Source organism: Streptomyces sp. SP18BB07, from assembly GCF_036322545.1.
Lineage (GTDB): Bacteria > Actinomycetota > Actinomycetes > Streptomycetales > Streptomycetaceae > Streptomyces > Streptomyces deccanensis.
On record NZ_JAQYWT010000334.1, the window covers coordinates 57,672 to 114,011 of the forward strand.

Below are 56,340 nucleotides of genomic sequence, written 5' to 3' on the forward strand. Positions count from 1 at the left end.
GTACGTCGTCCGCCGCACCCTGACCCGGTCCTGACCCGACCCCCCTCACGCCCGGCCCGGCGCTCCCGAGCGCAGGCCGCGCATGACGAGGTCGAAGAGGCGGCCGGCCCGGGGGCGCCAGTCGCTCTGCGGATCGAGCTGCCAGACGCCGGCGATGGCGAGGAGGAAATCGTCCCCGGTCACACCGGGGCGGATGGTGCCGGCTTCGTGGTTGGCGTCCAACAGGAGGTCGATCGCGGCGAGGAAGCGCGGATAGCCCGGTTTCGCCGAACCGCCCGTAGCGGCGGCGGCCCGGCGGAGCGCGTCCGCCAGGCCGGCCTTGGCCATGGCATAGCGGGCAAGGCCGTCCATCCATTCCCGCAGGGCCCGGTCGGGTTCCCGGGTCCGCAGCAACTCGGCGGCACTGTCGGCGAGTTGACCGACCTCCTGGCGGTGGATCTCCAGGACGAGCGCCTCGCGGTCGGGGAAGTTGCGGTAGAGAGTGCCCTGTCCGACACCCGCCTTCTTGGCGATCACACTGAGCGGGACGTCGGCGGAGCGCGACAGCTCGGCCAGCGCCACCTCCAGAATGCGCTCACGGTTGCGCTGCGCGTCCGACCGCTGCGGCCCCTCACCCCTCGACACCACTCACCGTCCCGTCACCCTCGCGGACAACCGTCCACTTAGGCGCACCTTACCGCGCCCGCATGAGCAGCCGGAACGCGCCCTTCCGCTGCCATCACGGATTAGAACAGTCGTCATAGAATCGTGTACCGTCCCCCTATAACGATCGCCATAGGAGGCAGCATGACCGTCATCACCGTGAACACCGCACAGGGACGCCTGGACCTCGAACAGCGCCGGACGCTGGCCGAGACACTGACGGACGCGGTCCTGGTGCCCGAGGTGGGCCAGTTCGCCCCGGCCGCGCGGGCCGGGTTCCAGGTCCACTTCGTGGAGCGGGCCGCCGACATGATGGCGATGGGCGGGCGTCTGCTGGTGGACGCCGAGCAGGCCGCCGACGTCATGGTGATCGATGTGACCGTGATGGACGGCGACTGGCGCCGGGAGGTCCGGGCCGAGGTCATCGAACGGATCCTGGCCGCGCTGACCGAGGCGTGCGGGGTCGCCCAGCCCTCGCCCGCATGGTGGGTCACCTTCCGGGTCGTCGACGAGGGCAGCTGGGGCGCCGGCGGCGGGGTGCTGTCGGTCCTCTCGCTGCTCGACAGCGGTGTGTTCACGGAAGAGAAGGCCGAGGCGATCCGCGCGGCCCTGGGCGTCCGGGGCACCCGAGGCGCCTGAACAGGGCGCGACCAACCTCCGGGCACCGGTCTGGTCGGCCTCGCGCACCGCGTCCTTCAGTCAGTCGGACGGCGGCCGTGCCGAGCGGGGCGTCCACGCCCCGGGCCAGGGCGAGTTCGGCGAACAGCGCCTCCGCGGTGTCGGGGTCATGGGTCAACGCCCGCCGTTGCCGCCCAGACACTCCAGCGCCTCGGCGGCGAAGCCCGGTCCGCGCTTGGTCACCCAGTACCTGCCGCCGGCGGTGACGATCCGACGGTCCGGCACTTCGTCGGCCGTCCCGATCCGCCCGCGGGGGAACTGGCCGCGACCCTGTGGCCGCTGGACGCCTGGGCGGTCACCGCCGAGACGTCCAGCGGCCACATCGAGCGGACCCGGGAGCCCGCGGAACGCTTCACCGCCCTCGCGGCCGCCGTACGCCATCTGCTCGCCGACCCGGTCCTGCCGGACGACCCCTCCCAGCCGACTGGCCGGGCCCCGCGTTGCGGGCCACGTACACGACGTACCGACGGGAGCTGGTCGAGACGGTGCTGGGGCGGACGGACCGAGCCGGGACCGAGAGACCGGGCACGGACCGAGCCGCACGCGCCGTCAGGTCCGCCGTTCGACCGCCCCGGCGATCAGCGCCTCCAGTTGCTCCGCCACCTGATCGAGGGGCGCGATGCTGCGCTTGGCACGGCACATGGCGATCGCACCCTCGGCCGAGGCCACAACGAGCGCGGCGAGGCCGGAGGCCCGCTCCGGGTCTACACCGTGGTCGCACAACGCGTCGGCGAGCAGGCGCTCCCAGCCGTCGAAGGCCTCGGCGGCGGCGGTGAGGGCCGGCGGGATCTCATCGGCCGGGGGCTCCTCCACGGACACCGCGAGCACGGGGCAGCCGGCGCGGAACTCACTGTCGAGGACGACGCCGCGCCACAGGGTCAGGAACGCGCGCAGCCCGGCGACGGGGCCCGCCTCCAGCGCCCTGCCCAGGACGCGGGCGATGGCCGTGTCCGCGTAGCGCACGGCCTCGGTGGCCAGTTGCCCCTTGCCCTCGGGGAAGTAGTGGTAGGTCGAGCCGAGGGGCGCCTTGGCGTGTTTGGCCAGGTTCCGGATGCTCGCGGCGTTCAGGCCGCGCCTACTGATCAGATCGGCCGCCCCGGCCACGATGCGTTCACGGGACGGCGTGCCCTCCTGCGCCAAGACCGTGCTCCCCTCTGGCTATATCGCTCGTCATAGTCTAGCGTGACCTCCGTTTATAACGATCGTCATAGACCGTGTGAAGGTCTTCGATCCATCCCGACGACCCACCCCCCGAAGGGACTTCGCCATGCCGATGATCCGGCTCACCGCCCCGACCGGTTCACTGACCGAGGCCGGCCGCGAGAAGGTCCAGCGCGAACTCGCCGCCGTGCTGCTGCGCCGGGAGGGCGCGCCCGACACCGCGTTCTTCCGCGCCCAGGCGTGGAGCTATCTGGTCGAGCTGCCCGAAGGGGCGCAGACCACGGCAGAGGACGACGCACCGCGCTTCCTCGTGGAGGTGACCGTTCCGCAGGGGGCGCTGTCCGAGCGACGCCGGGCCGGGCTGGTCGAGGACGCCACCGGGACCGTCCTCGAAGCCGCCGGACTGCCCGCGACCGAGGCCCCGCGGGTGTGGGTGCTGGTGCACGAGCAGCCCGACGGCACCTGGGGCGCGGGCGGCTCCGTCGTCCGCTTCGCCGACCTCGTGGCCCTGGCGAAGGGGCAGCGGACCGATGCGTGAACTGACCTACGTGGCCCGCCGCACCGTCGAGTGGCGCGAGGCCCCCGACCCGGAACTGCGCTCCGACGCGGAGGCGATCGTCGCGCCGGTGGCCGCCACCCCGTGCGACGTGGACTCCGCGATCCTCGCCGGTCACGGTTTCATCGAGCCGCCCTTCGCCCTGGGACACGAGTGCGTGGCACGGGTCGTGGAGACCGGCGACGCCGTCACCACCGTGGCCCCCGGTGACCTGGTCGTCGTGCCCTGGTCCATCAACTGCGGAGCCTGCGACCACTGCCGGGCCGGGCTCACCGCGCACTGCACGGCCGTACCGCACATGGCGATGTACGGGGCGCCGATCGGCGGCACCTGGGGCGGCCTCTTCTCCGACCTGGTCCGCGTGCCGTACGCGCAGGCCATGCTGGTTCCCCTGCCCGCCGGCCTCGACCCCGTCGCCATGGCCTCCGCGAGCGACAACTGGTCGCTTTCCTGGCGCCTGGTCGCACCCCACCTCACGAACCGTCCCGGCGCCCGTGTCCTGGTCGTCGCGCGGGGCAGCATCGGCCTCTACGTGTGCGACATCGCCCGGGCGCTCGGCGCCTCCGACGTGCTCTACGTCGACCCCGACCCCGCGCACCGGCAGCTCGCCGAGGGCTTCGGCGCCCGTACCGCCGAGACGGTCGAGCCCGTCCCGCACGGCTTCGACCTCGCCGTCGAGGCCACCGGCCGCGTCGACCAACTCGCCCTCGCCGTCAAGTGCCTCGCCCCGGAAGGCGTCTGCGAGTCGGCGGGCAACCACTTCCGCCCCGGCGAACTGCCCCTGCTCGACATGTACCTCACAGGCGTCACCCTGCGCGTCGCCCGCGACAACGTCCGCGCCCACATCCCCGACGCGCTCGACCTCGCCCGCTCAGGCAAGGTCGACCCGGCGCGCGTCGTCTCCCACGTCCTCGACTGGGAACACCTCCCCGAGGCGCTCCCCGAGAAACACCTCAAGCCGGTCTTCGTCCGCGCCGCCGGGTGACCCGCTCCGCGGGGTGGGCGAGTTCATGGAGCCGGTGCTTCATCGAGGACGGCGAGACCGACCACCGGACTGACCGGGCTGCCACCGGCGGACGTAGAAGAAGTAGCCCTGGTCCTTTCGAGTACGTCGACGCCGGCGGCGGGCGGGGCCGGGCCGCGCGCACGGCCCGCCCGGCGGGGGCGCCTGCTCGGCGCCTCCGGACCCGGCCTCCGCCGCCCCCTCCTGCGGGCTCAGACCGTGGGGTCGAACCAGGTGACCGTGTCGGACATGGCCTGCTTGATGCGGAACAGCGCGAACTCGCTCAGATCCGGCGGCAGGGCGTCCAGCGAGAACCAGCCGACGTCCAGGGACTCGTCGTCGTTGACGCGTGCCTCCCCGCCCACGGCACGGCAGTAGAACGTCGTGTCCATGTACTGGCAGACGTCCCCGTTGTCGTACCGCACCGGTTCCAACGCCTGTACGAGGACGACCCGTTCGGCCACGCACCGGACCGCCGTCTCCTCCTCGACCTCCCGCACGGCACAGGCCGCCGGCTGCTCCCCCGGGTCCGGGATGCCGCCGATCAGCGACCACTTGCCGTTGTCGGACCGACGGCCCAGCAGCACTCTGCCCTCGTCGTCGAAGACGAGGGCGGTGACTCCGGGGAGCCAGAGGAGCTGGTTGCCGGCGGAAGCACGGAGTGTGCGGATGAAATCAGGGGTAGCCATGGAGCCGACCCTAACGGGCCGGTCCCCTCACTCCGCCTCATCCAGGGCGCGCACGCGAGGCGTACGGCTACACGCCACCGGCGCGCCTCCCGCGCACACCGGCCGCGATCGCCCAGCCGAGGCCACCCGCCGCGACCAGCACCAACAGCATCTCGGGCGCGATACCGACCCGGGTGGCGGGCGTCTCGGAGGTGCGCAGCGGCACCTTCTGCACCAGAGAGTCCGGGACGAACATTCCGGTCTTCTGGGTGATCCTGCCGTCCGGCATGATGATCGCACTGACACCGCTGGTCACCGGGACGGTGACGGTGCGGCTGTGTTCGACGGCGCGGACCCGGGACATCGCGAGCTGCTGGTACGTCATCTCGCTGCGGTCGAAGGTGGCGTTGTTGCTCGGCACCGAGATCAGCTGCGCGCCGTCGGTGACCTCGGAGCGCACGGCCCAGTCGAAGGCGGCCTCGTAGCAGGTGACCAGTCCGACCTTCGCCCCGTCCATGGTGAACACACCGGGCTCGGTGCCCCGGCTGAAGTCCTGGCGGACCATGGACGTCCACTCGCTGTTGATTGCGCCGATCAGCGACCGCAGCGGCAGGTACTCGCCGAACGGCTGGATCTGCCGCTTGTCGTAGGTGTCGACGGGGCCCTTCTCGGGGTCCCACAGGATCTGCTCGTTGTAGAGCTTGCCGTCCCGCTCCACCACGCCGCCGACGGAGATGGGGGCACCGATGGCGGTGGCCGCATCCTCGATCACCGTGCGGGCGTCGGGGTTGGCGAAGGGGTCGATGTCGGAGGAGTTCTCCGGCCAGAGCACGAAGTCGGGCCGGGCGACCTTGCCGGCCTTCACCTCGGCGGCCAGCCGCTCGGTCTCCCTGGCGTGGTAGTCCAGCACGGCCCGTCGCTGGGCGTTGAAGTCGAGCCCCAGGCGCGGGACGTTGCCCTGGATGACCGCCACGGTGGCCGTGCCGGCCTCGGCCTCGTCGCTCACCAGCGCGCGGGAGGCGAGGGCGCCCACCAGGGGTGCGGCCATGGAGAGCGCGGCCACGGCCGCGGTGCCCCGGCGTACGGCCTCTCCGGTGCGCCGGTTCGCCACGAGCAGCCGAACCGCCTCGTACAGCCCGAAGCCGCACAGCACGACCGCGAAGCCGAGCACGGGTGTGCCGCCGAGAGCGGCCAGGGGCAGGAAGACACCGTCCGCCTGGCCGAAGGCGATCTTGCCCCACGGGAACCCGTTGAAGGGGGCACGCGCGCGTGCCGCCTCGCCGGCGATCCACAGGGCGGCGGCCCACACCGGCCAGCCGGGCAGCTTGGAGACGACGGCGACGCCCGCGCCGACGAGCGCCACGAACACCGCCTCGATCACGACCAGCGCGAGCCACGGACCGGGACCGACCTCCACGCCGGTCCACACCAGCAGCGGCAGCAGGAATCCGAGGCCGAACAGGTAGCCGAGACCGAGGCCCGCCTTCCAGCTCCGTCCGCGCAGCACCCAGCCGAAGACCGCGAAGGCCGGCAGGGCCAGCCACCACAGGGTGCGGGGCGGGAAGCTGACATAGAGCAGCACCCCGGAGAGGGCCGCGGCGACGGCCGGAAGGAGCCGGTCGACCCATCGGGACACCCGGGACACGGGCGTGGCCTGGGGTTCGAGCTGTTCCGGCTCGTCTACGGGAGTGGCGGTGACGGTCACTCGGGGAGTGTACGGCGCGTCACCCCGGCGCCGACAGCGCGGCCTGTGCGTCCGGGCTGAGGCTATTGTCTCCCACCGGCCGCATCGTTCCTGCATAACTCGTCCACAAACCGGCGCATCACCCGTTACGGTGTGCGCGAGCCTCTGACGTGCGGCCGGATGTGGTCCTGGCGGTCGAGGCCCGGCACAGTCGGGGGGCGACACGTTGGGGTCCACGGGGACGGAGTCCGCGGCCGGAGCGTCGGCCTCGCACGAGAGACGGAACGTCTCCGATGTCACGGGTGTGCTCATGCTCGGGGCGTGCGCGGCCTGGTCGCTGATCACGGCGGCGGCGCGGGGCGGCCGTCCGGAGGGGGTGCTGCTGGCGGTGCTCGCGGTGGCGGCCGGTTACGCGGCGGGCCGGATCTGCGGGGCCCTGCTGCCGGTGGTGGCACCGTCCGCCGGCGCGTTGGCCGGGATCGGTCTGGCGGTCACCGACCCGCACACCATGACGGGCTCGCCGCTGGTCTCACCGCTCGGGCACACCGGCGCGACGGCCGCGCTGCTGGTCCTGGCCGCCGGTGCCGCCTGCTGTGCCGCCTGGGCGGCCCGCCCGCCGGCCCTGAGGCTGGCCCTGCGGCTGCTGGCCTGCGGCATCGCGGTGACCGCGGCGGTGCTCGGCTCGACCACCGGCTTCGCCGCGTGCGCCGGGGTGGTGCTGTGCTCGCTCGCGGCGGCCCGGATGCGCCGGGGCCTCGGCCTCGTGGGGCTGGCCGTCGCCACGGCCCTGGTGACGGCGACGGTCTGGGCCGTCGCCGAGAACGCCCTGCCGGCCGGACTGACCGACTCGCTGGAGGGGCAGCTCACCCCGCACCGGATCCTGCTGTGGCACGACGCGCTCGGCCTGGTCCACGACGATCCGCTGCTCGGCGCGGGACCGGGCCGCTTCGGGGAGCTCAGCCCGACGGTCGCCCAGTCACTGTCGGGCGACGCCCGGCCCCACTCGGCGCCCCTGCAGCTGGCGGCCGAACAGGGGCTCGTCGGGGTCGCCCTGCTCGCCGCCGTGTTCGGCTGGGTCCTCTACGTCCTGTGGCGGACCCCGCGCTCCACACCGGTGGTCCTCACCGCCGGCGCGGCCCTGACCGCGGTGGCCGTGATCGCCGCCGTGGGCAACGCGCTGAGCTTCACGACGGTGACGGCGGGCGCGGGCCTGCTCGCGGGGATGGCGACGGCATGGCCCCTGCCGGAAGGGGAGCCCGGCAGGGCACCGGACCTCGACCACCGCTAGGGCGGGACGACCGCCGGGGCGAGACAACCAGGGCCCGGCTGACGGATTCCGTGGAGGAAGCGAGCGGCGTCCGGGGTGCGCGCCCGGCGCGGTTCGGCGGGCGCGGAGGCGTCAGTGCGTGGCGTCGGACGCCTTCGGGGTGAGCCGGGCGCGGATGACGTTCACGGCCGTCTCCGCGTTGTCCACGGTGATCGTGAACGTGTGACCGTCCCAGAGGCTCAGCACCACGGCCTCACCCCGTCGTACGACGACGGCGGTGCCCTTCTCGGGCCGCCAGCGGTAGCCCCAGCCGCCCCATTGGTGGGGCGTGACGCACGGGGCGAAGGCGGCGTCGGCGACCTGGGACAGGGGGATGCGGCGGCGCGGCACGCCGATGTGGCCGCAGCGGACCTCGAGGCAGTCCTTGTCGACCTTCACTGAGACGTGCACGAACGCGAGCGTGCCGAAGAGGACGAGCAGTCCGGCCGCGATGCAGCCGACGACGGACATGACGAGCGGGGCGACGCCGGACGCCCACGCGGAGTCGACCGCGAGTTCGATGCCGAGTGCCATGCAGGCGGCGCCGCCGAGTGCCAGCAGCCACTGGCCGCGATTGGTCGCGCGGCCGGTCCAGACCTCGGGGTGCGGGCCCTCGGGGGTGCCCGGCTCGCCGTGGGGGTGGTCCCTCATGGCTTTGAGAGTACTCAGGTTCCGCTGCGCGGGCACCTGGTCGCAGACCGTTACCGGTCCGCCTGGACGACGCGCGCCGCACCCGCCGTGGCGAGCAGCCGACCCTCCTCGTAGGCCAGCGCCGGGGCGGGCAACGAGCCCTCGCGGCCGCTGAGGAGGACGGTCAGCGTCGATCCGGTCCAGTCGGCCTCGGGCTTCGGCAGTTCACCGATACGGCGCAGCGCCTGCGCGGCCACGGCGCCGGCGGAGCCGTGCAGGACGAGGGGCGGGAGGCCCGGCTGCTGGACGGCCGCGCGGATGCGTTCGGCGACGAGTTCGTAGTGGGTGCAGCCCAGGACGACGGTCGTCACGTCGCCGGGTGTCAGCGCGGCGGCCGCGGCGATGGCGGCGTCGATCGCCGCGTCGTCGGCGTGCTCCACCGCTTCGGCCAGTCCCCAGCAGGGCACCTCGGTGACCGGGACGCCGTCGGCGAACTCCTCGATGAGGCCGCGCTGATAGGGGCTGCCGGTGGTGGCGGGTGTCGCCCAGATGGTGAAGGGGCCGCCTCCGGACGCGGCCGGCTTGATCGCCGGGACCGTGCCGATCACCGGCAGACCCGGTTCGAGGAGGGCGCGCAGGGCGGGCAGGGCGTGCACGGAGGCGGTGTTGCAGCCGACGATCAGCGCGTCGGGCCGGTGGGCGGCCGCCGCCTCGGCGACCGCGAGAGCACGCTCCGTCAGGTCCTGGGGAGTGCGCGGGCCCCAGGGCATGCCGTCGGGGTCCGAGGAGATCACGAGATCCGCGTCGGGCCGCAGCCGCCGTACCGCGGCGGCGGCGGGGAGCAGACCGATACCGGAGTCCATGAGCGCGATCTTCACCCGGCCACGATAGACGATGGCCTCGGTGGGGCCGCTCCGGTGGGGCAGACTGCGGGCGTGAGCGCCATCGCGTGGACCGCCGCCGGATCACTCGCCGCCTGGGTATGGCTGCTGCTCGGCCAGGGCTTCTTCTGGCGCACGGATGTGCGCCTGCCACCCCGCCGGGACCCCGACGACTGGCCGGACGTCTGTGTCGTCGTCCCCGCCCGTGACGAGGCCGCCGTGCTGCCGGAGAGCCTGCCGTCGCTGCTGGCCCAGGACTATCCCGGCCGGGCCGAGGTCTTCCTGGTGGACGACGGCAGCTCGGACGGGACCGGTGACCTGGCCCGTGAGCTGTCCCGCCGGTTCGGCGGCCTGCCCCTGACCGTGTCCTCGCCCGGGGAGCCGCCCGCAGGCTGGACGGGCAAGCTCTGGGCCGTCCGGCACGGCATGACGCTGGCACGCGCGCGTGGCCCCGAGTTCCTGCTGCTGACGGACGCCGACATCGCGCATCGCCCGGACAGTCTGCGCGCGTTGGTGGCGGCAGCGCGCACCGGGGGCTTCGACCTGGTCTCCCAGATGGCCCGGCTGCGTACCGAGAGCGGGTGGGAGAGGCTGGTCGTGCCCGCCTTCGTGTACTTCTTCGCCCAGCTCTATCCGTTCCGACGGATCGGCGTACGGGGTTCGCGCACGGCGGCAGCGGCGGGCGGCTGTGTGCTGCTGAGCGTCGAGGCCGCCGATCGGGCACGGATTCCGGACGCGATCCGGCAGTCCGTCATTGACGACGTGGCGCTGGCCGTCGCGGTCAAGAGGAGTGGCGGTCACATCTGGCTGGGGCTCGCGGAGCGCGTGGACAGCGTGCGGCCCTACCCCCGGCTGCGCGACCTGTGGGACATGGTCGCCCGCAGCGCCTACGCCCAACTGCTGCACAGCCCGCTGCTGCTCGCCGGAACGGTTCTCGGCCTGGCGCTGGTCTATCTCGTCCCGCCGGTCGCGCTGGTGGCGGGCCTGGTCGTGGCCGACCCGGCGACAGCGCTGCTCGGCGGGCTGGCCTGGCTGCTGATGACGGCGACTTACCTGCCGATGCTCCGCCACTACGGTCAGCCGGTGGGCCTCGCTCCCCTGCTGCCGTTCACCGCGTTCCTCTATCTGCTGATGACGGTCGACTCGGCGGTGCGGCACCACCGGGGGCGCGGTGCGGCCTGGAAGGGCCGCACCTACACCCGCCCGGATCCGCTCCCGGACGAGAGCCAGGGTCCCGCACCGGAACCTCTCCCCTAAAGCGGAACCCCTCCGTCGTACGGAGGCCGCTATTTCCGGCCGGGGGTCCAGTTCATGCCCCATCCGTAGGCGTAGTCGACCGTGCGCTGCGGGCTCACCCCGCGCTCGGGGACGAGGTAGCGGGCCTCGCGCTGGACGATGAGGTCGCCGCCCTGGTTGGTGATGAGGGCGAGGGCGCAGACGGTGGAGGGGACGGTGCACTCATCGAGCGAGAAGTCGATGGGTGCGCCGTGCTGCGGCTGGAGGGTGACGGTGGCGTGCAGATCGGCGAAGGAGCGGGCGCCCTCGTAGATGGTGACGAAGATGAGGACGCGCCGGAAGTACTGCTTGTGGTCGAGGTTGACGGTGAGGTTCTCGCCGCTGCTGACGGCTCCGGTGCGGTCGTCGCCGTCGAGGTGGATGAAGGGCGGCTGGTGCAGGGAGCCGAAGGCGTTGCCGAGTGCCTGGACGACTCCCTTGCTGCCGTCGGAGAGTTCGAACAGGGCGCACAGGTCGAGGTCGAGGTCCGCGTGCATGGCGACGGCCCGGCCCAGTTTGCTGCCCCATCCCTTGAACTGCTTGCGCACCTCCCAGTTGAGGTTCACGCGCATGGCGCCGGATGTGCCGCCCTGTTTGGTCAGGGAGACCGACGGCGCCTCCTTGGTGAGCGTCACCTTGGTGAGGCGGACGGGGGCCGGGGCCGCCGCGGGCGGGGCCGGAGGCGGGGGCGGGGCGGTCGTCACCGGCGGCGGCACGGTGACGGGCGGGGCGACGGGCGCGGGCGGGGCGACGGGGGCCGGCGTGGGCGTCGGTGCGGCCGCGTGCTGGGGCTCGTCCACGGTGATGCCGTAGTCGCCGGCGAGGCCTTCGAGCCCGGTGCTGTAGCCCTGGCCCACGGCGCGGAACTTCCAGGCGCCCTGGCGACGGTAGAACTCCCCGAGGACGAAAGCGGTTTCGGCGCCGGCGTCCGCGCTGTCGAAGCGGGCCACCTCGGTGCCCGCCCGTTCGTCGAGCACCCGGATGTACAGTCCGGGCACCTGCCCGAACGTTCCTCCGTCGGCCGAGGCGACCACCACCACGGTCTCGATGGCCGGCTCCACGCGCGCGAGGTCGACGAGGAGCGAGTCCGTCACCTGCCCGCCGGCGTCACGCTTGCCCTCGTGCCGGACGGCGCCGGAGGAGTGCGCGGGCTGGTTGTAGAAGACGAAGTCGGCGTCCGAGCGCACCTTTCCGCCGACGAGCAACAGCGCCGAGGCGTCGGCGTCGGGCACACCCGGGCCGGAGCGCCAGCCCAGTTCCACGCGCAGCCCGGCCGTCGGTACCGCGGTGTTCGATCCTTTCGGCATTGACATGTCCGCCCCCATCAGAAGGTCATCCAGAAGATCGTCACCGGGCCGCGTCCCCCGCAGTCCGTCGGATCCGGCCGGATCCGTTGTCGGCCCAACCTATTCCCCCGGGCCCCGGAACCCCCAGAACCCGTACCGAAAGATCCTTGGCCAACCGCCGGTAACCCACTGGGAACTCGCCCTTTACACGATCAGAACGCGCTTTGCTGCCCTTTTTCGCCGAGTTCGCTCGCATTGGGGATCCGGCGTCACGGCCGACACGGAAAACAACCCTCTTATCGGTCTCCCCAACCAGCACATCGTGGGCTTAACTTATGTCCCATGACCTCCCCCCGCTCCACCTACGGCGGCGGTTACTACTCCGCCTCGTCCTTCGCGGACACCCCGATCTACGACTCTCTCGTCGCCGAGCGGGGAACCCCTCAGATCGCCCCGATCCGGGTACCCGCCCAGTACGACACCCCGGGCAGCAACCTGCCCGCCCTCCCGTCGGCGCTGCCCGCGCTGCCGGCCGGTCCCTCCCAGCCCGCCTACGGCTATCCGCAGGCCCAGCAGCCTTCGCCGCTCCAGCAGGCGCCGAACGCGTACATCCCGCAGCAGGCCGCGGGGCCGCGCGGCTACCCGGGCGCCCAGCCACAGCAGCAACAACAACGTCCGATGGCGGGCTACGAGGCCATGCGCCCGGCGGCACCGCGCCCGGCCCCGGCTGCCCCGTACCAGCAGGACCCGTACAACGGCCAGCAGTACCGCGGGTACTGAGGCATTTGGAACGTCTCGTGTGGGGTTGTCACAGCCTGCTGGCAGGATGACCCCATGGGGAATCCGTCACTGCACTCGATCCATGTCCACCCGCTGAAGGCGGCCCGGGGCTTCGCCCCGGACGAGGCCGTCGTGGAGCCCTGGGGGCTGGCGGGCGACCGCCGTTGGGTGCTGGTCGACGACTCGGGCAAGGTCATCACTCAACGTCCGCATCCGCGTTTGGCGTTGGCCGCCGCCGGGCTGCTGCCCGGCGGCGGTCTCTTGCTGTCCGCGCCCGGCCGCGAGCCGCTCACTGTCCCGGTGCCCGCGCCCACCGACACGACCACCGTGGAGATCTGGCGGGACAAGGTGGAGGGCGTCCCGGCCGAGGCCGCCGCGCACACCTGGTTCAGCGACTACCTGGGCATCCCCGTGCGCCTCGTCCACCTCGACGACCCGGCGACGCGGCGCCCGATCGACCCCGAGTACGCCCGCCCCGGCGAGACCGTCAGCTTCGCCGACGGTTATCCGCTGCTGCTCACCACGCTCGCCTCGCTGGCCGCGCTCAACGACCTGGTCGCCCAGGGCGACCACGCCGAGGAGGGCCCACTGCCCATGAGCCGCTTCCGGCCGAACGTGGTCGTCGACGGCGCACCTGCCTGGGCCGAGGACGGCTGGCGGCGCGTCGCCATCGGCGAGGTGTGCTTCCGGGTGGCCAAGATGTGCGGCCGGTGCGTGGTGACCACCACCGACCAGGACACCGCCGAGCGCGGTCGTGAGCCGCTGCGCACCCTGGCGCGCCACCGCCGTTTCGGCGACAAGCTGGTCTTCGGGCAGAACCTCGTCCCGGAATCCCCGGGCACGGTACGGGTCGGCGATCCGGTCCGGGTACTCGAATAGCGAGTTCGATCCCGATGAGTTCCGGGCGGTCCTGAGACAACCCCCGCCTCTTGAAAATTCAATCTCCTACGATTCGGTTCGTGTACAGGGAACACACGCCGCGGGTCCGACCGTTGGGTCTTTGTGAGAAGTTCATGAGAAGGCCGACGGGAGGGTGATTTCGCTCTCTCTTGACCGGGACCGCGCGTGGACGGCTCCGCCTGGGACTATCACGGACGCGTAAGGGGGTGTGGGGCGAGTGCGGGCGATCGGTGGACTACGGGCGTTCGGCGGGCTGTGGCGCTGGCGTCACAACCCGCTGCGGCGGACGACCGATCTGGTCGAGGCCTGGCTGGCGTTCGCGGCCCTCGTGCTGATCCTCGTCGCCGCGCCACTGATCGGCGCCGTCGTCGGCACCACCGCCCAGAGTGCCCTGCAACAGGCCGTGCGCGACCAGCAGCAGAGCCGCCACCGCGTCACGGCCACGGTCGTCAAGAAGGTCGACGGCTCCCCGCTGGACCCGGACCCGGAGACCGCCACGACCCGCGACCGGCAGAGCCGGGTCGTCGCCGACTGGACCGGCCCGGACGGCACCCCGCGCCACGGCACGGTCATGGCGAACCTCAAGACACCGCAGCCCGGCGACCACTTCACGCTGTGGACGGACGGCCAGGGTCGTACGGTGGGGCGCCCCCTGGACACCGCCACCGCGACAACCCACGCTGTCCTGGCCGGATTCGGCGCCACGGTGCTCGCCGCGGGACTCGTCGAGGGCGTCAGACGGCTGATCGTCTGGCGCATGATCCGCCACCGCTACACCCGTTGGGACCAGGCATGGGACAAGGCCGGGCCGGACTGGGGCAGGACGGGCGCGGGCAGCTGACCGCCTTCGCACTCCGGTCAACTCCCCCTGCCCGCGCACGCTACGGTGGACCGACCAGCCGAACTGTTCGGCATCGACCCGCGTTCCACGAGGTGGGGGCACAGCAACGCCATGGCACAGGGCACGGTCCAGGTGACGCACACCGGTACATCGCGGTGGCGGCGCCGCACGGGTGAGTACTCGTCGCTCGCCGCGGCCCTGGAGGCCGCGAGCGACGGCGACGTGCTCATCGTCGCTCCGGGCACCTACCGGGAGAACCTCGTGGTGCAGCGGGGGATCACGCTGCGCGGTCCGGAGGGTTCGCCCGGCTCGGTGCGCATCGCGCCCGCGGACGGCGTACCGCTGACCGTCTCCGCCTCGGCCGTCGTGCAGGATCTGCACGTGGAGGGGCAGGACGCCGCGGCGCCCGCGCTGCTCGTCGAGGACGGCACACCGGAGTTGCTGGACCTGCGGATCGTCACCCGCTCCGCCGCCGGTATCGAGGTACGCGGCGGCGCCCGCCCCACGGTCCGACGCTGCACGGTCGACAACCCGGCCGGCATCGGCATCGCCGTGGTCGACGGCGGCGGCGGTGTGTTCGAGGAGTGCGAGGTCGTCGCGGCCGGCCAGGCCGGTGTCGCGGTGCGCGGCGGCGGCCATCCACGGCTGGAGCGATGCCGTGTCCACCACACGTCGGGCTCGGGCCTGACGGCGACCGGGGAGAACTCCTCGCTGGAGGCCGTCGGTTGCGAGGTCTACGAGGTCCGCGGCAGCGGTGTGCAGATCACCGGGCGGGCCACGGCCCATCTCACCGACTGCGATGTGCATCGGACGACCGCCGACGGGGTCACCCTCGACACGGACGCCGTGCTCACCCTCGCGGACTGCCGCATCCACGACATCCCGGAGAACGCGGTGGACCTCCGCTCGCGCTCCGTCCTCACCCTGACCCGTACCTCGGTCCGGCAGTTCGGGCGCAACGGCCTGTCGGTTTGGGACCCGGGCACCCGGGTGGACGCCAACCAGTGCGAGATCTTCGACAGCACCGGCGACTACCCGGCGGTCTGGGTCAGCGACGGCGCGACGGCCGTGCTGGAGTCCTGCCGGGTGCACGACGTGCCGGACGCGCTGTTCGTGCTGGACCGGGGATCCCGCGCGGACGTCGTCGACAGCGACCTGTCGCAGGTGCGCAACACGGCGGTGTCCGTGAGCGACGGGGCCACCGCGCAGCTCGACGACTGCCGGATCCGGGACGCCGCCACGGGCGCCTGGTTCCGCGACCACGGCAGCGGCGGCACCCTCAACGGCTGCACGGTGGACGGCACCCAGACCGGTGTGATCGTCACCAAGGGCGCCGACCCGACCATCGAACGCTGCACGGTGACCTCGCCCGCCGAGGCGGGTTTCTATGTCTCCGCCGAGGGCCGCGGCAGCTTCCTCGACTGCCGGGTCACGGGCAGCGGCGGCTACGGCTTCCACATCATCGACGGCTGCCGCGCGACCCTGCGCAAATGCCGTACGGAACGCTGCGCGCGCGGTGGTTACGAGTTCGCGGACGGCGGCCCCGGCGCCGTCGGCGGCGGGCCGGTAGTCGAGGACTGTGCCAGCGACGAGAGCGCGGGCGTACGTCCCCCGGCCACCCGGGAGACGGCCACCCAGACCACGGCCCCGTCGCCCGGCCTGCTCGGCTCGATCCCGGGGCAGCGCACCACCGGACAGCCGCCGGCCGCCGTACCCCCGGTGGAGCCCGAGCCGTCGACGCGGACCTCGAAGGCCGTCCTCGGCGAACTCGACGCGCTGGTCGGCCTGGACAGCGTCAAGCGCGAGGTCCGCGCCCTCACCGACATGATCGAAGTGGGCCGTCGCCGCCAGCAGGCCGGCCTCAAGGCGGCCTCGGTCAAACGGCACTTGGTGTTCACGGGCTCCCCCGGCACCGGCAAGACCACGGTCGCCCGCCTCTACGGCGAGATCCTGGCCTCGCTCGGTGTCCTGGAGAAGGGACATCTCGTCGAGGTGTCCCGGGTGGACCTGGTCGGCGAGCACATCGGCTCCACCGCGATCCGCACCCAGGAAGCCTTCCAACGGGCCCATGGCGGTGTGCTGTTCATCGACGAGGCGTACGCGCTGTCGCCGGAGGACTCGGGACGGGACTTCGGCAAGGAGGCCATCGACACGCTGGTGAAGCTGATGGAGGACCACCGCGACGCGGTCGTGGTGATCGTCGCGGGCTACACGGCCGAGATGGAGCGGTTCCTCACCGTCAACCCCGGTGTGGCGTCCCGTTTCTCCCGGACCATCACCTTCGACGACTACGTCCCCGACGAACTGCTGCGGATCGTGGAGCAGCAGGCCGAGGAGCACGAGTACCGGCTGGCGCCGGGCGCGGGCGACGCCCTGCTGAAGTACTTCACCGCCCTCCCCAAGGGCCCTGCCTTCGGCAACGGCCGTACCGCGCGGCAGACCTTCGAGGCGATGGTCGAGCGGCACGCGAGCCGGGTCGCCCAGGTCGACGAACCGAGCACGGACGACCTGACGTTGCTGTACGCGGAGGACCTGCCGGAGCTGCCGTAGCTCCGCCGTCGACGGGGCCCGCAGATCTGCGGGCCGGGGGTCGGCAGGTCCGGGGGCCGGGGGCAAACCCCACTCCCGGGTGACCGGGCTGCCGGATGGGGCGGCAGTGGCCGCCTGGACAGCATGGGGCCATGACAATCCGCACGCGAAACGTCCTGGTCCTCGCCCTGACCGCCTCGGTCGTCGGCACCGTGCTGACGGCCACGGCCCCGGCCCTCGCCTCCTCGTCCTCGTCCTCCTCCTCGACCGCGCTCTCCTGGCGTCCCTGTGTGCAACCGGGCGGTCCGGCCGGCCAGGAGTGCGCCGAGCTGGCGGTACCGGTCGACTACCGGGCCCCCGACGGCCCCCGGTTGAGCATCGCGGTGTCCCGGCTGCCCAGTGAGCGCCCGGAGGCGCGACGCGGCACCCTGCTCGTGCTCCCCGGCGGGCCCGGCGGCTCCGGCATCGCCCGGCTCACCCGGCAGGGCGAGGCACTGCGCCGGGAACTCGGCGCCACGTACGACATCGTCAGCTTCGACCCGCGCGGCGTGGGCGCCAGCACCCGGGCGTCCTGTGAACTCCCGGCCGCCGACCGGCACTTGGTGACCCTGCGGCCCTGGCCCGCGCCGGACGGCGGTATCGCGGAGAACGTCGCCCGTTCCCGTCGCACCGCCGAGTCGTGCGCCCGCAACGGCGGTGCGGTGCTGCGCAGCTTCAGCACCGCCAACGAGGTGCGCGACATCGACCGGCTGCGCCAGGCCCTGGGCGAGGAGAAGCTGTCGGCGTACGGCGTCTCGTACGGGTCCTACGTCGGTGCCGTGTACGCGCAGAAGTACCCGCAGCGCACCGACCGTTGGGTGCTGGACAGCAACGACGATCCCGATCCCCGGCGGGTGGAGCGGGCCTGGGTGGCGAACATGGCGGTCGGGGCGGAGGACCGGTTCCCGGACTTCGCGGCCTGGGCCGCCGACCCGGCCCGTGCGGCGGAAGGCCTGCGGCTCGCCCGGCGGACCGAGGAGATCCGGCCGCTGTTCCTCTCCCTGGCGGCGGAGCTGGACCGCGCGCCGAGGGAGTCGACGACGCCGGGCGTGCCGCTCACCGGCAACGTGTTGAGGCAGGTCATGTACGACGCCCTCTACAACGACGCCGCCTTCCCCCGGCTGGCGGGGCTGATGCGGGCGGCCATGACGCCGGGCGCGACCCCGGTGCTGCCGCCGGAGGTCGCCGGGCCGCTCGGCGACGAGGACGCCGCCGTCACGATGGCCGTGATCTGCAACGACGTGCGCTGGCCGCGGTCGGTGGCCGGGTACGAGCGGGCGGTGGCCGCGAACCGGGCGCGGTATCCGCTCACGGCCGGCCTGCCGGGGAACATCCTTCCCTGCGCCTTCTGGAAGGACACCCCCGCCGACAAGCCCACCCGGCTCACCGACCGGGGGCCGTCCAACATCCTGATGATCCAGAACCGACGGGACCCGGCCACCCCGTACGTCGGCGCGTTGCGGATGCGTCACGCCTTCGGTGACCGGGCGCGGCTCGTCACGGTCGAGCGGGGCGGTCACGGCGTCTATCTGGGGACGGGCAACGCCTGCGGCAACCGTGCCGTGACCACGTTCCTGACCACGGGCGAGCGCCCCGCGCGGGATGTCGTCTGCCCGGACTAGGGCGAGGTGCGCGGGCCCGGCAGTTCGGTGCCGAGTCGGTCCAGCAGATGCTTCCGTTCGGCCACGAAGGCCGGGTCCGCCTGGTAGTCGGAGTGGCCGAGGATCGGGGCGGGCAGCGGGTGGGCGCCGGTGCGGCCGTAGGCGAGCGGGTCCATGAAGGGCTCCGCGTCGACCTGCGGACCGTGCCGGCTCGTCAGGCGCACGGGGCCGCCGATGGGGTCGGTGCGGCGGTACAGATTGCGCCAGCAGTCGACCTCGCGGTGCAGGGCGGCGAGCGGCTCGGGGCCGAAGTGGGCCGGGAACCAGCGACCGTACAGCCGCTCCAACGGTGAGCCGTAGGTGAGCAGCGCGACACGGCTGCGGACCGACGGGGCCAGCTGCCAGGCGGCGGCCGCGGCGAGGACGCTGCCCTGGGAGTGGCCGGAGAGGACGAGCCGGCCGCCGGTGGTGCGGGTCCAGGTGGCCATGCGCCAGGTCAGGTCGGGTACGGCCCGCTCGGCGTAGCAGGGCGGTGCGAACGGGTGTGCGGCGCGGGGCCAGAAGGTGCCCACGTCCCAGAGGATGCCGATCGTGCGCCGTGCGGAGGCGTCCTTGTAGGCCCGGCGCCCCCAGGTGACGAACAGCAGGAAGCCGACGCCGATCAGCCAGGACCCCAGCGCCTGCGCGGTCTGGGCGGCTCCCTCGACGAAGTCGTGCGAGCCCCGCGCCGCCCTCGCCGGTGTCTCGCCCGTCACCAGGGCACCGGTGAGGGCGGCGGCGCCGAGCAGCAGCGTCACGGTGGAGATGACGGCGACGATCCGGGGCGCCCGGTCGGTGAGGGCCGCCATGGCGCGGGTCCGCGCGATACGGCGGGTACGCCCGGCGTCGTGCGCCTCATGCTCCTCGTCCGGCGGCACGCTGTCCCGGTCCCGCCCCTCGTCCGGGCCCGGCAGCCCCTCGACCTGCTCCTGCGGCCGTTCTCCCACCAGGCCGTACTCCCGCTCGACAGCCTCCGTCTCCGCCCGGCGCAGCACCCAGGTGCGGTGGGCCAGCCAGGCGAGGAGGGTGACAAGGACCAGGAGGAGGGGCGGGATGCCGGAGGCCTGCCAGGTCAGGACGACGGGTGGGCCGGACAGGGCGTCGTCGGTGCCGCCCAACCAGTCGGCGACGCGCTGGGCGACACCCGCGGACATCACGCCACCGAGCGCGCAGGCGAGCATCGCGACGGCGGGGCCGGCCAGACCGTACATGGCGGTGCGTGGGTCGGGACGCGACCGGTGGAGCGTGTGGGCGACCACGCCGAGCGCGATGACGAGCAGGCCCTGCACCAGGGTGATCCCGCCGAAGGTCAGGTCGCCCGGCAGCCGACCCGTCGACCGCCAGCCGGGGCGCGACCACCCGGCGTACACCACGGCCAGGACGAGCACGGCAATCGCGGAGGAGGGCAGGAGCCGGACCACGTTCTCGTCGAGGTGCTTGTCGAGGCGCCGCTCGCTGCGGCCTCTGCGGCAGACCACCCAGACCACGATCACCGCCAGCACCACGAGGGCCGAGTTCAGCAGCCAGCCCAGCAACTCCAGGAGGGCCGGTCCGCCCGCTCGGCGGTCGTGGCGGGCCGCCGAGGTGCCGACGGCCGCCGCGACGGTGAGGAACCCGGCCGCCGCGTGGGCGGCGCGGAGCCTGGCGACGAGTCGGCGGCCGTACCAGAAGCCGGGTCGGCCGAGGGCGACGCGGGCCGTGTCCTCGACGTCGGGTGCGAGGTGTGCCGCGGCGCCGGCCTCGGGCCCGTCGGGTGCCGCCTTCTCGTCCTCGGGGCGGCCGTCGTCGTCCCGGTCCATGGGGCGCTGGGACTCGTACTCGCTCCAGGTGCGGTGCGAGAGGTACCACAGGAGACCGGTCAGCGCGGTGGGCGCCACGGCCGCCACGGCGAGACGGCGGCCGGGCTGACTCCACCAGCCCCCGTCGGAGACGTCCGGGGAGAGGAACCCGAGCCAGGTGTGCGCCTCCGCGCACGCGCGTGCGCCCGCGCACTGCCAGGCGGTCAGGTCGAGTGCGACCTCGCAGGCCGCCGCGACGAGCAGCACGGTCAGGGTCAGGCCGGCCAGGCGGACCAGGAGCCCGTAGAGACGGACTGTGCTGCGGCGGCCGCGGGTGGTGGGGCGCATCCAGTGCGCGAGGTTGACGACCATGAACGGCAGCAGCAACAGCCACAGGGCACGCGAGCTGTTCCCGGAGGTGAGGTTGCACCAGACGTAGGCCTCAGGGACGGGCTTGCCGCGATAGTCGGCAGGGCGTCTCTCGGCGTCGGCGTCGTCGATGCGCCGGAAGACCGCGGCCGTGTCGTCGCCGGTGACGCGGACCGTACGCGGATCGTCGAGCATGCGTTCGGGGGTGGTGCCGCCGACGCCGTGGACGAGGAGTTCGAGGGCGGTCGCGTCCGTCGTGGAACGGCCGGAATGCGTGGGTGGGCCGCTGTCCTGCGGTGCTGGCTGTTCCCCGGGTTCCGTATGTGCCGTATGTTCCCTCGCACGATCCACTGTTCCGCTTCCCCCGTGATGCGCCGCAAGTCAGGTGTGAGGTGCAGGCACTGATGATCGCCCCGGATCGGGCGTCATACACCTGTGATCACCGAATCTCCTCGATCCGTGTGATAGTGGCGGGCGCGAGGAACGGAGCGTGACGTGCGCGCGGCCGTGCGGGGAGTGGCGTCACCGGTGGCAGAGCGTGCGAATATGGGACGTCCTCGGGACCGGGGGCGGGGAAATGTCCTTGTCGGAGGGGGTAGGGAAGGCGTGTCGGGCGTGATGGGGCGAGAGGACCGGAGCGAGCGTGAGTGAGAACCAGAACCTCCTCGCGGAGCAGCGCCGAGCCCTGATCCTCGACGAGGTACGACGACGGGGCGGGGTCCGGGTCAATGAGCTGACGCGCAGACTCGGTGTGTCGGACATGACCGTGCGCCGCGATCTGGACGCGCTGGCCCGTCAGGGCGCGGTGGAGAAGGTGCACGGCGGCGCGGTGCCGGTGGCCGAGGCAAGCACGCACGAGCCGGGGTTCGAGGCGAAGTCCGGGCTGGAGCTGAGCGCCAAGGAGGACATCGCACGGGCGGCGGCGGAGCTGGTGGCTCCGGGCTCGGCGATCGCCCTGTCGGGCGGCACGACGACGTACGCGCTGGCGCATCGTCTGGTGGACGTGCCGGATCTGACCGTGGTCACCAACTCGGTGCGGGTCGCCGACGTCTTCCACGCCGCCCAGCGCACGACCGGCCCCCGGCAGGGGGCGGCGACCGTCGTGCTCACCGGTGGGGTGCGGACGCCGTCCGACTCGCTGGTGGGGCCGGTGGCCGATCAGGCGATCGCGGCGCTCCACTTCGATGTGCTGTTCCTGGGTGTGCACGGGATATCGGTCGAGGCGGGTCTGTCCACGCCGAACCTGGCGGAGGCCGAGACGAACCGGCGTCTCGTGCAGTCGGCGCGACGGGTCGTGGTGGTGGCCGACCACACCAAGTGGGGGACGGTGGGGCTGAGTTCGTTCGCCGCGCTGGAGCAGGTGGACACGTTGGTGACCGACGCGGGGTTGGCCGCGCAGGCGCGGGCCGAGATCTCCGAGCATCTGCGGCGGTTGGTGGTGGCGGGGGAAGACGTCGACGACGGCTTGGACGACTGAGCGCCGTTGTGTGCGGGGACGGCTTTCGGCTGCGGGTTGATGATGGCTGGTCGCGCAGTTCCCCGCGCCCCTGAAAGGGCGCGGAAGTGCACGGCAGGACCAAGGGCGCCCTCAGTCCGTCCACTCGCCCGTCGTCAGCAGCCTGTCGATCGCCGTCGCGTACGGCTCGATGTCCAGGCCCTGCTGTTCCAGCCACTCGTCCGAGTAGTACTTGTCGAGGTAGCGGTCGCCCGGGTCGCACAGGAGGGTGACCACGCTGCCCTGGCGGCCCTCGGCGGCCATCTCGGCGACGATCTTGAGGGCGCTCCACAGGCCCGTGCCGGTGGAGCCGCCCGCCTTGCGGCCGATCGCGTTCTCCAGCGCTCTGACGGCGGCGACGCTGGCCGCGTCGGGGACCTTCATCATGCGGTCGACGGCGCCGGGGACGAAGCTGGGCTCCATGCGGGGGCGGCCGATGCCCTCGATACGGGAGCCGCAGTCGCAGGTGACGTCGGGGTCGCCGGTGGTCCAGCCCTCGAAGAAGCAGGAGTTCTCCGGGTCGGCGACACAGATGCGGGTGTCGTACTGCATGTAGTGGACGTAGCGGGCGATGGTCGCGGAGGTGCCGCCGGTGCCGGCGGTGGCGACGATCCAGGCGGGCTCGGGGAAACGCTCCAGGCGGAGTTGGCGGAAGACGGATTCGGCGATGTTGTTGTTGCCGCGCCAGTCCGTGGCCCGCTCGGCGTAGGTGAACTGGTCCATGTAGTGGCCGCCGGTCTCCACTGCGAGACGGGCCGACTCCTCGTACATCTTCCGTGAGTCGTCGACGAAGTGGCAGCGGCCGCCGTGGAACTCGATCAGCCGGATCTTCTCGGCGCTGGTCGTGCGGGGCATGACGGCGATGAAGGGTACGCCGATCAGTTTGGCGAAGTACGCCTCGGAGACGGCCGTGGAGCCGCTGGAGGCCTCGATGACGGGACGGTCCGGCCGGATCCAGCCGTTGCACAGGCCGTAGAGGAAGAGGGAGCGGGCGAGTCGGTGCTTCAGGCTGCCGGTGGGATGGGTCGACTCGTCCTTGAGATACAGGTCGATCCCCCATCTCTCGGGCAGCGGGAAGCGCAGCAGATGGGTGTCGGCGGAGCGGTTGGCGTCGGCCTGGACCTTGCGCACGGCTTCTTTGAGCCAGCCGCGGTACTCGGTGTCGCTGTGATCGACGTCGAGGGTGGCGCCTGGACGGGTGGGGTGGGCGGTGCTCACGGCGTGCTCCTCACGCATTGCGCCGACGGCGGATCGCGGCGTCGGACGTCCCGATGATAGACACCTTCCGCACGCTTCTCACCTGCATAAACGTGCCTTTGAGCCCCTCAAAGGGACTCCTGTGGCAAGGGTGCGCGGGGCGCATGGGGGGCGCATGCCGCGCATGCGCCGGAACCCCGCCCCCGGTCCTCCGTGCGCACTGGTGCTCGACGCGGGGGACGTGCAGACTTCACCGCACGGGCCGATCCGACGCCGCCGGGGCCGTCCAGGGGGAGACGACCTCGGGCACACTGGATCACGGTCCGCGACGGATCGGACGACAGGGCACAGCCGAAGCGCACTAGGGGGCGGGGTACATGGCCGAGCCGGAGTTCACGGCCACGGGCGTGCGGATCGGGAAGAGGTTGCGGCAGCTCACCCGGGCGGGGCAGGTCCGGATCGAGGACGGCCGACTGCAGTTGCTCACCAGTTACGGCAGCGAGATCGACAGCGCGCCGGTCCAGGCGGTCCGGGCCTCGAAGCCCTGGTTCGCCAACGAGGACCGGGCGTTGGCCGATGTCAACGGCACCCGCTACACGCTCACGTTGAACGAGCACGACCCCGCTCCGGGCAAGCCCGGTCCGCCGTCCGCGCGCCGGTTCATAGAGGCGGTGCGCAGGGCGGCCGGTCGCAGCGGCTGACGAACCGCGAGTTGCGGGACCGGGTCCCCTGGGTCACTCTGGTCTCACGTCACTCTGGGTTTACCGGCGATAACGCTGCGAACCAGCCCGCCGGCCACGTCAGCGGGCGGCGGTCGCCGACAGCCACCCCACGAGCAGGCGGCGGCTCCGGCCTCCGCCCACACCAGGCGGCAGTCGTAGGCGGCCGCACCACAGCAGGCGGCGTTTTTCGCCCAGCCACCTCGCTGGATCCGTACTCCGATCTTCTTCCGGACTCAATTCGGGGAGTCGCAGCCGTGATCAGCCAGCAAAGCAGGCACTGCACGGTGGAGCTCCAAGCCCTGCCGTCGCGGATCGGCCAGGTCCGCAGAATCGTATCTGCGCAATTGCGCTACTGGCATCTGGATCCCTTGATAGAGCGGGCCGCACTCGGGGTTACCGAGCTGCTGTCCAACGTCCACCGGCACGCCGAACCGGACAAGACGTGCATTGTGGAGATGGAGTTGCTCCTCGGCCGCCTCACGGTCTCGGTGCACGACCACGACCCCCGTCTCCCGGTCGTCCAGGACGCGGATCCCTTCGCCACCTGCGGCCGAGGGCTCGCGATGGTCGCCGCCGTGAGCGAGAGCTGGGGTGTGCGACCGCACGCCGAGACGGGGAAGGTCGTGTGGTTCACCCTGCCGGCCTCCTCGGCCGCGGTACCGAAGATCTCGCCGTACGACACCGGCCTGACGCTCGATGCCGCACAGCCGTACGACACCGGACGCAGGCCCGCCGCGCGCGGGCGCAGGTCCGAACACGCTCCCGCCCGGTCGGCCGTCGCAGGCTGACCGGGCGGTGACCCTCCCCTCGGGAGTCGCCGGGCCCGTGCCCGGCGACTCTTCCGGGGTCAGGCCACCGAGATGTCCACCGACGGCCGGAGCTTCGCCGCCGCTGCCAGCGCCTCGTGCACGGGGTGGGCGGCGAAGGACGCCAACAGGGCCCGGTCGGCGGGGTGTTCGGCGGCGGGGTAGGCGATCTGCTCGTAGGCGGCCTGGAAGCGGGGGCCCCAGCGGCGGGCGCCGAGGCGGGCTGTGCGGGAGCAGTTGTCGACCATGTACGCGACGTCCCGCGCGTGCATGTAGGGCAGGAGGGAGTCGACGGCCTCGATGACGGACTCGTTGACGATCTCCGACCAGGGGTGGCCGCGCTCGACGAACTCGTCGATCTGCGCGGTCATGGTGGCGACGAAGACACCTGCGGCGAACGGGTCGACGGGGAGGTCGCGTTCGCCCCGGCGGGCATGCGCCCGGGCGCTCACCGACCACATCGGTGAGCCGCCGATCCCGCTCATCGGGCGGGCGCCGAGCCGGCGTTCGGCCAGGACGACGCCGCGCAGTTCGGTGCCGTCGGCGACCTCGTCGTAGATCTCGGTGACGATCTCGCGGGCGGGCCCGTAGGTGGCCGTGTAGGCGCGGTCGAAGACGTCCCGGCCGGCCGCGTCGAGGCCGTCGCGGACCGCGCGGAGTCCGGCGCGGGAGACGGTGCGGGCGATCGGGCCCGTGATGGTCTCGCAGGAACGCTCGTACGCGGTCACCTCGTCGTCACCGGCGAGCCGGTGACGGGTGTAGAGGCTCTCGACGATGCCGTGGACGGCGCCGAGCAGGACGGCGCGCTCGCCGACGATGTCGGAGAGGTACTCGCTCTCCAGGGTGGTACGGAAGGTGTACGGGGAGCCGAGGGCGACCGACCAGGCGAGGGCGCGGTCGGTCGCACGGCCGTCGGGGTCGGCGTGGACGGCGTAACTGCTGTTGATCCCGGCGCCGTTGATCTCCGCGCCCTGCTCGTAGAGGCGACGGACCGAGTCGCCCATCCCCTTCGGGCAGACGGCGATGACGCCGTGGCCGGGTGGGAAGTCGCCGCCGGTGGCCCGGAGGTGGCCGAGGAGGAAGCCGTGGGAGAGGCCGATGGTGGCGCCGGGCTTCAGGGCGGCGAAGATCTCCCGGTGGTGGGCGGCGAGAGCGGCGTCGGCGATCAGGAGGATGACGAGGTCGCTCTCGGCGGTGACGGCGAGCCAGTCGCCGAGGGTGCCGTCCTCCTCGGTGAAACCGTGGGCGCGGGCGTCGGCGGCCGAGGCGGAGCCGGGGCGCAGTCCGACGGAGACGGTGATGTCGGTGCCGGCGAGGGAGTCGCGCAGGTTGCGGGCCTGGGCCCGGCCCTGCGGCCCCCAGCCCACGACCCCGATGCGCCGGACACCGGCGAAGGCTTCGGGCAGCAGCGGGAACAGATGGCGGCCGCCGCGCAGGATCGTCTCGGTGCCGCCGGGCACGTCCATGGTTTCGAGGGCGAAGACAGTGGAGGTGGTCATGGTGGAGTTGTAGGGTCCCGGCGAGTGTTGCGACAAGCGCAACCTGTGCAGCGGAGTGTTGCGGAAAACGAAAGGCGCAGGTGGGCCGGGTGCGGGACGATCATCGCGAGCTTCGGCTCTTCCTCCATCTGGCCGGGACGCTGAACTTCGGCCGGACCAGCCTCGACTGCCACGTCAGCCCGGCGACGCTGACCCGGACCGTGCAACGGCTGGAGTCCGACCTCGGGCACCGGCTCCTCGACCGGGGGCCGAGGGGTGTCTCGTTGACGGCCGAAGGGCATCGCTTTCGCGAATACGCCGCCCAGGCACTGGAGTTGTGGCGGGCGTACCGGGAGGAGCATCCGAATCCGGCCGAACTCACCGGGCGGCTGGCCGTGTTCGCGACGGTGACGGCCTGTCAGGCGCTGCTGCCGGAGCTGCTGACGCCGTTCCGTGCGGCGCACCCCCAGGTCCGGCTGGACCTGCGCACCGGCGACGCGGCGGCCGCGCTGGCCCGGCTGGACGAGGGCGAGGTGGACGTGGCGGTCGCGGGCATCCCCGCACGGCTGCCGGAGCCGCTGGTGAGCCGGACCGTCGCGACCACGGACCTGGTGTTCGTCACCGCGCACGACCGCCCCGACCCCGGTCTCGGCGGCCCGTTTGTGCTCCCCCACCGAGGTCCGGTCCGCGACGCGGCCGACCGATGGTTCCGCACCCGTGGCGTCGCGCCCGACCTGGCGGCCGAACCGGAGGGCCACGAGGCGCTGTTGACCCTCGTCGCGCTGGGCTGCGGCACCGGCGTGGTCCCCCGCCTGGTGCTCGACCACAGCGCCGTGCGCGACCGGCTCACCGAGATCCCCACGGACCCGCCTCCCCGGCCGTTCCCGATCGGACTGTGCGTACGGCGGTCCGATCTGCGCCGGCCACAGGTGGCAGCGCTGTGGAGCCTCACCGCCGAGTTCACCCGCCGATCACCTGGGGGACGACTTGCGTACCCGTAAAAGCAATTGTCTATTTCCGTTCCCCGGCGGCATTCGGAATTACGGCTTTCACTTTTCACCGACGGCACAACCTTCAACGAGCCACGGGCCTCTAATTCGGCGAATCGAAACGGGGGTCCGAAGAAAAATGAAGTGGGTAGTTCAACGGAACTCGGTGTGCCGAGCGGACAGGAACAGGGCGTGAATCCGACAACCCGTTCCGTGGCGCGGATCCGGCCCCAGGGAAAAGCCGCGCTGCTCGCCGCCGCGTTCACCGTCGCCGTGCTCTGCGCCGGCGACATCGTGGCCCGCAGCCATCCCTTCGGTCCGCGCACGCGGAGCGTCAACGACCTCGGCAACCAGTACGTGCCGTTCCACGCGCACCTGTGGGACCTGCTGCACGGCAGGGCGGACGGCGGGCTGTACGTCAACTGGCAGTCGGGCTTCGGCTCCAGCTTCCTGCCCGACCTCGGCACATACCTCAGCAGTCCCTTCGCCCCGCTCGTGGCGGTGTTCCCGCGCGACGAGATCGACCTCGCGGTGTACGTGGTCACCCTGCTGAAGGTGGCGTCGGCCGCCGCCGCGATGGCCTGGCTGCTGCTCGCTCTGCGTCCGGGGCGCTGGTGGGCGGCGGGACTGCTCGGCTCGTCGTACGCGCTGTGCGGCTGGACCCTGGCGGACGCGGTCTACAACCCCATGTGGCTCGACGGTCTGGTCTTCCTGCCGCTGCTCTGCCTGGTCGGCGAGTGGGCGCGGCGGGGACGGCGGCCGTTCCTCGGTGTGCTGATCGTGGCCCTCGCCTGGACCGCCAACTTCTACACCGCGTACATGGCCACGCTCGCCGCCGGCCTGGTGCTGCTGCTCCGGCTGTGGCTCGGCGACCTCACACGCCGGCAGCGGCTCTGGGCCGCCGGGCGGGCGGCCCTGATCAGCGTCCTCGGCATGGGTCTGGCCGCGCCCCTGGTGACCGTCGTCTACTTCGGCACCCGGCACGCCTATCCGGGCCGGGTCCGGCAGTTCGTGCCCGCCCCCACCGAGGACCTGCTGGCGCGGCTGCTGCCGGGGACGTACAGCTACGGGACTCCCGCCGTGTTCGTGGGCACCGCCGCGCTGCTGCTGGCGCTCGCCCTGCCCTTCCACAGGGCGGTCCCGTGGCGCCCGCGCGCAGGGTGGACGCTGCTGGTCGTGGCGGTGGCCCTGTCGATGCAGTGGGGGCCGACACATCTGCTGTGGCACGCCTTCGCCACCCCGCAGGGCAGCTCGTACCGTCAGACCTTCGTGCTCTGCGCGCTGCTGGTGATCGCCGCCTGGCACACCCTGTCGTACGGCGTTCCCGGTCCCCGCGCGCTGGGCGCGGCGGCTGCGCTGCTCGCGCTGGTGCTCGTGGTCGCGAGCGGCAGTGAGCGGACCACCCGCGCCTTCACCCTCCCGCTCGCCCTGCTCGCCGCCGTCGGCGCGCTCGGCGGGCTGGTCCTGCTCGGGCTGAAGCGGAGGAACGGCAGGCCGCTCGCCGCCCTCGCCGTGGCGCTGCTCGTGTGCACGCAGTTCGGCGAGGCCGCCGTCACCTCCGCCGCCGACACCCGGCTGCGGCTCGGGCACATGGACGACTACGCGCCCTGGGGTGCCCGGCAGCGGGACCAGGCGGCGGCGATCGCGGGGGCGGACGGCTGGCCCCGGTACCGGACGGACCCTGGCCGGGAGCAGACCGTCGGCAACGACCCGCTGCTGGTGGGCGGGCAGGGCGCCCAGTACTACAGCAGCCTCACCTCGGACGTGCTCAGCCGGACGCTCACCGCTCTCGGGGACGGCTGGACCTCGCGCGGCCGCAATGTGCAGAGCCTGGACAACGCCGTGACGGACGCGATCTTCTCCGTCGGCGCCCGGGTGCACTCCCCGCCGGACCCGCACCAGAACTGGTTCCCGCAGGACGGCAACGGGGTGAGCGCGACCCGGCAGGACGTACCGCCGCTGGTCACGGTGCGGCCGCACACCGACCGCGCCGACGGCCCCACGGATCTCTCGGGTTTCAGTCCGTCGCCGTACCGCAACCAGGAACTGCTGCTGGGCGCGCGGGTGTACACCGTGCCCGGGTTCACCGTGCGCACCGCCGCCGGGAAGCCGCCGTCGCCGAGCGACGACGGGCGGCCGGGGGTGCGGGTGGGCGCGCTGCCCTACGCGAGCGCGCCGAAGAAGCCGACGATCACGGGCAGTTGTCCGGCCGGGTCCGAGCTGTATCTGTGGGCGCCGCACCTGTCGGGCACCGCGCGGCTCGCCGACGGCGCCGCCTCCGGGGCCGGGCCCGCTGGGGAGCCGACCGGGCGGTTCCGGTCCGACCAGCCCGTCACCAAGATCGCCCCGATGCAGCGGCTGGGCACGGTCGGGGACTCCGGCCGGTTCCGCGTCGAGCTGTCGCCGAACCGGACGAGCCTGGTCCCGGACGGCGCGATCGGCTGCCTGGACACTGGGCGGCTGCGCGCCGCCGTGGCGGAACTGAAGGCCACCGGCGCCACGAGCGTGAGCGTCGAGGACGGCACCGTCCGGGCCGAACTGCCCGCCCACAGCACGGGGATCGCCGTCGTCGCGGCACCCCGGATCTCCGGCTGGCGCTGTGCCGCCGGCAACGCGCCCGCCCTGCCCGCCAAGAGCCACTACGGCCTGATCGCGGTACCGCTGTACGGCTCGGCCAGCAGCGTGACCTGCACGTTCCATCCGCCCGGACTGCGCCTCGGCACGGCGGTCGGGGCGCTCTCGCTCACCGCCGTACTCGTGCTGGCGGCAGCTGACCTGCTCCGCCGCCGCCGGGTACGGGACAGGCCCGTCCCCGTGGCGCCCGCCACCGACCGCTCCGCACCCGACGACCCGACCGTACGCGAGCGCGTGACCACCGCTCAGTGAACCGCACCCCTGGGGGATTTCCATGCTCATCTCGATCGTCGCACCCTGCTACGACGAGGAGGCCGTCCTCGCACGCTTCCACGAGGAGATCCAGAAAGTCGCGGAGGAACTGCTTCCGCTCGGCCACGACATGGAGTTCGTGTACGTCGACGACGGCAGCCGGGACGGCACGCTCGCCGTGCTGAAGCAGCTGGCGGAGTTCGACGCGCGCGTCCGGTACGTGTCGTTCAGCCGCAACTTCGGCAAGGAGGCCGCGCTGTTCGCGGGACTGCGGCACGCCGCGGGCGATTCCGTGATCGTCATGGACGCCGACCTGCAGCACCCGCCGGAACTGATCCGCCGCATGGTCGACCTGCGTGAACAGGGCTACGACCAGGTGATAGCCCGTCGCAACCGCACCGGCGACGGGTGGATGCGCACCGCCACCGCCCGCCTGTACTACCGGCTGGTCAACCGGCTCGTCGACGTGGAACTCGTCGACGGCGTGGGGGACTTCCGGCTGCTGTCGCGCCGGGTGGTCGACGCGGTCCTGAACCTGGCGGAGTACAACCGTTTCTCGAAGGGCCTCTTCGCCTGGGTCGGTTTCCCCGGTACCACCTTCGAGTACGAGAACGCCGTGCGCGAACACGGCCACAGCTCCTGGAGCTTCCGGTCGCTGCTCAACTACGGACTGGACGGGCTCCTCTCCTTCAACAACCGTCCGCTGCGGGCCGCCCTGCACCTCGGCCTGTGCCTGCTGGTGTGCGTGGGGCTCTACACGGCCTGGATCGTGGGCGACGCTCTCGTCAACGGCGTGGACACTCCGGGCTATGTCACCATCGTCATGGCCGTCACCGCCCTCGCCGGAGTGCAGATGATCATGCTCGGGGTGATCGGGGAGTACACCGGCCGGATCTACTACGAGGTGAAGGGGCGCCCGCACTTCCTGGTGCAGGCGACCAATGCGGAACAGACGGAGGGGCACGCCGCGTGCGGCACGACGAAGGACCTCATTCACTGATGGGGACGGCGACGCGTACGGAACCGTGCCCTGAGGCCCGCTCGGCGCCGGAGCGGCGCATATCGGGACAGATCATTACCTTCGCCCTGGTCGGGGTGGTCAACACGGGGACCTATTACGGGCTTTACCTGTTGTTCCTCAATGGGCTTCCTTATCTTGCCGCACATATTCTCGCGTTCGCCCTGAGTATGACGGGCTCGTTCTTCCTGAACGCGCGATTCACTTATCGCACCCGTCCGACCTGGCGTAAATTCCTGTTGTTCCCGCTGACCAACGCCACCAATTTCGTGATCACGACGGCGGGTGTGTACGTCATCGTGGACGTGCTGCACGCGGGCAACCGGTTCGCGCCCCTTCTCGCCTCCGCGGCGGCGATCCCGGTGACGTTCCTGGTGTCCCGCACGATCATGCTGCGGGGTTCCGGGCCCGGGTGAGCCTCGTCAGGCCAGCGCGCCCAGCGGGTCGTCGAGCACCGGCTGCCAGGCCAGCTCGGCCGCTCCCACCAGGCTGTTGTGATCCAGGGTGCAGGCCAGGATCGGGGCGACCCCGCTCTGCCTGCCCCACAGACTGCGCTCGGCGACGACGGCCCGCAGCCGGTCGGGGTCGGCGTCGAACAGGGCGCGGTGCATGCCGCCGAGGATGATGCGGTCGGGGTTGAGGATGTTCACGAGGCCGGCGAGCCCCAGGCCGAGGCGGTCGATGATGGCCTCGGCGGCCGTGCGGACGCCCGGGTCGTCGTACTGGGTGCGGATCAGTTCGTTCGCCTGTTGCAGCAGCGAACCCTCGGGTCCCGGATCGCGGCCCACGGCGGTGAGGAAGGCGCGCGGGTCGGCCTCGACGTCGAGGCAGCCGCGGCTGCCGCAGTGGCAGGGCCGGCCCTCGGGGTTGACGGTGAGGTGGCCGACCTCAAGGGCCAGCCCCGAACTGCCCATGTGCAGGCGGCCGTCGAGGACCAGCGCGCCGCCGACGCCCCGGTGGCCGGTCGCCACGCACAGCAGATCGCGGGAGCCGCGCCCGGCACCGTGCCGGTGTTCGGCGAGGGCGGCGAGGTTGACGTCGTTCGCCGCGAACGCGGGCCCCTCGATCCCGGCCGCGCGGACCCGCTCGGCGAAGATCTCCCGGACCGGTGCCCCTGCCGGCCAGGCCAGGTGGAGCGGGTTCAGTGCCAGGCCCGCCGGTTCGGCGACGGCCGACGGCACGGCGAGGCCCGACCCCACACACCGCCGCCCGGTCTCCGCCAGCAGCTCGGCGCCCGCGTCGACGACCGAGCCGAGCACCTTCGCCGGGTCGGCGTCCACGATCTCGCAGGCGGGCGTGGTGGCGACGATCCGCCCGCCGAGCCCGACCAGCGCGGCCCGCCAGCCGTCGGAGTGCACCTGGGCGGCGAGGGCGACGGGCCCCTCCTCGGCGACTTCGAGGCGGTGGGAGGGCCGGCCCTGGGAACCGGCGGCGGCGCCCGGGTGCGCGTCGACGCGGATCAGCCCCAGCGCCTCCAGTTCGGCGGCCACGGCACCGGCCGTGGCGCGGGTGACGCCCAGTTCGGCGGTGAGCACGGCCCTCGTCGGGGCCCGGCCGGTGTGCACCAGTTCCAGTGCCGGACCGAGCGCGCCCCTCCCCCGGTCCAGCCGAGCCCGTGCCGTCGTCCCTTCGCCCGCCGCCTTGGGGGCCGCCTTCCCGTCCATGAGGGCGAGTCTCCCATGATCCGCACGGCGCCGGACCCCGCGTGAGCAGCCTCAGCCGTCGTCGAAGCCGCCGACCCGCAGGGTGATGTTCAGCCGCCCGGCCAACCCGAGCCAGGGCGGCGCGGTCCCCGGGTGCACCCGGGGCACCCCGTGGTAGGCGGACCGTGCCGGCCCGCCGAACACGAAGAGATCACCACTGCGCAGCTCCACGTCCGCGTACGGCCGCGTCCGCGTCCGCGTGTTGCCGAAGCGGAAGACACAGCTGTCGCCGAGGCTCAGCGACACCACCGGCGCGTCCGACTTCTCGTCGCCGTCGCGGTGCATCCCCATGCGCGCGTCGCCGTCGTAGAAGTTGACCAGGGCGATGTCGTACGGGGCCGTCGCGGCCCCGGCTCCGAGAGTGTCCGCGACCGCGCGCCGGCCCAGCTCCCCGAGCCAGTCCGGGAACGGCTTCACGGGCGCGCCGTCGCCGTCGACGACGGTGCGGGCGTAGGCGTACGGGTACCAGTGCCGGCCGAGACAGACCTGCCGGGCGGTCATCGTGCCGCCGCCCGGCGTGCGGACCGTGCGCAGCCCGGCGGGCGGCCGGGCCCACACGCGACAGGCGTCGAGGAGGTTCCGCTGCTGTTCCGGGTCGAGCCAGTCCGGCACGTGGACCGCGCCCGGCGCGATCTCCGTCCGGTCCCGGGGGAACAGCTCGGCGTCCATGGCACCATCGTCGCGCACGCCGCTCGGTGTCCGCAGGGGCCCTCGTCCCGCGCGGGCTGCTCGGGTCGATGGGCCCCTCGTCCCGCGCGGCTGCTCGGCGGCCGGGACCGGGGCCGTGCTCGGTTAGCCTGGGCGCACGATGAGCGACCGTATGACCGCGCCCGAGGGCGAGTACGCCCTGGCCCGTTTTCCCGAGGACCCCCGTGACCTGCTGCGCGCCTGGGACGCGTCCGACGCGTATCTGCTGCGCCACCTCGCGGAGAGCGGGACGCGGCTGGACGGGACGCTCGTGGTCGTCGGGGACCGCTGGGGCGCCCTGACCACCGCGCTCGCCGCGCACCGGCCGACGCAGATCACCGACTCGTACCTGAGCCGGGAGGCGACGCGGGCCAACCTGGAACGTAACGGCGTCGAGGCGGACACCGTCCGGCTGCTCACCACCCGGGACACGCCCCCGGACCGCGTCGACGTGCTCCTGGTACGCGTCCCCAAGAGCCTCGCGCTCCTGGAGGACCAGCTGCACCGGCTCGCACCCGCCGTGCACGAGGGGACGGTCGTGATCGGCACCGGGATGGTCAAGGAGATCCACACCTCGACCCTGAGGCTCTTCGAGCGGATCCTCGGCCCGACCCGCACCTCGCTCGCCCGGCAGAAGGCACGGCTGATCTTCTGTACCCCGGACGCGAAGACCGTCGGGGCCCGGGGGGACGACCCCTGGCCGTACACCTACCGGCTGCCGGACGACATCGGCGTCCTCGCGGGACGCGCGGTCGTCAACCACGCGGGTGTGTTCTGTGCCGACCGGCTCGACATCGGCACCAGGTTCTTCCTGCGGCAGCTACCGAAGGTCCCGCGCGGCGGGCGGGTCGTCGATCTGGGGTGCGGGAACGGGGTGGTCGGTACGGCGGTGGCGCTGGCCGATCCGGACGCCGAGGTGATGTTCGTCGACGAGTCGTACCAGGCGGTGGCCTCGGCGGAGGCCACGTACCGGGCGAACCTGCCGGAGGCCGGCACAACGGTCGAGTTCCGGGTCGGTGACGGGGTGGAGGGATTCGCGCCGGGGAGTGTCGATCTCGTCCTGAACAACCCGCCGTTCCACTCCCATCAGGCGACGACCGACGCCACGGCACGACGGATGTTCACCGGGGCACGGCGGGCGTTGCGGCCCGGTGGTGAGCTCTGGGTGGTGGGCAACCGTCATCTGGGCTATCACGTGACGCTGCGACGGATCTTCGGCAACAGCGAACTCGTCGCGAGCGATGCCAAGTTCGTGGTGCTCAGGGCGGTCAGGCGGAGTTAGCGAGACCCGCCGGGAAGGTGGCCCCGCGCAGGGCGCGCGGCGAGGCTCCCAGTTCCCGGCGGCAGGCCTTGTTGAAGGCCTGGAGGTCGGGGATGCCGACGGAGGCGGCCACGGCCGGGATGGACAGGGTCGTGGCGCGCAGCAGATGGTGGGCGCGTTCGAGTCTGCGGCGCCTGATGTACGCGACGACGGTGCCGCCGGTCTCGGCGTGGAACAGCCGGGTCAGATGGTTGTGGGATACCCCGGCCACGCGTGCCACCTCCGGGACGGTGAGCGGGGCGGCCAGGTGGGCCTCGATGTGGGCGATGGCGGTGGTGACCGCCCGGTGCGGTCCGGGGGCGGCCGTGACGGGCGAGGTCAGCCGGGCCACCCGCCACAGGGCGGTCCACAGTTCGGCCCGGGTGCGGTCCGGCTCGCTCGGGGCGGCCGCCATCGCCTGGAGCAACAGGCCGGTGAGCGTGGGCAGTTCGGGGCCGGCGTCCTGGACGACCGGAACCGTGCGGGGCGCTCCGGACGGGGCGATGCGCAGATGGGCGAAGAGGTGTTCGGAGCGGCCCCGGTAGCGGTAGCGGACGGTGGTGCCGGGCGGGACGAGGCTGACCCGGCCGGGGCGGATGGTGTGGGCGGTGCCGTCGACGGTCAGTTCGGCCTCGTACTGGTAGAGGTGCAGCTGCCACAGCTCCGGCAGCCGGAAGACGTCCGTGCGGCTCGCGACGCCGTGCACGCCGACGCCGATGAGGGCGACGTCCGGCGGCTCACCGAGGTGGATCTCCGTCTCCCGCATGCCACGAAAACTATCAGTGACGGGCGTCACACTTCGCCCCGGGGAGCCGTGCATCGCGAGACGGTCACATTCCCACGCGGGACGGACGCGTACGGGCCCTACGCGGACGGCGGGGTCCCTTCCGTCCGCAGGACGCCGATCAGCCGGGCCACCGTCTCCACCATCGCCGTCCGTCCGGCCGTGAGGTAGGTGCGCGGGTCCACCACCTCGGGGTGGGCGGCGAGGTACTCCCGGACCGCTCCGGTCAGGGCGATGTTGAGCGCGGTGCCGATGTTGACCTTGGCGATGCCGCCCACCACGGCCGCGCGCAGTTCGCCGTCCGGGACTCCGGAGGAGCCGTGCAGGACGAGCGGGACGTCCAGGGCGGCGGACAGCCGCTTCAGCAGGACGTGGTCGAGGGCGGCGGTGCGGGTGGTCATCGCGTGCGAGCTGCCGATGGCGACGGCGAGCGCGTCCACGCCCGAGTCCGCGACGAACGCCCGCGCCTCCTCGGGGTCGGTACGGGCGCCGGGGGCGTGCGCGTCGAGCGGCGACGCGCCGTTCTTGCCGCCGACCTGCCCCAACTCGGCCTCGATCCAGAGCCCCTGGCCGTGCGCCCACTCCACGGCGGCGTGGGTCGCGGCGAGGTTGTCCAGGTAGGGCAGGCGGGAGGCGTCGTACATCACGGAGCTGAAGCCGGCGTCGGCCGCCCTGCGCAGCAGGTCCTCGCTGCGGACGTGGTCGAGGTGGAGCGCGACGGGCACTCCCGCCCGCTCGGCGGCGGCGGACGCGGCGCGGGCCAGCGGAAGCAGGTCCCCGTCGTGGAACCTGACGGCGTTCTCGCTGACCTGGAGGACCACGGGCGCGGCGGCGGACTCGGCGCCCGCGACGATCGCCTCGACGTGTTCGAGGGTGATGACGTTGAACGCGGCCACGGCGGAGCTCGCGGCGGCGGCCCCGGTGATCAGCGCACCGGTCGTCGTCAGGGGCACGGCTCCTCCTTGTTCAGCGGTCGTCCGGGGCGGTCAGCGGGCGTCGGTGTCGAGGATCACCGAGCGTGTCAGGTGGCGCGGGCGGTCGGGGTCGAGGCCGCGGGCGGCGGCCACGGCGACGGCGAGCCGCTGGGCGCGGACCAGTTCGGCGAGCGGATCGAGCGCGCCGGAGACCCAGGTCGCGCCGGTCTCCCGCACCTGCTCGGCCAGACCTTCCGGCGCCTCGCCGAGCATCCAGGTCGCCGTGGACCGGGTGGTGACGCTGATCGGTCCGTGCCGGTACTCCATCGCCGGGTAGGCCTCGCTCCACGCCAGGGCGGCCTCGCGCATCTTCAGCGCGGCCTCGTGGGCGAGGCCCACGGTCCAGCCCCGGCCGAGGAAGGTGAACTGGGCGCTCTCGACGAGCCCTTCGGGCAGCGGCGCCTCCAACGCGGCGCGCGCGTCGGTGACGACGGCCTCGGTGTGCAGGCCGAGGTGGGCGCGGAGGAGGGTGAGGGCGGTGGTGGCGAAGCGGGTCTGGACGACGGACTTCTCGTCGGCGAAGTCCAGCACGACGAGGTCGTCCACGGCCGTCATGACGGGGGTGTCGGGGTCGGCGGTGATCGCCGTCGTCCGGGTACGGCCGCGCAGCGCGCCCAGCAGTTCGAGCACCTCGGTGGTGGTGCCGGAGCGGGTGAGGGCGACGACACGGTCGTAGGTCCGCCCGTGGGGGAACTCCGAGGCCGCGAAGGCGTCGGTCTCCCCCTGCCCGGCTCGCTCGCGCAAGCCGGCGGCGGCCTGCGCCATGAAGTACGACGTTCCGCAGCCGACGAGCGCCACCCGCTCCCCCGGCGCCGGCAGGACCCCGGCGTGTTCCGTCGCGCCGGCCGCGACGCGGGCCCAGCACTCGGGCTGGCTGTTCAGCTCGTCCTCGACGTGGGTCATGCGGGAACCCTCCCCGGGATGCACAGGGCTCATGCTTACTTCTGCAAGATAGAGTCATCTTTCGCGCATCTTCAAGCACGAGGAGACGGGATGTCCCGCGACGAACGCTGGCAGACACTGCTCGCCCTGCTCGTCGAACGGGGGCGGCTGGACGTGGAGGAGGCGGCCGCCGAGGTGGGGGTGTCCGCCGCGACGATCCGGCGCGACCTCGACGGGCTCGCGGAACAGCAGATGCTCGTCCGCACCCGGGGCGGGGCGGTCGTGCACGGCGTCTCCTACGAGCTGCCGCTGCGCTACAAGACGGCCCGGCACGCGACCGAGAAGCAGCGCGTCGCGAAGGCGGTGGCGGATCTCGTCGCGCCAGGCGAGGCAGTGGGCCTGACCGGTGGCACGACGACCACGGAGGTGGCGCGGGCCCTGGCCGTGCGGGGCGATCTGGCGTCCGGAACGCCCGCGCTGACCGTCGTCACCAACGCCCTGAACATCGCGAGCGAGCTGGCGGTGCGCCCCCAGTTCAAGATCGTGGTGACGGGCGGGGTGGCCCGTGCCCAGTCGTACGAGTTGGTCGGTCCGCTCGCCAACGGGGTGCTGGACCAGATCACCCTGGACGTGGCCGTGCTCGGTGTCGTCGCGCTCGATGTGACCCATGGCGCCGCCGCGCACGACGAGGCGGAGGCCGCCGTCAACCGGCTGCTGTGCGAGCGTGCCGAGCGGGTCGTCGTCGCGGCCGACTCCAGCAAGCTGGGGCGGCGGGCCTTCGCCTCGATCTGTGCGACGGAGGCGGTGGACACGCTGGTCACGGACGCGGCCGCCGCGCCCGCGACGGTGCGGCGGTTCGAGGAGGCCGGGGTGCGGGTCCTCGTCGTGTGAGGAACACCGCTCCCGACCGCCACGGCACCGGGTCAGTCCTGGAGCCAGGGGGCCGGCATCCCGCCGCGCTTGAGGGTGGTGAGGACGAGGGAGACGTCGATCGACGCCACGTCGGTCAGCCACGGGGAGCGGGTGACGAAGTCGTGGAGAGCGGTCTCGTCGGGGAACGCGGTGAGGACGAGGAGTTGGCGTGCGCCGGTGACGAAGCTGGCGTAGCGGACGTGGGCGGAGTCGGCGAGGGCCGCCGTCACGGTGTCGACGCGGGCCGGGGGTGTGCGGACCCAGAGGACGGCCTCGACGGGCAGTCCGAGCACGGCGGGTTCGATGACGGCGCGGATGCGGACCTTGCCCTCGCGCCGTAGCGCGCCGAGGCGTCGTCTCGCGGTGGCCTCCGACACCCCCGAGACGCGCGCGAGTTCGTCGTAGGTGCGGCGCCCGTCGTCGGCGAGCGCGTGCAGCAACAGGCGGTCGGCGCGCGAGAGTTCGGGGGGTGTCTCGCCGGCCGGCAGCGGATCGGTGACCGGGGCCGACGCGGCGTCGGCGTGGTCGGAGCCCTTCAGGGCGGTGATCTCGGCCTCGGTGAGGAGGCCCGCGTGCCACTCACGGATGGTGCGGACGTGACGCAGCACGGCCAGGGTGCGGGTCTCCTCCACGCCCGGCAGACCGGCGAGTTCGTCCAGCACCAGTCCCGCGAGCCGTTCGCGGGGCCAGCGCAGTTCCGCGAGGCAGTCCGGGGTTCCGGTGAGGACGTGGGCGAAGACGCAGTCGGGCCTGCGGGCCAGCGCGGTGGCGGTGATCCGGGCCCGGCCGGGGGCGCAGCGGACGCCGACGACCACACTGCGGCCCCGCATCGCCATCGCCCCGATCCGCACGAGGCCCGACTCCAGGAGGCGGGTGCCGCGGCGGGCGACGGTGCGTTCGGGCTCGCCGAGGGCCGCCGCGATGCGGTGCCAGGCGGCCCGGCCGTCGATCTGCAGCGCGCTGATGATGCGCCGGTCCAGTGAATCCGTCACGGGGCCGGTCCGCGGTGCGTCCATCGGCCCCAGAGTATGGCGGATTCCGTCAACTCCGCAGGGCTTCTTGTTCCCTTCCGTCGCCGTGGCCCAGCCTGCCGTGAAGCGGAATCGCACGGTCTCCCCGCCGTGCGAGACCGCGCCTCGTCCCCTGAGGCCCGCACGCGCAGCGCGCACCCATGACTCCCGTGACTCCCCGATCTACGGAGATGGTCGACGTGACCGTGACTCCCGGCAGTCCTCCGCGTTCCCCTGCGGCCGACGCCGCCCCGCCGGTGCCGCTCCGCCCGCCGCGGGCCCGGCGGGTCCGCCCGGCTCTGCTGGGTCCCGGTCTGGTGCTGGCGGCCGCCAGTGTGGGTGCCGGGGACATGGTGACGTCGCTCGCGGGCGCGGCCGGGTACGGCATGGCGCTGATGTGGGCCATCGTCATCGGTGTCGTCCTGAAGTACGCGCTGACCGAGGCGGTGGGCCGGCTGTACCTGGCCACCGGGCAGACGGTGATCGCCGGCCTGAAGTCGGCCGCCCGCTGGCTCCCGGCGGCGTTCATGCTCTTCGTGCTGGTCATCGGGCTGCTGTACGGGGCGGCGCTCGGCTCGGTGGCGTCCCTGGCGCTGTCCACGCTGTTCCCCGTGCTGCCCGTCAGGCCCGTCGCCGTCGCCGTCGCGCTCGCGGCGGCGGCGATCGTGTACCTCGGGCGGTACGCGGTGTTCGAGCGGGTGATGAGCGTCTTCCTGCTCGCCAAGTTCCTCGGCATGGCCGTCCTGGCGGTGGCCACGCTCGCCACCGCCGACGATGTGCCCGGCCTGCTCGGCACCCTGCGCCCGAGGCTGCCGGCGGGTGACGTGGTGACGGTGCTGGCGCTCATCGGCGGCGTGGGCGGGACGGCCGGGATCGCGTCGTACAGCTACTGGGTGCGGGAGAAGGGCTGGGCGGACGGGAGCCGGCTGCGGCTGATGCGGACGGACTCGGCGGTGAGCTACGGCGTCACGCTGCTGTTCGTGTTCTGTACGACGGTGGTGGGCACGGGCCTGCTGTACGGCACGGGCGGCAGCATCACCGGCGGCGAGGGGCTGGCCGCGCTCGCCGATCCGCTCGGCGCCGATCTGGGGTCGGTGGCCCGGGTGCTGTTCCTGGGCACGTTCTTCCTGGTGACGCTGAGCGCGCTGGTCGGCGGCTTCAACGGCCTGTGCTACCTGCTCGCCGACTCGCTGCGTGCGCTGCGGGGCGTCCCGGACGCCGAGGCGGAGCCGCACATCGCGCAGCACGGCCGTCCGTTCCGCCTGTTCGTCCTCTACTGCGCCGTCACCTCGGTCGCCGTCATTTTCCTGGGCCGGCCGGTGTCCCTGGTGCTCACCTACGCCGCCGTCGGCTCGCTGATCCTGCCGCTGCTCTCCGGCGCGCTGCTGGTGCTGCTCAACCGCCGGAGCGTGGAGCCGGCGCTGCGCAACCGGACCATGTCGAACACGCTGCTGGGCGGCTCGTTCGTGCTCTTCGGAGTGCTCGCGGTCGTCCAGCTCAAGGAGTCCCTGGGAGGGGCGTGAACCACCTCGTGCGTCATCTCGTCGAGCATTCCGACAAGTACCCCGTGAACCCGACGGGCGACGCGGAGCCGTCGGAGGACCTGTGCTTCCGGACCGCGTACGAGCTCGCCGTGGCGCTGGCCCGGCGCGAGATCTCGGCGCGGGAGGTGATGACGGCCCATCTGGAGCGGATCGAGCGGGTCGATCCCGCGGTGAACGCGATCGTGACGCTGGTGGCCGACCGGGCTCTGGAGCAGGCGTCCGAGGCGGACGACCGGCTGGCGGCCGGTGAGCCGGTCGGTCCGCTGCACGGGCTGCCCGTCGCGCACAAGGATCTGCACGACACGGCGGGCATCCGGACGACGTCCGGCTCACCGATCTTCGCCGAGCGGGTGCCCGACCAGGATCATCTGGTCGTCGAGCGGCTGCGGAAGGCGGGCGCGATCACGCTCGGGAAGACCAACGTCCCCGAACTGGGCCTGGGTTCGCACACCGTCAACCCCGTCTTCGGGGCCACCCGCAACCCCTACGACCTCTCCCGCAGCGCGGGCGGCAGCAGCGGCGGGGCGGGGGCGGCCCTGGCGTGCGGGATGCAGCCCATCGCGGACGGCAGCGACACCGGCGGCTCGCTGCGCAACCCGGCCTCCTTCAACAACGTCGTCGGGCTGCGCCCGTCGCCGGGCCGGGTGCCGTCCTGGCCCGACAGGGCGCCCTGGGGACAGCTGTCGGTGAAGGGGCCGATGGCCCGGACCGTGGCGGACGTCGCGCTGGCCCTGTCGGTGCTGGCGGGCCCGGATCCCCGCGATCCGCGCTCCCTCCAGACGCCCGGTGCCACCTTCGCCTGGCAACTCGACGGCGATGTACGGGGGTTGCGGGTCGCCTACTCGCCCGATCTAGGTGGGGCCGTGCCCGTCGACCCGGAGGTACGGGAGGCGCTGCGGCCGGCGCCGGAGGTGTTCGCCGCGCTGGGCTGCGAGGTCGAGGAGGCCTGCCCGGACCTCCGCGGCGCGGACGAGGTGTTCCTCGCCCAGCGGGCCTGGCAGGTGGAGCTCTCCTACGGGGCGCTGCTGGACGAGCACCGCGACCGGCTCGCCCCGGACGTGATCTGGAACATCGAGGAGGGCCGCAGGCTCGGCGGCCCGGACCTCGGGCGGGCCCAGGCGCTGCACGGCGCGCTCTACCACCGGGTGCGCGAGTTCTTCGAGCGGTACGACCTGCTGTTGCTGCCGGTCAGTCAGGTCGCGCCCTTCGACATCGGGCTGGCGTACCCGACGGTCGTGGACGGCACCCCGATGGAGACCTATCTCGACTGGATGCGCTCGGCGTATCTGATCTCCGTCACGGGCTGCCCGGCCCTGTCCGTGCCGGCCGGGTTCACTCCGGGGGGACTGCCCGTCGGGCTGCAGCTCGTGGGCCCGCACCGGCGGGACTGGTCGGTCCTGAAGGCCGGGTACGCGTTCGAGCGGGCGACGCGGGTCGGGGAGCGGCGGCCTCCGGTGGTGACGGCCGCCGGCTGAGTGCCGGGCACGCCGCCGTCAGTGCGTGTGGTCGGCCGGGGGTTCCTCCGCCGGATTCGGTGCGGCCGCTTCCCCGGCGTCGACCGTGAACGCCGCCGTGTGGACCTTGCCCTCGTGCTTGAAGTCCAGGAAGAGCCGGTAGGTGCCGGCGCTGGGGGCGGTGGCCGTGAAGGAGATCTCGGGGCCGGGCTCGGTCGTGCCGTCGCCGGGCTCGCCGTTCGGGTGGACGTGCAGGTAGGCGAGGTCGCCGGAGCGCAGGGCGACCAGGTGGCCGTACGCGCCGAGGTAGGGCTGGAGGTCGGTGACGGGCCGGCCGTCGCGGGAGACCTTCAGCTTCAGTTCGCTCGCGGCGCCCGGGCGCAGGCCGCCGTCCAGTTCGACGTCGTAGCCGTTGACCTCGGCGGTGTCGCTCGGTGCCGGGAGCTTGTTCGGCTTGTACGTCCCCGAGGCCCCGAGGTCGGCGCCGAGGGTGAGGTTCTCGGCGTCCTCGCCTGTCGGGGTGAAGTCGGCGAAGACGCGGTAGCCGCCCGCCTCGGGCAGGTCGACGGGGGTGCTCCAGGTGCCGTCGGCGGCACGGGTGGGGTGCAGATGGCGGTAGGTGACCAGGTCGCGTGAGGCGACGATGAGGTGGAGTTCCTTGTCGTGCTCGCGCTGGTACGCGGTGACGGCGCGTCCCTCCGCGTCCCGGATGACGAAGCGCAGCTCGGCGCGGTCCCCGGCGGTGACGCTCGGGGTGCGCAGGTCGAGGGTGTAGCCGCCCTCGGAGATCTGCAGTCCGCCGGCCGGGGCGGACGCGTGTGCGCCCGCGCCCTCGCCGGGATCCGGTGACCGGTCCGGTGACTCCTCGGTGTGGTCGTCGTGGCGCGCGGGCTCGCTCTTCGCGGTGTCCGTCACGACGGGTTCGACGCCCTTGCCCACGCCGTAGGCGGTGCCGAACGTCGCGGCCAGCGCGGCGGCGAAGGCGGTGATCCTCAGTCCGGTGTTCATGGCCGTCTCCTTCGAGGTCCGGGTCTCCACAGAGCTCACCATACCCCTGGGGGGTATGGTGTCAAGCACTGTGGGCAGCTTGCCCTCGATACCCCTGAGGGGTATACAGGAAGTAGAACCTCAGGATACCCCCACCCCGTATCCTTGGAGATCGCCGCCCACGCCGTACGAGGGAGCAGCCATGACCGTCATCAGCACCGGGACCGGAACCGCCACGGAGGTGGAGCTCGCCATCGGCGGTATGACCTGCGCCTCCTGTGCCGCCCGCGTCGAGAAGAAGCTGAACCGTATGGAGGGCGTCACCGCGACGGTCAACTACGCCACCGAGAAGGCCCGGGTCAGCTACACCGACGAGGTCTCGGTGGGGGACCTGATCGCCACCGTGGAGGCGACCGGCTACACGGCACGCGAGCCCGCCCCACCCGCACCACCCGCCCGGACCGAGCCCGACGGCACGGACGGCAAGGACGGACCCGACGACTCGGCGGACGTCGAGCTGCGGCCGCTCCGGCAGCGCCTGACCACCGCGGTGGTCCTGGCCGTCCCCGTCGTGGCGATGGCCATGATCCCCGCGTTGCAGTTCGAGTACTGGCAGTGGCTGTCCCTGACGCTGGCGGCGCCCGTGGTGACGTACGCGGGGTGGCCCTTCCACCGCGCCGCCTGGACGAACGCCCGGCACGGGGCCGCCACCATGGACACCCTCATCTCCGTCGGCACCCTGGCCGCCTTCGGCTGGTCGCTGTGGGCGCTGTTCCTCGGCACCGCGGGCACACCGGGCATGACGCACCCCTTCGAGCTGACCATCGTCCGGGGTGACGGCGCCGGCTCCATCTACCTGGAGGCGGCGGCCGGGGTGACCGCCTTCATCCTCGCCGGGCGGTACTTCGAGGCCCGCTCCAAGCGGAAGGCGGGCGCGGCCCTGCGGGCACTGCTGGAGCTGGGCGCGAAGGACGTCACCGTGCTCAGCCGGGAGGGCGGCGAACGCACGGTTCCCGTCGGCGAGTTGCGGGTCGGCGACCGCTTCCTGGTGCGTCCGGGCGAGAAGATCGCCACCGACGGGACCGTCGTCGAGGGCTCCTCCGCCGTGGACACGTCCATGCTGACCGGCGAGTCCGTGCCCGTGGAGGTCGCGGTCGGCGACTCGGTCACCGGTGCCACCGTGAACGCGGGCGGGCGTCTGGTCGTCGAGGCCACCAGGATCGGCGCCGACACGCAACTGGCCCGGATGGCGCGGCTGGTGGAGGACGCGCAGAACGGGAAGGCCTCGGCCCAGCGGCTCGCGGACCGGATCTCCGCCGTGTTCGTGCCGATCGTGATCGCCCTCGCCCTGGGCACCCTCGGCTTCTGGCTCGGCAACGGCGCCGGGCTCACGGCCGCGTTCACCGCCGCCGTCGCCGTACTGATCATCGCCTGCCCCTGCGCCCTGGGCCTTGCCACGCCGACCGCGCTGCTGGTCGGCACCGGGCGCGGCGCCCAGCTGGGCATCCTGATCAAGGGTCCGGAGGTGCTGGAGTCCACGCGCGGGGTCGACACCGTCGTCCTCGACAAGACCGGCACCGTCACCACCGGCCGGATGACCCTGCTGGCCGTGCACCCCGCCAACGGCACCGACGAGGCCGATGTGCTGCGCCTGGCGGGCGCGGTGGAGCACGCCTCCGAGCACCCGGTCGCCCGTGCCGTCGCCGAGGGCGCCCTGGCCCGGCTCGGCTCGCTGCCCACCCCGGAGGACTTCGCGAACGTGCCCGGCCTCGGAGTACAGGGTGTCGTCGACGGTCACGCGGTCCTCGTCGGCCGCGAACGGCTCCTCGCCGACTGGGCCATGGAACCGCCGACGGACCTGCGGCGGGCGATGGAACGGGCCGAGACCTCCGGCCGCACGGCCGTCGTGGTCGCCTGGGACGGCGAGGTCCGCGCGGTCCTCGAAGTGGCCGACGCGGTGAAGGAGACCAGCGCCGAGGCGATCGCACGGCTGCGCGCGCTCGGCCTCAACCCGATCCTGCTGACGGGGGACAACCGGGCCGTGGCGGAGTCCGTCGCCCGTGAGGTCGGGATCGCGCCGGGGGACGTGATCGCGGAGGTGCTGCCGCAGGACAAGGTCGCGGTCGTCGAGTGCCTTCAGGGCGAGGGCCGTTCGGTCGCGATGGTCGGCGACGGCGTCAACGACGCGGCCGCCCTCGCGCAGGCCGACCTGGGGCTGGCGATGGGCACGGGCACGGACGCCGCGATCGAGGCGAGCGATCTGACCCTCGTCCGGGGCGACCTGCGCGCGGCGGCCGACGCCATCCGCCTCGCCCGCCGGACCCTCGGCACCATCCGGTCCAACCTGTTCTGGGCCTTCGCCTACAACGTGGCCGCCCTGCCGCTCGCGGCGGCCGGTCTCCTCAACCCGATGATCGCGGGGGCGGCCATGGCCTTCTCGTCGGTCTTCGTCGTGGGCAACTCCCTGCGCCTGCGGACGTTCCGGTCGGCCGGCTGAATCAGCCGACCCGGGCCGGGGTGCCGTTCCGGCCGGCCTCCCGGCCTCGGTGAATTCGCGACCTTCGTCAATTCACCGAGGCCGTGCCCGGCGGGGTCGCGGAGCGATTCACCCCGGCGCCCGCGACCGTTCGACAAAAACACCGGCGAAATTGCTGGCTCCGCTTCATCCGGGGCGGAAATCCCGGAACTGTGCCGTAAATCACAGAGGCCACGCTCGGGAGATCACCTTTGAATACCCGGCGCTCTTGGCGAATTCCAGACTCCGGTCGCCGGAAAGCCGTCAGGAGCGTTGATCGAATTCGACGTGAGCGATCACTGAGCGTGACGATCGCCGAGGCGGGCGAGCAGCAGGTTCGGGTCCCGCATGGTGAAGAAGGCACCGCTCGGGACGTAGACCGTCCGGTGGCGCACGGCCACGGAGGTGGGGTTGGAGAGCCCGTCGTCCTGGGTGAGGACGACGGTGTGGGTGCCGTCCGGGCGGACGAGGGCAACCTCGTTGCTGAAGATCAGAGCGGCGAGAACGGTGTCGCCGTGCCCGGTGAAGGCGAAGTCGTCGACTCCGGCGAGTCCCGTCGCCCTGGTCTCGATCCTGCCCGCCGAGCCGTCCCGACGGACGGGGACGCGCAGCAGGGTCCGCCGGTCGGTGTTGGAGACCCATACGGCGCCGTCGTGGACCTTGAGTCCGTTCGCGCCGACACCGAAGCCGCCCTCCGAGGCGGACAGCGGCCGGAGGGCGGCGCCCGTGGCCCACGCCGTGGGCGTGCCGCCCCCCTGCGGGACGCGCCAGACGGTGCCCAGCACCGAGTCGGCGACGTAGAGCACGCCTCGGCGCTCGTCGAGGCCGATGGCGTTGGGCAGCCCGTTCGGCGGCAGTTGGGCGATCTGCCGGGGCGTCCCGCCGGGGGTGACACGCCAGACGCCCGTCTTGCGGGTGCCGGTGGCGTAGGTGACGTAGAACGTGCCGTCGTGGGCGCGGGCGATGCCGAGGACGACGTCGTCGCCGACCAGGGGCGTCCGCGGGTTCGGCTCGGCGGGCAGGGTGGCGAGGACACGGGTGTGCCCCTGCTTGGTGACGTGGGCGACCTGACGGGCGGCCGAGAAGGTCAGGTCGGCGGAGCCGTCGGGTTCGAGGGCGATGTTCTCCGGTGTCTGGCCGCGGGTGATGTCGAAGTGGGCGACGACCCGCGGACGGGACACGGTCGGCTCCCCGTCCGGCGGGGGTGCCGCGGCCAGCAGGGCGACGGCGGCGGTGACCGCCGAGACGACGGGCAACGGGCGAAGACGGGGCATCGGTCTCTCCTCGGGCGGGGTCTGGACGCCTCGGTGGCGGCGCCCCACGACCATGACGGCGCGTCCGTCGACGGCGGCGGGAGTCAGGGCCGGGCGTTCGCCCGCACGGCGCACGGCATGCGGCCGGTCGGGGCCTCGCTGGAGCCCGATCGGGTCGGGGCACGCCCATGGCGCACCTTCATGGCGGACGGCGTGGGCCGCCTCGTGGACTGCCGCCCGGGTGGCGTGCTCGGCGTACGGCACCGGGCTCGGCCCGGGCGGAGGCGTCCGGTGAGCCGCAGGTGGGGGGCCTTGCGCGGACACGACGGGAGACCGACACGAGGGGTCGGTGGGGGCAGACGCGTACAGAAGGGCAGACGCGTGCGGAGGGGCAGACGCCGGGGGTGGTACGGCAGCAGCCCCCGTGCCGCCGGGTGATCAGCCGCGCATCGGCGCCGGCGCCCCCTGGCCCGTTCCAGGCCCGCCTCACCCCCGGCCCGTTCCAGGCCCGCCTCACCCCCGGCCCGTTCCTGGCCCACCTCACCCTCCGGCCACCACCTCGGGCCGCAGACCCGCCCCCCGCCTCCACCCCCGGGCCACAGACCGGCCCCCGGCCACCGCCCCCAGCCTCCGCCTCGCCCCCACAGCGCACCTTGCCCCAGCCACGCCCCCCACCTAGCCTGATTTTGTGCCGCGAATAAACAAAACCCGATCGCACAACGCCGTGCCGGGCGACCCCACCGACCCCTCGCACCTCCGCACCCTCCGTATCGCCATCACCGCCTTCTTCGCCCTCGACGGCTTCGTCTTCGCCGGCTGGGTGGTCAGGATCCCCGCGATCAAGGAGCAGACCGGCGCCTCGCCCAGCGCCCTGGGGCTCGCCCTGCTGGGCGTGTCCGCCGGAGCGGTGGTCACGATGATGCTGACCGGCCGCCTCTGCCGCCGCTTCGGCAGCCACCCGGTCACCGTCGCCTGCGCCGTGCTGCTCTCCCTCAGCGTGGCCCTGCCCCCACTGACCCACTCGGCACTCGCCCTGGGCGCCGTGCTCCTGGTGTTCGGCGCGGCCTTCGGCGGGATCAACGTGGCCTTCAACAGCGCGGCCGTGGACCTGGTGGCCGCGCTGGGGCGGCCCATCATGCCCGGGTTCCACGCCGCGTTCAGTCTCGGCGGCATGGTCGGGGCCGGGCTCGGCGGCCTCGTCGCGGGCTCGCTCTCCCCGACCCGCCATCTGCTCGGCATCACCCTGATCGGCCTCCTGGTGACGGCCGTCGCCGCGCCCGCCCTGCTGCGCCACGAGCCCCCGCCGCCCCTCGACCGCACCGCCGCGCGCCCCGCCCGGGAGGCCGGCCCACAGGGCTCCGGCCGCCTGGACGGCCGTACGCGCGCCCTGGTGGTCGTCCTCGGACTGATCGCCGGCTGTACGGCGTACGGCGAGGGGGCGCTGGCGGACTGGGGCGCCCTGCACCTGGAGGCGGACCTGAACGCCTCACCCGGTGTCGCGGCGATCGGTTACTCGTGTTTCGCGCTCGCCATGACGATCGGCCGACTGACCGGAACGACTCTGCTCGAACGCCTGGGCAGGACCACGGTGCTCGTGGCCGGCGGGACCACCGCGACGGCCGGCATGCTCCTCGGCTCGCTCGCCCCCTCGGTCTGGGCGACCCTGCTCGGTTTCGCGGTCACCGGGCTGGGCCTCGCCAACATCTTCCCGGTGGCCATCGAACGGGCCGGCGCACTGGCCGGCCCGAGCGGTGTCGCGACCGCCTCCACGCTCGGCTATCTCGGGATGCTCCTCGGCCCGCCGGCGATCGGTTTCATGGCCGAGTGGTTCTCCCTGCCCACCGCACTCACCAGCGTCGCGGTACTCGCCGCGTTCGCCTCCATCATCGCCTTCGCCACGCGCCACTCGGCCGCGAAATGACCACTCACCGTTGCCTCTTGACCCCTCGCGGTGCATGAAGTCAGCCCTCCGAGAACATGAGGCAACCATTCAGTCGTTCGCTTCGTATAACTCCCTGGAGACACTGCGACCCGGCCGAACAGAGGACGGCCGGAGCGTCACCATCCGCTTTTCCGGATGGTCCCGAACAAGGAGAAACGATGCGACTGTTCGTGCTCAACTACGCTCGCTCCGCTGAGCAGTTGGAGTTCAGCGCTCCGTACACCTACGACTCCGGGCTGCAGTTGAACGTGCTCGCCGATGGGCGGATAGCCGCTCACGACCAGGGACTAATGCGCGAATTGGGGGCGACGACGTCCACCGCGGGTTCGAAGACCCATTTCGACGACTGAACGCGGACCGAACGACGATGACGGTGCTGATCCTCACCAGCGAACAGGACGTGACGGCGGACCTGGTGGTGGCCCGGCTGAACGGGACCGGTGTCCCGGTGGTGCGCCTCGACCCCGCCGACCTCCCCGGCGGGGTGGCTCTCTCCGGCGAGTACGTGCACGGCGCCTTCCGCGGGCACCTGTCCGCCGGCGGGCGCCTGGTGAGCATGAGGGGACTGCGCTCCATCTGGCTCCGCCGGCCGGGGGTCCCGGCCAGCCGGGTGGGCGAGCCGTCCGCCTGGCTGACCGAGGAGTCCTCGCAGGCCCTGTACGGCATGCTGCGCGCCACGGGGGCCCGTTGGATGAACGACCCCGACGCGGCGCGGCGGGCCCGCCACAAGCCGTGGCAGCTCCGGCACGCCCAACGCTGCGGGCTCCCCGTACCGGCCACGCTCATCACCACGTTCCCGCAGGCCGCCCGCGAGTTCGCCGAGCGCTTCCCGGACCTGGTGGTGAAGCCGGTCTCCGGCACCCACCCGCAGGAGCCGGCCCGCACGGTCCCCACGAGCCGCGTCGCGCCCGGCACCGACTTCACCGCCGTGGCGTTCGGCCCCACGCTGTTGCAGCGCCGGATCGCCAAGGCGGCGGACATCAGGCTCACCGCCGTGGGTGACCGCATGCTGGCCGCCCGCAAGGCGGTCGCCCCGGACGCGCACCCCGACGAGGTCGACGTCCGCTTCGCCCCCTCCACCGCGCCCTGGCAGCCGGTGGAGGTCCCGGCACGCACCGCCGCCGCCGTGCGCGCCTATCTGCGGGACGCCGAACTCTCCTACGGCGCCTTCGACTTCGCGGAGGACGCGGACGGGATCTGGTGGTTCCTGGAGTGCAACCAGTCAGGACAGTTCGGGTTCGTGGAGATGGACACCGGCCAGCCGATCGCCCACAGCGTCGCCGAGTGGCTGGCCGAGGAGGGGCCGGGGGCGAGAACACGCCACCCCGACCGGATCCGCGCGACCCCCTGACACCCCGCCACTCAGACGTGCCCCGAGCGCCCGCCCCGGCCAGGGCGGGCGCGCCGCCTTCGGCGGACGTTCCGAGCGTCCTCGTCCGGCAGACTCCTCCCATGGAAACCGCTGAACACATCAGAGCCCTGGACGAGGAAGGCCGGCTGCTCGCCACGGCCGCCCGGAAGGCCGGTACGGACGCCGAGGTGCCGACCTGTCCGTCGTGGCGGGTACGGGACCTGCTCCGCCACACGGGAGCGGTGCACCGCTGGGCCACGGCCTTCGTCGCCGAGGGACACCCCTCGCCCCGGCCGCCCGCGGACGTGTCGGAAGACCTGGACGGTGACTCCCTGCTGACCTGGTTCGAGGACGGTCACCGGCGCCTCCTCGACACCCTGCGCGCCGCCCCCGCCGACCTCGACTGCTGGAGCTTCCTGCCCGCCCCGTCCCCCCTCGATTTCTGGGCACGCCGCCAGGCCCACGAGACGGCCGTGCACCGCGTCGACGCGGAGTCCGCACTCGGCAACGCCCCCGGCTTCCCCGTACCGGACTTCAGCACGAGCCTCGCCGTGGACTTCGCCGTCGACGGCATCGACGAACTGCTGCTCGGCTTCCACGCCCGCCCCAACAGCCGGGTGCGCACCGCGACGCCACGAGTCCTCCGGGTGCGTGCGACCGACACGGACGCCGCCTGGACCGTACGGCTGTCGGCCGAACCCCTGGTGGCGGAGCGCGCGGACGTGTCACGGGCCCCGGACGCCGACTGCGAGATCACGGGCCCGGCGCCCCAGTTGTATCTGGCCCTGTGGAACCGGCTCCCCTTCCCCGCCGTCGACGGCGACCCCGCGCTCGCCGAGCTGTGGCGGGAGACCTCCGGCATCGGCTGAACCGGACCCGGCGGGCGCGCCGACCTTCTTGTCCGCCGGGCCCTACGCCCTCACACTCGGTCCATGGGGAGACGGACGCAGGCCGAACGGGACGCGATGACGACGGAGATCGGGTTCGCGCTCTTCGCGGGGGCGATGATGGCGGGCGCGGCCTACTTCGGCGTGACCGAGTTCCTGCCGGACGTCTTCGGCTCCCTGCGCGGCCGGTCGGACCTGCTCCGCCACCTCGCGGCCTCCACCACCGTGGTGGTGTTCGTCGTGGTCGTCACGATCGTGCTGACCCGCTTCAGGCACGCCTTACGAGCGGGCCGCGAGGCTCCCGCGCCGCCCGGCGGACCGGGCGGCGCGGCTCAGCCCAGCCAGCCCGGCCGCACCAAGCCGGACTCGTAGGCCAGGACGACGAGTTGGGCGCGGTCGCGGGCGCCCAGCTTCACCATCGTGCGGCTGACGTGTGTCTTGGCCGTGAGCGGGCTGACGACGAGCCGACGGGCGATCTCCTCGTTGGTCAGACCGATGCCGACCAGTGCCATCACCTCCCGTTCCCGCTCGGTCAGTCCGTCGAGCGAGGAGAGGGCGGAGGGTTCCTTGGAACGGGCGGCGAACTCGGCGATCAGCCGTCGGGTCACACCGGGCGACAGCAGCGCGTCGCCCTCGACCACCGCCCGTACCGCGCGCAGGAGTTCCTCCGGCTCGGTGTCCTTGACCAGGAATCCCGACGCGCCGGAACGGATCGCCTCGAAGACGTACTCGTCGAGTTCGAAGGTGGTCAGCATGACGACCTTCACCTGTGCGAGGGCCGGGTCCTCGGTGATGCGCCGCGTCGCGGCGAGGCCGTCGAGCAGGGGCATGCGGATGTCCATCAGGACGACGTCGGGGCGGAGTTCACGCACCCCGCGCAGTGCCTCTTCGCCGTCAGCGGCCTCCCCGGCCACGCCGATGTCGGGCTGCGCGTCGAGCAACGCCCTGAACCCGGCCCTCACCAGGGCCTGGTCGTCGGCCAGCAGTACGCGGATCACCGGTCCTCCTCGACCTCACGGGACGCCCGCACCGGCAGTACGGCGAGCACCCGGAACCCCCCGTCGGCGCGCGGGCCCGCCTCGATCGTGCCACCGAGCGCGGCGGCCCGCTCCCGCATCCCGACGAGTCCGTTGCCTCCGCCGCCCGCGTCGGCGGAGGTCGCGGGTCCGTCGTCGTCGATCCGCAGCCGCAGTTCACAACCGGCGCGGTCGAGGTCGAGGCCCACCCGGGCGTGGCGCGATCCCGAGTGCCGTACGACGTTGGTGAGGGCCTCCTGGACGATGCGGAAGGCGGCGAGGTCGGCCCCCGGAGGCACATCGGGCCGCTCCCCCTCGACGGTGACGGTGAGGCCCGCGCCGGCCGCCTGCTCGACGAGTTCGGGGAGCCGGTCGAGGCCCGGGGCCGGGGCGCGCGGGGCGTCCCCGGGGGTCCGGAGCGTGTCGAGCACCTGGCGGACCTCGCCCAGGGCCTCCTTGCTCGCCGCCTTGATGGTGCTGAGCGCGGTGCGAGCCTGTTCCGGGTCGGAGTCGAGGAGCGCCAGGCCGACGCCCGCCTGGACGTTGATCACCGAGATGCTGTGGGCGAGGACGTCGTGCAGCTCACGGGCGATCCGCAGCCGTTCCTCGTCGGCCCGCAGGCGTGCGGCACGGGCCCGTTCGGTCCGTTCCCGGGCCCACTGCTCGCGCCGGGTCCGGGCCGGCTCGGAGAGCGCGACGATCGCCACGCCCCAGGTCACGACGACGATCTCCTGTCCCCAGCTCGCGGCGCCGTCCCCGTCCGGCGGCAGCCACCGGTACAGCCAGTGCGCCACCAGCACGTGCCCCACCCAGAGGGCCCCCATCGCCGCCCAGGCGGCCCGGCGGTGCCCCGCGACGATCGCGCTGAAGCAGCCGACGGCCACGGTGACGAACACCGGTCCGTACGGATATCCGGCCCCGAGGTACACCATGGCGGTCGCGGACGTCCCGAAGGCGACGAGCACCGGGTGCCGCCACCGCCACAGCAGCAGGAGGGCGCCCACCAGCAGCAGGACGCGCGCGAAGGGGTCGAGCGCGGCGCGTTCGTCCTGCTGGAGCTCGGCGGCCGCGTTCGAGCCGACCATGACGACGACGGTGAGCGCCAGCGTGGAGCGCCAGGGCCGGCGGGAGCGCGCCTCGTCGCCGTCCGCCCGGTTCCACCACGGGGGCCCGCCCCTGTGCCATCGCCGCCACGCCGGTCCGCCCCAGCCCGACGGCCCACTCCGCACGGGGTGGGCGTCCGGTGCCGGGAGGCCTGCCGCCTCCGCACCCCGCTCCGCCATACCGGCCACGCTAGACGCCGCCCACGGGGCACGACGTCATCCGAGCGAAGCGATCACGTCTACTCCGCGCGAAGTACGCCCGTCAGTCCCACGTGACGGGCGAGCCCGTGCGCCGCGTCGCGGAAGAACGCCTCGCGGTTCTCGACCACCCTGTTGAACTGCCCGAACACTTCGAAGTTGACCAGCCCGAACAACTGGGCCCAGGCCGCGACGAGGACCGCGACCACCTCCGGCGGTAGGTCGGGCGCGAAGTCCTCGGCCATGCGCAGCGCCTCGGGCCGCAGCTCGGCCGGCAGCTCTCTCCCGGCCACCCCGTCGGCCTGATGGGCGTCCCGCACTATACGGATGAGCACCTGCCCCGCCCGGGAGGCGGCCGGCACCGTCGTGTCGGGCGCGGTGTATCCCGGCACGGGCGAACCGTAGATCAACGCGTACTCGTGCGGCCGCGCCAGCGCCCACTCCCGCACCCCCTCGCACACCGCGACCCACTGCCCGGCCGGGCTCTCCCCGACGGCCTTCGCGTGCGCGGCCTCGGCCGCCTCGCCCAGCGAGTCGAACGCGTCGATGATCAGCGCGGTGAGCAGTTCGTCCCGGCTCGGGAAGTAGCGGTACAGCGCGGAGGAGACCATGCCGAGCTCGCGCGCGACGGCCCGCAGCGACAGCTTGGCTGCGCCCTCGGCGGCCAGCTGTCTGCGCGCCTCGTCCTTGATGGCGGCGGTGACCTCGATCCGGGCGCGGGCGCGGGCCCCTCGTGCTGTGCTCATGTGCAGCAGTGTGCCACAGAGCCAGAGCACTGCACACAAACGAGAGCACTGCTCTTGCCATGGGCGCCGTCGTCGTGCAGACTTCTCTCAAGCGAGAGCAGTGCTCTCTGAATTGGGAGGAACCCCATGTCGTCGTCGCCCCAGTACATCAAGGCCAACCCCTTCGACCGCGCGCTCAACGGCTTCATCGGCTGGCTCGCCCGCCACGGCGTCAGCCTCCTCGGCACCGCCGAACTCTCCGTGCGCGGCCGAAAGAGCGGCGAGTGGCGTCGGCTGCCGGTCAACCCGTTGCCGTACGAGGGCGGCCCCTACCTCGTCTCGGCGCGCGGCCACTCCGAGTGGGTGCGCAACATGCGGGCGGCCGGCGGTGGACGGCTCCAGGTGGGCCGCCGGGTGCAGGAGTTCACGGCGGTCGAGGTGCCCGACGAGGAGAAGCCCGCCGTGCTGCGCACCTACCTGAAGAAGTGGGGCTGGGAGGTGGGCCGGTTCTTCGGTGACGTCACCGCCGACTCCACCGACGCGGAACTGCTCGCCGCCGCACCGAAGCACCCCGTCTTCCGGATCACCGTCCAGCGGTGACCGGCGGGGTGCCGGTGGCGGCGCGGGCCTCCAGGCAGAGAGAACGGGCCTGTTTGCCGAAGGCGCGGGCCTACTTGTCGAACGCGGTCAGCGCGCGCTGGGCGATCGGGTGGCTGCGGACGATCTCCCCCAGGGACGTCGAACCGCGAGTGATGTCCACGAAGGCCCGCCACGCGGGCCGGAATCCGGTGAGCGCCGCGTGGAAGAGCCCCGGCCGCCGCTCGAAGGCGATCAGCAGCCGCTTGCCGACGCTCATCTCGACACCGAGCCCCGCCTTGACGGCGAACGCGTAGTTCAGCGCCTGGCGGCGGGTGTCCACCGCGTCGTGCGCCTCGGCGATCCGCACCGCCCACTCCCCCGCGAGCCGCCCCGAGCGCAGCGCGAAGGAGATGCCCTCCCGGGTCCACGGCTCCAACAGCCCCGCCGCGTCCCCGCAGACCAGCACCCGGCCCCGCGAGAGCGGCGAGTCGTCGGCGCGGCAGCGCGTCAAGTGCCCCGAGGAGACGCTCGGTTCGAAGCCGGCGAGGCCGAGCCGCCCGATGAAGTCCTCCAGGTACCGCTTGGTGGCGGCGCCTTCACCGCGCGCGGAGATCACACCGACGGTCAGGGTGTCGCCCTTGGGGAAGACCCACCCGTAACTGCCGGGCATGGGACCCCAGTCGATGAGGACGCGCCCCTTCCAGTCCTCGGCGACCGTCTCCGGGACGGGGATCTCCGCCTCCAGGCCCAGGTCGACCTGTTCGAGCTTCACCCCGACATGCGCCCCTATGCGGCTGGCGCTTCCGTCCGCGCCGACGACGGCCCGCGCGAACAGTGTCTCGCCGCCCTGGAGGACGACGGCGACCGTACGCCGGTCGGGCACCGCCGAGCCGTGCTGCTCGACGCGGGTGACCGTGACCCCCGTCCGCAGTTCGGCGCCCGCCTTCTGGGCGTGCTCGACGAGTTGCTGGTCGAACTCGGGCCGGTTGATCAGCCCGAACAGCATCTGTTTCGACTTGCGTGTCCGGGCGTAGCGGCCGTCGAGGGAGAAGGTGACCGCGTGCACCCGGTCCCTGAAGGGCAGTTCGAAGCCGGGCGGCAGCGCGTCGCGCGAGGGGCCGATGATGCCGCCGCCGCACGTCTTGTAGCGCGGCAGCTCCGCCTTCTCCAGCAACAGGACGCTGCGTCCCGCGACCGCCGCCGCGTAGGCGGCCGAAGCCCCTGCGGGGCCCGCGCCCACCACGACGACGTCCCACACCCGCTGCACGTCGTCCGCCGAAGAGTTCTCGCTGCTCAC

51 protein-coding genes and 1 pseudogene (1 of these 52 cut by a window edge) are annotated in these 56,340 nt (G+C 72.8%); 29 read left to right on the top strand and 23 right to left on the bottom strand.

Translation table 11 applies throughout. The features are described from left to right. A protein-coding gene (gene acnA / locus PUR53_RS26785) for an aconitate hydratase AcnA (protein WP_329909887.1) crosses the window boundary here: on the top strand, window positions 1–34 show its final stretch. Its footprint begins 2,666 nt before the window's first position; only the last 34 of its 2,700 coding nucleotides appear in the window; its start codon lies off the left edge, out of view; it ends in the stop codon at window positions 32–34. 11 nt (window positions 35–45) lie between these two features. Here the strand turns inward: acnA and PUR53_RS26790 are convergent, their stop codons facing one another. Then, entirely contained in the window at window positions 46–627 is a 582-nt protein-coding gene (locus PUR53_RS26790) for a TetR/AcrR family transcriptional regulator (RefSeq protein ID WP_329897814.1), read from the bottom strand. A gap of 159 nt (window positions 628–786) precedes the next feature. On the opposite strand from PUR53_RS26790, the gene PUR53_RS26795 reads away from it, so the two are divergent. Continuing rightward, window positions 787–1,281, top strand: coding sequence for a tautomerase enzyme (locus PUR53_RS26795; protein ID WP_329909888.1), 495 nt, complete (start codon window positions 787–789; stop codon window positions 1,279–1,281). 9 nt (window positions 1,282–1,290) lie between these two features. On the opposite strand, the pseudogene PUR53_RS26800 reads toward PUR53_RS26795, so the two are convergent. Both PUR53_RS26800 and PUR53_RS26810 read right to left on the bottom strand, forming a co-directional pair. Next, window positions 1,291–1,584, bottom strand: a pseudogene (locus tag PUR53_RS26800) (DNA alkylation response protein); the annotation flags it as partial. A gap of 285 nt (window positions 1,585–1,869) precedes the next feature. Further along, a complete protein-coding gene (locus PUR53_RS26810) occupies window positions 1,870–2,460 on the bottom strand; it encodes a TetR/AcrR family transcriptional regulator (protein ID WP_329897812.1) in 591 nt (196 codons plus the stop codon). Window positions 2,461–2,587: 127 nt separating this feature from the next. On the opposite strand from PUR53_RS26810, the gene PUR53_RS26815 reads away from it, so the two are divergent. Both PUR53_RS26815 and PUR53_RS26820 read left to right on the top strand, forming a co-directional pair. Continuing rightward, window positions 2,588–3,019, top strand: coding sequence for a tautomerase family protein (locus tag PUR53_RS26815; protein WP_329909889.1), 432 nt, complete (start codon window positions 2,588–2,590; stop codon window positions 3,017–3,019). Next, window positions 3,012–4,022, top strand: coding sequence for a zinc-dependent alcohol dehydrogenase (locus PUR53_RS26820; RefSeq protein WP_329909890.1), 1,011 nt, complete (start codon window positions 3,012–3,014; stop codon window positions 4,020–4,022). The genes PUR53_RS26815 and PUR53_RS26820 overlap by 8 nt, the downstream gene beginning before the upstream one ends. A 230-nt stretch (window positions 4,023–4,252) precedes the next feature. On the opposite strand, the gene PUR53_RS26825 is transcribed toward PUR53_RS26820, so the two are convergent. Together PUR53_RS26825 and lnt are read right to left on the bottom strand one after the other, a co-directional pair. Then, window positions 4,253–4,729 (bottom strand): NUDIX hydrolase, encoded by a 477-nt coding sequence (locus PUR53_RS26825; protein ID WP_319244991.1) that lies wholly within the window; start codon window positions 4,727–4,729, stop codon window positions 4,253–4,255. A gap of 67 nt (window positions 4,730–4,796) precedes the next feature. Further along, on the bottom strand, window positions 4,797–6,413 hold the full coding sequence (gene lnt / locus PUR53_RS26830) for an apolipoprotein N-acyltransferase (RefSeq protein WP_329909891.1): 1,617 nt from the start codon (window positions 6,411–6,413) through the stop codon (window positions 4,797–4,799). A gap of 283 nt (window positions 6,414–6,696) precedes the next feature. Here lnt and PUR53_RS26835 point away from each other — a divergent pair, with 283 nt between their 5' ends. Continuing rightward, window positions 6,697–7,680, top strand: a complete 984-nt coding sequence (locus tag PUR53_RS26835; RefSeq protein WP_443078136.1) for an O-antigen ligase family protein — start codon at window positions 6,697–6,699, stop codon at window positions 7,678–7,680. A gap of 111 nt (window positions 7,681–7,791) precedes the next feature. Here the strand turns inward: PUR53_RS26835 and PUR53_RS26840 are convergent, their stop codons facing one another. Both PUR53_RS26840 and PUR53_RS26845 read right to left on the bottom strand, forming a co-directional pair. Beyond that, entirely contained in the window at window positions 7,792–8,349 is a 558-nt protein-coding gene (locus PUR53_RS26840) for a hypothetical protein (RefSeq protein ID WP_329897807.1), read from the bottom strand. Window positions 8,350–8,399: 50 nt separating this feature from the next. After that, the gene (locus tag PUR53_RS26845) at window positions 8,400–9,206 is read right to left on the bottom strand and encodes a glutamate racemase (protein ID WP_329897806.1); all 807 of its coding nucleotides are present in this window, start codon (window positions 9,204–9,206) and stop codon (window positions 8,400–8,402) included. Window positions 9,207–9,263: 57 nt separating this feature from the next. On the opposite strand from PUR53_RS26845, the gene PUR53_RS26850 reads away from it, so the two are divergent. Beyond that, complete coding sequence (locus tag PUR53_RS26850; RefSeq protein ID WP_329897805.1) at window positions 9,264–10,466, top strand: glycosyltransferase; 1,203 nt, start codon at window positions 9,264–9,266, stop codon at window positions 10,464–10,466. Between the two features lie 29 nt (window positions 10,467–10,495). On the opposite strand, the gene PUR53_RS26855 is transcribed toward PUR53_RS26850, so the two are convergent. Beyond that, window positions 10,496–11,791, bottom strand: a complete 1,296-nt coding sequence (locus PUR53_RS26855; RefSeq protein WP_329897854.1) for a TerD family protein — start codon at window positions 11,789–11,791, stop codon at window positions 10,496–10,498. A 321-nt stretch (window positions 11,792–12,112) separates the two neighbouring features. Here PUR53_RS26855 and PUR53_RS26860 point away from each other — a divergent pair, with 321 nt between their 5' ends. The 5 genes from PUR53_RS26860 to PUR53_RS26880 all read left to right on the top strand — a co-directional run bounded on the left by PUR53_RS26860 (window position 12,113) and on the right by PUR53_RS26880 (window position 18,481). Then, window positions 12,113–12,550, top strand: a complete 438-nt coding sequence (locus PUR53_RS26860; protein WP_329897804.1) for a DUF6643 family protein — start codon at window positions 12,113–12,115, stop codon at window positions 12,548–12,550. 54 nt (window positions 12,551–12,604) lie between these two features. Then, window positions 12,605–13,429 (top strand): MOSC domain-containing protein, encoded by an 825-nt coding sequence (locus tag PUR53_RS26865; RefSeq protein ID WP_329909892.1) that lies wholly within the window; start codon window positions 12,605–12,607, stop codon window positions 13,427–13,429. A 238-nt stretch (window positions 13,430–13,667) separates the two neighbouring features. After that, window positions 13,668–14,291: an Rv1733c family protein gene (locus tag PUR53_RS26870; RefSeq protein WP_329909893.1), complete on the top strand. Its 624-nt coding sequence runs from the start codon at window positions 13,668–13,670 to the stop codon at window positions 14,289–14,291. Between the two features lie 111 nt (window positions 14,292–14,402). Beyond that, on the top strand, window positions 14,403–16,841 hold the full coding sequence (locus tag PUR53_RS26875) for a right-handed parallel beta-helix repeat-containing protein (protein ID WP_329897801.1): 2,439 nt from the start codon (window positions 14,403–14,405) through the stop codon (window positions 16,839–16,841). Window positions 16,842–16,972: 131 nt separating this feature from the next. After that, window positions 16,973–18,481 (top strand): alpha/beta hydrolase, encoded by a 1,509-nt coding sequence (locus PUR53_RS26880; RefSeq protein WP_329909894.1) that lies wholly within the window; start codon window positions 16,973–16,975, stop codon window positions 18,479–18,481. On the opposite strand, the gene PUR53_RS26885 is transcribed toward PUR53_RS26880, so the two are convergent. Next, window positions 18,478–20,997 (bottom strand): hypothetical protein, encoded by a 2,520-nt coding sequence (locus tag PUR53_RS26885; protein WP_443080365.1) that lies wholly within the window; start codon window positions 20,995–20,997, stop codon window positions 18,478–18,480. The two genes, PUR53_RS26880 and PUR53_RS26885, sit on opposite strands and share 4 nt — an antisense overlap. A 292-nt stretch (window positions 20,998–21,289) precedes the next feature. Here PUR53_RS26885 and PUR53_RS26890 point away from each other — a divergent pair, with 292 nt between their 5' ends. Beyond that, the gene (locus tag PUR53_RS26890) at window positions 21,290–22,123 is read left to right on the top strand and encodes a DeoR/GlpR family DNA-binding transcription regulator (protein ID WP_329909895.1); all 834 of its coding nucleotides are present in this window, start codon (window positions 21,290–21,292) and stop codon (window positions 22,121–22,123) included. 111 nt (window positions 22,124–22,234) lie between these two features. On the opposite strand, the gene PUR53_RS26895 is transcribed toward PUR53_RS26890, so the two are convergent. Then, window positions 22,235–23,359 (bottom strand): PLP-dependent cysteine synthase family protein, encoded by a 1,125-nt coding sequence (locus tag PUR53_RS26895; protein WP_329909896.1) that lies wholly within the window; start codon window positions 23,357–23,359, stop codon window positions 22,235–22,237. 356 nt (window positions 23,360–23,715) lie between these two features. On the opposite strand from PUR53_RS26895, the gene PUR53_RS26900 reads away from it, so the two are divergent. Both PUR53_RS26900 and PUR53_RS26905 read left to right on the top strand, forming a co-directional pair. Next, window positions 23,716–24,039 carry a hypothetical protein gene (locus PUR53_RS26900; RefSeq protein ID WP_184898104.1) on the top strand — a complete coding sequence of 108 codons (324 nt, stop codon included), beginning with the start codon at window positions 23,716–23,718 and terminating at the stop codon, window positions 24,037–24,039. A 275-nt stretch (window positions 24,040–24,314) separates the two neighbouring features. Beyond that, window positions 24,315–24,848 (top strand): ATP-binding protein, encoded by a 534-nt coding sequence (locus PUR53_RS26905; RefSeq protein WP_329909897.1) that lies wholly within the window; start codon window positions 24,315–24,317, stop codon window positions 24,846–24,848. A 59-nt stretch (window positions 24,849–24,907) separates the two neighbouring features. Here PUR53_RS26905 and PUR53_RS26910 read toward each other — a convergent pair whose 3' ends face one another. Next, entirely contained in the window at window positions 24,908–26,365 is a 1,458-nt protein-coding gene (locus PUR53_RS26910) for a ketol-acid reductoisomerase (RefSeq protein ID WP_329897796.1), read from the bottom strand. Between the two features lie 89 nt (window positions 26,366–26,454). Between PUR53_RS26910 and ilvY the strand changes: the two genes are divergently transcribed. The 4 genes from ilvY (at window position 26,455) to PUR53_RS26930 (ending at window position 31,653) form a co-directional block, all read left to right on the top strand. Continuing rightward, entirely contained in the window at window positions 26,455–27,345 is an 891-nt protein-coding gene (gene ilvY, locus PUR53_RS26915; RefSeq protein WP_329909899.1) for an HTH-type transcriptional activator IlvY, read from the top strand. 180 nt (window positions 27,346–27,525) lie between these two features. Next, complete coding sequence (locus PUR53_RS26920) at window positions 27,526–30,219, top strand: YfhO family protein (protein WP_329909901.1); 2,694 nt, start codon at window positions 27,526–27,528, stop codon at window positions 30,217–30,219. 22 nt (window positions 30,220–30,241) lie between these two features. Continuing rightward, the gene (locus tag PUR53_RS26925; protein WP_329909903.1) at window positions 30,242–31,219 is read left to right on the top strand and encodes a glycosyltransferase family 2 protein; all 978 of its coding nucleotides are present in this window, start codon (window positions 30,242–30,244) and stop codon (window positions 31,217–31,219) included. Next, entirely contained in the window at window positions 31,219–31,653 is a 435-nt protein-coding gene (locus PUR53_RS26930) for a GtrA family protein (RefSeq protein WP_329897792.1), read from the top strand. Before PUR53_RS26925 ends, PUR53_RS26930 begins: the two co-directional genes overlap by 1 nt. A 6-nt stretch (window positions 31,654–31,659) precedes the next feature. Here the strand turns inward: PUR53_RS26930 and PUR53_RS26935 are convergent, their stop codons facing one another. Together PUR53_RS26935 and PUR53_RS26940 are read right to left on the bottom strand one after the other, a co-directional pair. Beyond that, a complete protein-coding gene (locus tag PUR53_RS26935) occupies window positions 31,660–32,901 on the bottom strand; it encodes an ROK family protein (RefSeq protein ID WP_329897791.1) in 1,242 nt (413 codons plus the stop codon). A gap of 51 nt (window positions 32,902–32,952) precedes the next feature. Next, window positions 32,953–33,609 carry an alpha-ketoglutarate-dependent dioxygenase AlkB family protein gene (locus PUR53_RS26940; RefSeq protein ID WP_329897790.1) on the bottom strand — a complete coding sequence of 219 codons (657 nt, stop codon included), beginning with the start codon at window positions 33,607–33,609 and terminating at the stop codon, window positions 32,953–32,955. A 139-nt stretch (window positions 33,610–33,748) separates the two neighbouring features. Here PUR53_RS26940 and PUR53_RS26945 point away from each other — a divergent pair, with 139 nt between their 5' ends. Further along, a complete protein-coding gene (locus tag PUR53_RS26945; protein WP_329909904.1) occupies window positions 33,749–34,909 on the top strand; it encodes a methyltransferase in 1,161 nt (386 codons plus the stop codon). On the opposite strand, the gene PUR53_RS26950 is transcribed toward PUR53_RS26945, so the two are convergent. The 3 genes from PUR53_RS26950 to PUR53_RS26960 form a co-directional block, all read right to left on the bottom strand. Next, a complete protein-coding gene (locus PUR53_RS26950; protein ID WP_329909906.1) occupies window positions 34,896–35,693 on the bottom strand; it encodes an AraC family transcriptional regulator in 798 nt (265 codons plus the stop codon). The genes PUR53_RS26945 and PUR53_RS26950 overlap by 14 nt on opposite strands. 98 nt (window positions 35,694–35,791) lie before the next feature. Continuing rightward, complete coding sequence (locus PUR53_RS26955) at window positions 35,792–36,664, bottom strand: class II fructose-bisphosphate aldolase (RefSeq protein ID WP_329897787.1); 873 nt, start codon at window positions 36,662–36,664, stop codon at window positions 35,792–35,794. 33 nt (window positions 36,665–36,697) lie between these two features. Then, window positions 36,698–37,588, bottom strand: coding sequence for an SIS domain-containing protein (locus PUR53_RS26960; RefSeq protein ID WP_329909908.1), 891 nt, complete (start codon window positions 37,586–37,588; stop codon window positions 36,698–36,700). A gap of 90 nt (window positions 37,589–37,678) precedes the next feature. Between PUR53_RS26960 and PUR53_RS26965 the strand changes: the two genes are divergently transcribed. Continuing rightward, on the top strand, window positions 37,679–38,458 hold the full coding sequence (locus PUR53_RS26965; protein WP_329897785.1) for a DeoR/GlpR family DNA-binding transcription regulator: 780 nt from the start codon (window positions 37,679–37,681) through the stop codon (window positions 38,456–38,458). Between the two features lie 32 nt (window positions 38,459–38,490). Here the strand turns inward: PUR53_RS26965 and PUR53_RS26970 are convergent, their stop codons facing one another. Continuing rightward, window positions 38,491–39,495, bottom strand: a complete 1,005-nt coding sequence (locus PUR53_RS26970) for an Lrp/AsnC family transcriptional regulator (protein WP_329897784.1) — start codon at window positions 39,493–39,495, stop codon at window positions 38,491–38,493. A 185-nt stretch (window positions 39,496–39,680) separates the two neighbouring features. Here PUR53_RS26970 and PUR53_RS26975 point away from each other — a divergent pair, with 185 nt between their 5' ends. Both PUR53_RS26975 and PUR53_RS26980 read left to right on the top strand, forming a co-directional pair. Then, window positions 39,681–41,012 carry an Nramp family divalent metal transporter gene (locus tag PUR53_RS26975; RefSeq protein ID WP_329897852.1) on the top strand — a complete coding sequence of 444 codons (1,332 nt, stop codon included), beginning with the start codon at window positions 39,681–39,683 and terminating at the stop codon, window positions 41,010–41,012. Then, window positions 41,009–42,508, top strand: coding sequence for an amidase (locus PUR53_RS26980; RefSeq protein ID WP_329897783.1), 1,500 nt, complete (start codon window positions 41,009–41,011; stop codon window positions 42,506–42,508). The genes PUR53_RS26975 and PUR53_RS26980 overlap by 4 nt, the downstream gene beginning before the upstream one ends. Before the next feature lie 18 nt (window positions 42,509–42,526). Here PUR53_RS26980 and PUR53_RS26985 read toward each other — a convergent pair whose 3' ends face one another. Further along, window positions 42,527–43,495 (bottom strand): hypothetical protein, encoded by a 969-nt coding sequence (locus PUR53_RS26985; protein ID WP_329909910.1) that lies wholly within the window; start codon window positions 43,493–43,495, stop codon window positions 42,527–42,529. A 181-nt stretch (window positions 43,496–43,676) separates the two neighbouring features. Here PUR53_RS26985 and PUR53_RS26990 point away from each other — a divergent pair, with 181 nt between their 5' ends. Further along, complete coding sequence (locus PUR53_RS26990; RefSeq protein WP_329909912.1) at window positions 43,677–45,971, top strand: heavy metal translocating P-type ATPase; 2,295 nt, start codon at window positions 43,677–43,679, stop codon at window positions 45,969–45,971. Between the two features lie 314 nt (window positions 45,972–46,285). On the opposite strand, the gene PUR53_RS26995 is transcribed toward PUR53_RS26990, so the two are convergent. Then, on the bottom strand, window positions 46,286–47,263 hold the full coding sequence (locus PUR53_RS26995; RefSeq protein WP_329909914.1) for a hypothetical protein: 978 nt from the start codon (window positions 47,261–47,263) through the stop codon (window positions 46,286–46,288). Window positions 47,264–47,939: 676 nt separating this feature from the next. On the opposite strand from PUR53_RS26995, the gene PUR53_RS27000 reads away from it, so the two are divergent. From PUR53_RS27000 to PUR53_RS27020, 5 genes are all read left to right on the top strand, one after another. Continuing rightward, window positions 47,940–49,163: an MFS transporter gene (locus PUR53_RS27000; protein WP_443080366.1), complete on the top strand. Its 1,224-nt coding sequence runs from the start codon at window positions 47,940–47,942 to the stop codon at window positions 49,161–49,163. Between the two features lie 179 nt (window positions 49,164–49,342). Then, entirely contained in the window at window positions 49,343–49,534 is a 192-nt protein-coding gene (tgmA, locus tag PUR53_RS27005; RefSeq protein WP_033525738.1) for a putative ATP-grasp-modified RiPP, read from the top strand. Between the two features lie 17 nt (window positions 49,535–49,551). Then, entirely contained in the window at window positions 49,552–50,535 is a 984-nt protein-coding gene (tgmB, locus tag PUR53_RS27010) for an ATP-grasp ribosomal peptide maturase (RefSeq protein ID WP_329897779.1), read from the top strand. A 101-nt stretch (window positions 50,536–50,636) separates the two neighbouring features. Beyond that, window positions 50,637–51,404, top strand: a complete 768-nt coding sequence (locus PUR53_RS27015) for a maleylpyruvate isomerase family mycothiol-dependent enzyme (protein WP_329909915.1) — start codon at window positions 50,637–50,639, stop codon at window positions 51,402–51,404. A 63-nt stretch (window positions 51,405–51,467) separates the two neighbouring features. Then, the gene (locus PUR53_RS27020; RefSeq protein WP_329897777.1) at window positions 51,468–51,794 is read left to right on the top strand and encodes a DUF6332 family protein; all 327 of its coding nucleotides are present in this window, start codon (window positions 51,468–51,470) and stop codon (window positions 51,792–51,794) included. Here the strand turns inward: PUR53_RS27020 and PUR53_RS27025 are convergent. From PUR53_RS27025 to PUR53_RS27035, 3 genes are read right to left on the bottom strand one after another with little or no spacing between them, the layout of a single operon-like run. Beyond that, a complete protein-coding gene (locus PUR53_RS27025; RefSeq protein ID WP_329897776.1) occupies window positions 51,755–52,420 on the bottom strand; it encodes a response regulator transcription factor in 666 nt (221 codons plus the stop codon). The genes PUR53_RS27020 and PUR53_RS27025 overlap by 40 nt on opposite strands. Next, window positions 52,417–53,721, bottom strand: a complete 1,305-nt coding sequence (locus tag PUR53_RS27030; protein WP_329909916.1) for a sensor histidine kinase — start codon at window positions 53,719–53,721, stop codon at window positions 52,417–52,419. The genes PUR53_RS27025 and PUR53_RS27030 overlap by 4 nt, the downstream gene beginning before the upstream one ends. 59 nt (window positions 53,722–53,780) lie before the next feature. Continuing rightward, window positions 53,781–54,485: a TetR/AcrR family transcriptional regulator gene (locus tag PUR53_RS27035; RefSeq protein ID WP_329897774.1), complete on the bottom strand. Its 705-nt coding sequence runs from the start codon at window positions 54,483–54,485 to the stop codon at window positions 53,781–53,783. A gap of 126 nt (window positions 54,486–54,611) precedes the next feature. Here PUR53_RS27035 and PUR53_RS27040 point away from each other — a divergent pair, with 126 nt between their 5' ends. Then, entirely contained in the window at window positions 54,612–55,064 is a 453-nt protein-coding gene (locus PUR53_RS27040; protein WP_329897773.1) for a nitroreductase family deazaflavin-dependent oxidoreductase, read from the top strand. 70 nt (window positions 55,065–55,134) lie between these two features. Here the strand turns inward: PUR53_RS27040 and PUR53_RS27045 are convergent, their stop codons facing one another. Next, window positions 55,135–56,340: a geranylgeranyl reductase family protein gene (locus PUR53_RS27045; RefSeq protein ID WP_329909918.1), complete on the bottom strand. Its 1,206-nt coding sequence runs from the start codon at window positions 56,338–56,340 to the stop codon at window positions 55,135–55,137.

Bases quoted from the DNA above. Each gene is read 5' to 3' on its own strand.
- PUR53_RS26925 (WP_329909903.1), top strand. From the start codon at position 30,242: ATGCTCATCTCGATCGTCGCACCCTGCTACGACGAGGAGGCCGTCCTC.
- PUR53_RS27030 (WP_329909916.1), bottom strand. From the start codon at position 53,721: ATGGCGGAGCGGGGTGCGGAGGCGGCAGGCCTCCCGGCACCGGACGCC.
- PUR53_RS26960 (WP_329909908.1), bottom strand. From the start codon at position 37,588: ATGACCCACGTCGAGGACGAGCTGAACAGCCAGCCCGAGTGCTGGGCC.
- PUR53_RS26860 (WP_329897804.1), top strand. From the start codon at position 12,113: ATGACCTCCCCCCGCTCCACCTACGGCGGCGGTTACTACTCCGCCTCG.
- PUR53_RS26855 (WP_329897854.1), bottom strand. From the start codon at position 11,791: ATGCCGAAAGGATCGAACACCGCGGTACCGACGGCCGGGCTGCGCGTG.
- PUR53_RS26865 (WP_329909892.1), top strand. From the start codon at position 12,605: ATGGGGAATCCGTCACTGCACTCGATCCATGTCCACCCGCTGAAGGCG.
- PUR53_RS26945 (WP_329909904.1), top strand. From the start codon at position 33,749: ATGAGCGACCGTATGACCGCGCCCGAGGGCGAGTACGCCCTGGCCCGT.
- PUR53_RS27020 (WP_329897777.1), top strand. From the start codon at position 51,468: ATGGGGAGACGGACGCAGGCCGAACGGGACGCGATGACGACGGAGATC.
- PUR53_RS26815 (WP_329909889.1), top strand. From the start codon at position 2,588: ATGCCGATGATCCGGCTCACCGCCCCGACCGGTTCACTGACCGAGGCC.
- PUR53_RS27040 (WP_329897773.1), top strand. From the start codon at position 54,612: ATGTCGTCGTCGCCCCAGTACATCAAGGCCAACCCCTTCGACCGCGCG.
- PUR53_RS26880 (WP_329909894.1), top strand. From the start codon at position 16,973: ATGACAATCCGCACGCGAAACGTCCTGGTCCTCGCCCTGACCGCCTCG.
- PUR53_RS27035 (WP_329897774.1), bottom strand. From the start codon at position 54,485: ATGAGCACAGCACGAGGGGCCCGCGCCCGCGCCCGGATCGAGGTCACC.
- PUR53_RS26970 (WP_329897784.1), bottom strand. From the start codon at position 39,495: ATGGACGCACCGCGGACCGGCCCCGTGACGGATTCACTGGACCGGCGC.
- PUR53_RS26795 (WP_329909888.1), top strand. From the start codon at position 787: ATGACCGTCATCACCGTGAACACCGCACAGGGACGCCTGGACCTCGAA.
- PUR53_RS26940 (WP_329897790.1), bottom strand. From the start codon at position 33,609: ATGGACGCCGAGCTGTTCCCCCGGGACCGGACGGAGATCGCGCCGGGC.
- PUR53_RS26950 (WP_329909906.1), bottom strand. From the start codon at position 35,693: ATGCGGGAGACGGAGATCCACCTCGGTGAGCCGCCGGACGTCGCCCTC.
- PUR53_RS26820 (WP_329909890.1), top strand. From the start codon at position 3,012: ATGCGTGAACTGACCTACGTGGCCCGCCGCACCGTCGAGTGGCGCGAG.
- PUR53_RS26900 (WP_184898104.1), top strand. From the start codon at position 23,716: ATGGCCGAGCCGGAGTTCACGGCCACGGGCGTGCGGATCGGGAAGAGG.
- PUR53_RS26930 (WP_329897792.1), top strand. From the start codon at position 31,219: ATGGGGACGGCGACGCGTACGGAACCGTGCCCTGAGGCCCGCTCGGCG.
- PUR53_RS26825 (WP_319244991.1), bottom strand. From the start codon at position 4,729: ATGGCTACCCCTGATTTCATCCGCACACTCCGTGCTTCCGCCGGCAAC.
- PUR53_RS26910 (WP_329897796.1), bottom strand. From the start codon at position 26,365: ATGACCACCTCCACTGTCTTCGCCCTCGAAACCATGGACGTGCCCGGC.
- tgmA (WP_033525738.1), top strand. From the start codon at position 49,343: ATGCGACTGTTCGTGCTCAACTACGCTCGCTCCGCTGAGCAGTTGGAG.
- PUR53_RS26995 (WP_329909914.1), bottom strand. From the start codon at position 47,263: ATGCCCCGTCTTCGCCCGTTGCCCGTCGTCTCGGCGGTCACCGCCGCC.
- tgmB (WP_329897779.1), top strand. From the start codon at position 49,552: ATGACGGTGCTGATCCTCACCAGCGAACAGGACGTGACGGCGGACCTG.
- PUR53_RS26840 (WP_329897807.1), bottom strand. From the start codon at position 8,349: ATGAGGGACCACCCCCACGGCGAGCCGGGCACCCCCGAGGGCCCGCAC.
- PUR53_RS26990 (WP_329909912.1), top strand. From the start codon at position 43,677: ATGACCGTCATCAGCACCGGGACCGGAACCGCCACGGAGGTGGAGCTC.
- PUR53_RS26975 (WP_329897852.1), top strand. From the start codon at position 39,681: ATGGTCGACGTGACCGTGACTCCCGGCAGTCCTCCGCGTTCCCCTGCG.
- PUR53_RS26935 (WP_329897791.1), bottom strand. From the start codon at position 32,901: ATGGACGGGAAGGCGGCCCCCAAGGCGGCGGGCGAAGGGACGACGGCA.
- PUR53_RS26985 (WP_329909910.1), bottom strand. From the start codon at position 43,495: ATGAACACCGGACTGAGGATCACCGCCTTCGCCGCCGCGCTGGCCGCG.
- PUR53_RS26965 (WP_329897785.1), top strand. From the start codon at position 37,679: ATGTCCCGCGACGAACGCTGGCAGACACTGCTCGCCCTGCTCGTCGAA.
- PUR53_RS27015 (WP_329909915.1), top strand. From the start codon at position 50,637: ATGGAAACCGCTGAACACATCAGAGCCCTGGACGAGGAAGGCCGGCTG.
- PUR53_RS26875 (WP_329897801.1), top strand. From the start codon at position 14,403: ATGGCACAGGGCACGGTCCAGGTGACGCACACCGGTACATCGCGGTGG.